The sequence below is a fragment of the Paraburkholderia sp. Ac-20347 genome, from assembly GCF_017104805.1.
Taxonomy (GTDB): domain Bacteria; phylum Pseudomonadota; class Gammaproteobacteria; order Burkholderiales; family Burkholderiaceae; genus Paraburkholderia; species Paraburkholderia tropica.
Genome location: NZ_JAAGPN010000034.1, coordinates 1 through 47,484, shown reverse-complemented (window position 1 = coordinate 47,484; position 47,484 = coordinate 1). Strand labels below are relative to the sequence as shown.

At 63.6% G+C, this 47,484-nt stretch carries 29 protein-coding genes; 19 read left to right on the top strand and 10 right to left on the bottom strand.

Going from position 1 to position 47,484, the window contains the following annotated elements; translation table 11 throughout:
* Positions 1–344: FCD domain-containing protein (locus G3N97_RS09820; RefSeq protein WP_205993028.1), on the top strand; the 344-nt coding region annotated here is incomplete at its 5' end.
* Between the two features lie 172 nt (positions 345–516).
* Positions 517–1,560, top strand: coding sequence for a glycosyltransferase family 2 protein (locus G3N97_RS09815; protein ID WP_205993027.1), 1,044 nt, complete (start codon positions 517–519; stop codon positions 1,558–1,560).
* Positions 1,561–1,628: 68 nt separating this feature from the next.
* Here the strand turns inward: G3N97_RS09815 and G3N97_RS09810 are convergent, their stop codons facing one another.
* The gene (locus G3N97_RS09810; RefSeq protein WP_346778042.1) at positions 1,629–2,984 is read right to left on the bottom strand and encodes a calcium-binding protein; all 1,356 of its coding nucleotides are present in this window, start codon (positions 2,982–2,984) and stop codon (positions 1,629–1,631) included.
* A gap of 551 nt (positions 2,985–3,535) precedes the next feature.
* Here G3N97_RS09810 and G3N97_RS39950 point away from each other — a divergent pair.
* The 3 genes from G3N97_RS39950 (at position 3,536) to G3N97_RS09795 (ending at position 8,297) form a co-directional block, all read left to right on the top strand.
* Entirely contained in the window at positions 3,536–4,651 is a 1,116-nt protein-coding gene (locus G3N97_RS39950) for a sugar transferase (protein ID WP_205993026.1), read from the top strand.
* Between the two features lie 131 nt (positions 4,652–4,782).
* Positions 4,783–6,000 (top strand): polysaccharide biosynthesis/export family protein, encoded by a 1,218-nt coding sequence (locus G3N97_RS09800; protein ID WP_205993025.1) that lies wholly within the window; start codon positions 4,783–4,785, stop codon positions 5,998–6,000.
* Positions 6,001–6,056: 56 nt separating this feature from the next.
* The gene (locus tag G3N97_RS09795) at positions 6,057–8,297 is read left to right on the top strand and encodes a GNVR domain-containing protein (RefSeq protein ID WP_205993024.1); all 2,241 of its coding nucleotides are present in this window, start codon (positions 6,057–6,059) and stop codon (positions 8,295–8,297) included.
* 312 nt (positions 8,298–8,609) lie between these two features.
* Here the strand turns inward: G3N97_RS09795 and G3N97_RS09790 are convergent, their stop codons facing one another.
* The gene (locus G3N97_RS09790) at positions 8,610–9,680 is read right to left on the bottom strand and encodes an acyltransferase (RefSeq protein WP_205993023.1); all 1,071 of its coding nucleotides are present in this window, start codon (positions 9,678–9,680) and stop codon (positions 8,610–8,612) included.
* A gap of 415 nt (positions 9,681–10,095) precedes the next feature.
* Between G3N97_RS09790 and G3N97_RS09785 the strand changes: the two genes are divergently transcribed.
* From G3N97_RS09785 to G3N97_RS09755, 7 genes are all read left to right on the top strand, one after another.
* Positions 10,096–11,199: a glycosyltransferase family 1 protein gene (locus tag G3N97_RS09785; RefSeq protein ID WP_205993022.1), complete on the top strand. Its 1,104-nt coding sequence runs from the start codon at positions 10,096–10,098 to the stop codon at positions 11,197–11,199.
* Positions 11,200–11,231: 32 nt separating this feature from the next.
* The gene (locus G3N97_RS09780; RefSeq protein ID WP_205993029.1) at positions 11,232–12,449 is read left to right on the top strand and encodes a glycosyltransferase family 4 protein; all 1,218 of its coding nucleotides are present in this window, start codon (positions 11,232–11,234) and stop codon (positions 12,447–12,449) included.
* 133 nt (positions 12,450–12,582) lie between these two features.
* Positions 12,583–13,953: a hypothetical protein gene (locus G3N97_RS09775; protein ID WP_346778041.1), complete on the top strand. Its 1,371-nt coding sequence runs from the start codon at positions 12,583–12,585 to the stop codon at positions 13,951–13,953.
* On the top strand, positions 13,950–15,248 hold the full coding sequence (locus tag G3N97_RS09770) for an oligosaccharide flippase family protein (protein ID WP_205993020.1): 1,299 nt from the start codon (positions 13,950–13,952) through the stop codon (positions 15,246–15,248). The genes G3N97_RS09775 and G3N97_RS09770 overlap by 4 nt, the downstream gene beginning before the upstream one ends.
* A gap of 19 nt (positions 15,249–15,267) precedes the next feature.
* Entirely contained in the window at positions 15,268–16,164 is an 897-nt protein-coding gene (locus G3N97_RS09765) for a glycosyltransferase (protein WP_205993019.1), read from the top strand.
* Positions 16,161–17,261 carry a glycosyltransferase family 1 protein gene (locus G3N97_RS09760; protein ID WP_205993018.1) on the top strand — a complete coding sequence of 367 codons (1,101 nt, stop codon included), beginning with the start codon at positions 16,161–16,163 and terminating at the stop codon, positions 17,259–17,261. Before G3N97_RS09765 ends, G3N97_RS09760 begins: the two co-directional genes overlap by 4 nt.
* A 23-nt stretch (positions 17,262–17,284) precedes the next feature.
* Entirely contained in the window at positions 17,285–18,361 is a 1,077-nt protein-coding gene (locus tag G3N97_RS09755; protein WP_205993017.1) for a glycosyltransferase, read from the top strand.
* A 13-nt stretch (positions 18,362–18,374) separates the two neighbouring features.
* Here the strand turns inward: G3N97_RS09755 and G3N97_RS09750 are convergent, their stop codons facing one another.
* The 5 genes from G3N97_RS09750 to G3N97_RS09730 all read right to left on the bottom strand — a co-directional run bounded on the left by G3N97_RS09750 (position 18,375) and on the right by G3N97_RS09730 (position 34,365).
* Complete coding sequence (locus tag G3N97_RS09750; protein ID WP_205993016.1) at positions 18,375–19,574, bottom strand: SGNH/GDSL hydrolase family protein; 1,200 nt, start codon at positions 19,572–19,574, stop codon at positions 18,375–18,377.
* Between the two features lie 20 nt (positions 19,575–19,594).
* The gene (locus G3N97_RS09745; protein WP_346778040.1) at positions 19,595–21,979 is read right to left on the bottom strand and encodes a condensation domain-containing protein; all 2,385 of its coding nucleotides are present in this window, start codon (positions 21,977–21,979) and stop codon (positions 19,595–19,597) included.
* 51 nt (positions 21,980–22,030) lie between these two features.
* On the bottom strand, positions 22,031–32,041 hold the full coding sequence (locus G3N97_RS09740) for a non-ribosomal peptide synthetase/type I polyketide synthase (RefSeq protein ID WP_205993014.1): 10,011 nt from the start codon (positions 32,039–32,041) through the stop codon (positions 22,031–22,033).
* A gap of 299 nt (positions 32,042–32,340) precedes the next feature.
* The gene (locus G3N97_RS09735; protein WP_205993013.1) at positions 32,341–33,498 is read right to left on the bottom strand and encodes an acyltransferase; all 1,158 of its coding nucleotides are present in this window, start codon (positions 33,496–33,498) and stop codon (positions 32,341–32,343) included.
* A 150-nt stretch (positions 33,499–33,648) separates the two neighbouring features.
* Positions 33,649–34,365 carry a 4'-phosphopantetheinyl transferase superfamily protein gene (locus G3N97_RS09730; protein WP_205993012.1) on the bottom strand — a complete coding sequence of 239 codons (717 nt, stop codon included), beginning with the start codon at positions 34,363–34,365 and terminating at the stop codon, positions 33,649–33,651.
* Positions 34,366–35,022: 657 nt separating this feature from the next.
* Between G3N97_RS09730 and G3N97_RS09725 the strand changes: the two genes are divergently transcribed.
* The 4 genes from G3N97_RS09725 to G3N97_RS09710 all read left to right on the top strand — a co-directional run bounded on the left by G3N97_RS09725 (position 35,023) and on the right by G3N97_RS09710 (position 40,419).
* Positions 35,023–35,961 carry a glycosyltransferase family 2 protein gene (locus tag G3N97_RS09725; protein WP_205993011.1) on the top strand — a complete coding sequence of 313 codons (939 nt, stop codon included), beginning with the start codon at positions 35,023–35,025 and terminating at the stop codon, positions 35,959–35,961.
* Positions 35,962–36,203: 242 nt separating this feature from the next.
* A complete protein-coding gene (locus tag G3N97_RS09720) occupies positions 36,204–38,111 on the top strand; it encodes an HAD-IIIC family phosphatase (protein ID WP_205993010.1) in 1,908 nt (635 codons plus the stop codon).
* Positions 38,112–38,455: 344 nt separating this feature from the next.
* Positions 38,456–39,373, top strand: coding sequence for a transcriptional regulator (locus G3N97_RS09715; RefSeq protein WP_205993009.1), 918 nt, complete (start codon positions 38,456–38,458; stop codon positions 39,371–39,373).
* A gap of 407 nt (positions 39,374–39,780) precedes the next feature.
* Positions 39,781–40,419 carry a hypothetical protein gene (locus G3N97_RS09710; RefSeq protein WP_205993008.1) on the top strand — a complete coding sequence of 213 codons (639 nt, stop codon included), beginning with the start codon at positions 39,781–39,783 and terminating at the stop codon, positions 40,417–40,419.
* Between the two features lie 55 nt (positions 40,420–40,474).
* Here the strand turns inward: G3N97_RS09710 and G3N97_RS09705 are convergent, their stop codons facing one another.
* Both G3N97_RS09705 and G3N97_RS09700 read right to left on the bottom strand, forming a co-directional pair.
* Positions 40,475–41,602: a glycosyltransferase family 4 protein gene (locus tag G3N97_RS09705; protein ID WP_205993007.1), complete on the bottom strand. Its 1,128-nt coding sequence runs from the start codon at positions 41,600–41,602 to the stop codon at positions 40,475–40,477.
* Positions 41,603–41,822: 220 nt separating this feature from the next.
* On the bottom strand, positions 41,823–43,013 hold the full coding sequence (locus G3N97_RS09700) for an acyltransferase (protein ID WP_205993006.1): 1,191 nt from the start codon (positions 43,011–43,013) through the stop codon (positions 41,823–41,825).
* Positions 43,014–43,578: 565 nt separating this feature from the next.
* On the opposite strand from G3N97_RS09700, the gene G3N97_RS09695 reads away from it, so the two are divergent.
* Both G3N97_RS09695 and groL read left to right on the top strand, forming a co-directional pair.
* On the top strand, positions 43,579–43,869 hold the full coding sequence (locus tag G3N97_RS09695; RefSeq protein WP_027816722.1) for a co-chaperone GroES: 291 nt from the start codon (positions 43,579–43,581) through the stop codon (positions 43,867–43,869).
* 44 nt (positions 43,870–43,913) lie between these two features.
* Positions 43,914–45,554, top strand: a complete 1,641-nt coding sequence (gene groL, locus G3N97_RS09690; RefSeq protein WP_065057246.1) for a chaperonin GroEL — start codon at positions 43,914–43,916, stop codon at positions 45,552–45,554.
* Positions 45,555–45,737: 183 nt separating this feature from the next.
* Here the strand turns inward: groL and G3N97_RS09685 are convergent, their stop codons facing one another.
* On the bottom strand, positions 45,738–46,574 hold the full coding sequence (locus G3N97_RS09685) for a hydroxymethylpyrimidine/phosphomethylpyrimidine kinase (protein WP_205993005.1): 837 nt from the start codon (positions 46,572–46,574) through the stop codon (positions 45,738–45,740).
* A gap of 343 nt (positions 46,575–46,917) precedes the next feature.
* On the opposite strand from G3N97_RS09685, the gene G3N97_RS09680 reads away from it, so the two are divergent.
* Positions 46,918–47,088 (top strand): rubredoxin, encoded by a 171-nt coding sequence (locus tag G3N97_RS09680; RefSeq protein ID WP_008342674.1) that lies wholly within the window; start codon positions 46,918–46,920, stop codon positions 47,086–47,088.
* Positions 47,089–47,484 lie beyond the last annotated feature (396 nt).

Below are 47,484 nucleotides of genomic sequence, written 5' to 3'. Positions count from 1 at the left end.
TGGCCGCGCTCGACGAGGCGTTCCATCTCGCGCTCGTCGACGCCGTGGGTAACGCCGAGCTTTCAGCGGCATTGCGGCGCGTGACCGACCGCATCCACGTGGTGCACCGGCTCGGCTTTGTGTACGGCGAGCGCGTCGGCGAAACGTATGCGGAGCATGCCGAGCTGATTGGTGCGATTCGGGCGGGTGGTGCGGGTGGTGTGGGCGGCGTTGGGGTGGCCGTCGAGCTGGCGGAACGCCACGTGCGCCGCTCCCGCGCCGAAATCTGCCGGCTCGGCGCCCAGCGTCTCGAACTCGCGCGCGACGCGCTCGCGTGCGCGGACGGCGCGCCCGCGGGGGTGTGAGCGAGCACGGCGGTGTCGGCCCGACGCCACGGTGCGGCGGCCGCGCCGGCCTGGCGTTCCGGGGCAACGGGGCCGCATGATAGTATGGCCGCCCGCGCCGCCCGGACTGGCATCCCGGCGGCGCTAACCCCACTCGTCCCACTCGCCCGCATGCACGGGCCGCCCATCGCCGATGAACCTGGAAGACGAACGCACTGAGGCAGGTCCTGCCGTGCTCGCGAACGACGCCTCGCGCCCGCTGGTCTCGATGCTGCTCATCGCCTACAACCAGGCCGGTGTGATCGCCGATGCCGTCGCGGGCGCGCTCGCGCAACGCTATTCGCCGCTCGAAATCCTGATCTCCGACGACTGTTCGAGCGACGGCACCTTCGCCGCCATCGAAGCCGCGGTGCGCGACTATCGCGGACCGCATCGCGTCGTGCTCAACCGCAACGAGAAGAACGCGGGCATCAGCGCGCATCTGTCCCAGCTCGCGGCGAAAAGCCAGGGCGACCTGCTGGTCGTGACCGCTGGCGACGACGTTTCGTCGCCCGAACGCTGCGAGCGTCTCGTCGAATGCTGGAACGCGCATGGACGCAAGATCGACCTGATCGCGTCCGATCTCGAAGAATTCGAAGGCGCGAAGGGACATCAAGGCAAAGACGGCCCGGCGGGCCGCATCGCGCCGACCGACCTCGGCCAGTACCGCAATTTCGACGACTGGGCGCGCGAGCGTCCGTGGCTCGTGGGCGCGTCGCACGCGTGGTCGCGGCGGCTGTTCGAGCGCTTCGGGCCGATGCTGCCCGGCGCGATGGCCGAAGATCAGATCATGACGTTTCGCGCCGTGATGTCGGGCGGCGCGGTCAGCCTGCGCGAACCGCTCGTGCGTTACCGGCGCGGCGGTTTGTCGGGCAAGAAGCGGCTGCGCACGGTCGAGCAGTTCATCGCGCGCGTGAAGCAGACCAATGCGTTCGGCCTCGTGGAGTCGGCGCAATTCGAACGCGATGCCGATATCGCCGGTGTCGGCGACGCGATGCGCGCGCTGCTCGTGCCCAAGCTCGCGCGCGAGCGCTACGTGCGCGATCTGTTCGCGGCGCGCGGTTTCGGCGAGCGGCTCATGCTCGCGCTGCGCAGGCCGCATATCAAGCTCGGCTTTCGCATCCGCATGTTCCTGTACGCGGCGTGCCCGTGGGTGTATCGGCCGTTCTTTGCGCTGCGGGCGCTCGTCAAACATTAAAGCCCACGCGCGGGTTGTATTCGGCTTCCCCGAATTGCCATTTAATTCGTCATCCGAATGAATTGAAATCAGGTGCCCGGCGTACCGGCGGGCGAGATTTCGAGCAGGATCGGGTGATCGGGCACCTCCACGCTGATCTGGCCTTCGTTGCGATGCGTCGCGAGCGGCTCGGCGGACACCATCGGGTCATACACATCCACGCGGCGCGCGTTCGCGCCAAGATCCACCTGAACGGGCACCGGCGGGCTGACGAGCGGCGTGCCTTTCGCGCGATCCCAGATCGGCGTTTCGTTCCAGAGCGCGAGCACGAAGCGGCCGTCCTTTTTCTTCAGCAATAAGCTGTACGCCGAAACCGGCATGCCGGAGAGCGTGTACGAGAGCGTGTCGCGCGCGGCCGCCTTGGTGCGATGCGGCGTGTTCGTGTTCAGAATCGTCGTCAGATTGCGGATGGTGTGCGCGACGACCTTCGGACTGTTGTCGTTGCGAAACATGCCGTAATGCATTTCGGCGTTCTTGTTTTGCGGATCGGGTTTCTGGTCGAGCAATTCGTAGACGAAGAGGCGCTTCACGCCCGCCGCAGCCGCATCCATATAGCCGTTGAGCACGCCTTTGGCCTGCGTCGGCTCATCCACGCCCAGCATGTACCAGCCCGATTGGGGCATCGAAAAATAGCCGAATTCGGTCACGACGACCGGCAACTCGAACTTCTTCACCGAGCCGAGCGCCGCCGGCAGCCAGTGATCGCCGTTCGCGTTATAGCTCGGTTGTTCGCCGTTTTGCGGATAGACGTGGGTATTCGAATAATCGGCGGAACTCGTGCGCGTGTCGACCACCTTCGGGTCATAACCCGTCACGTCGTACACGCGCACGCCCGCGAGCGCAGGCGTGGTCTGCACGCGACGATAGATGTCGCGCTGCGAGGCGAGCCCGGCGGCGGCGCCCTTGAGCCCGTTGTACGTCACCGGAAAATTGTCGATCTCGTTGAAGCCTTCGATGGCCGCGACGCTGCCCGGCACGGCGGTATTCAAGGCTACTGCCTGGGCGATCGATTGGTCGATGTCCGTGCGCACGAGGAAATTGAATTTCACGCCGCGACGCGCGAGATACACATAGTTGTCGAACGGCGGCGAGCCGTTCGGCACGATGTCGCGCACGTGGCGGATCCCGAGCCAGTTGAGATCGTCGGCGATGTTGCGGACGTTCACGTACGCGCCATCGGTGTAATTCACGTGCGTGTTGACCGCGAGCGAGTCGATGAAATCGCTTGCGGGCATCGCGCGCACCGCATCGGCGGCGTGCGCCGGCGTCGCGGCGAGCGTCGTGAGGAGACCCATAATCAGGCCGATGACGGCGCAAGCGCCGATGGTCGTATCGACGCGGCGCCGAAGTGCGTGCGGACGGGCTGCAGCTAAAGAGCGCTTCACGGCAGGTTCCTCGCGTGGTGCGGTTTGCCGACATTCTGCGGCGGAGTGCGCGCGCGGGTGTGTGCGTCGGCGAACGCGGCGAGTGAATGGGCGGATGAATGGGACAAAAGAATGCGGCATTCCGCAGAGGAATCGCCTTGTGTGTCCCGCCGCACATAGCGAGGAAAAAATTGCGGCGCGAATAATACGGATTCCTATTAAATGGCGTAAATCGTTTCGCGCGTTCTGCTACGAGAAAACGCAGATCAAACAAAAGAAGCCAAGAAAAAACGCGGCGAATGTGCGAGACCGTACATATCGCCGCGCCCGCGCATGGCGTGCTTCGTGAAGTGCGCGCCTCGCCACGAAGCCGCCGCCACGAACACAAACCGTTGGTGGGATTGCGCACGGTTTGCCCGTTGTCCACACCGTAATGTGTCGCTGTGGCCTGTTGGGGCGGGCGAAGTACGCATCTGCATCCCCAGGCAAAGAGAGAGCGTGCGTTCGCTCTCCGAGGACGACCACGTCAGACCCAAAACGTCTGATGAACACGACACGCACTGGGGTAGGACATGTCAGATCTAACGCAAGGGCCTCAGCTGACACACGCAACGCAGCTGACGCGAAGTTCGCTACTGACGCAACGCACGGTCGACGTGGTGCTGATCGTGCTGGGCGCAGTGTGCGCCGTGCACCTGAACCTGAATTTCACGCAGGTCGGCGCGGCACATCATCCCGATCCCACGCTGGTGGCGTTTTGCGCGGCACTGGCGCTCTCGGTGTTTCCGGCTTGCGGCACTTACGGCTCGCGCGGCAGCCGCTCGATTTTCAGCGTCGCGGGACGCACGGCGCTCGCATGGCTCGCCGTGCAGCTCTGCGGCCTCGTGCTGCTTTACGCGATTCATCACGATCATCTGCTGCAACTGCCGTGGTTCATTTACTGGACGCTGACGACCGGCATCTCGCTGATGGCCTCGCACACGCTGTTCTTTTCGGAATTCAGCGTGCTGCGTCTCACGCGCGCCTGGTGGCATCGCGAGCCGATCGAAGTGGAGATGGGTTCGGTGCGCGCCGCCGTGGTCGGTCACGCGCTCAAGCGCATGTTCGACATCGTCGCGGCGCTCAGCGCGCTCGTGCTGTTTTCGCCGCTGTTGCTCGTCGTGGCGCTGCTGGTCAAACGCGATGGCGGCGCGGCGTTCTATGGACACAAGCGGGTGGGCCGTCACGGCAAGCCGTTCCGTTGCCTGAAATTCCGCTCGATGGTGGTGAATTCCGAGCAGGTGCTCAAGGATCTGCTCGCCCGCGATCCGGAAGCGCGGGCCGAATGGGAGCGCGAATTCAAGCTTAAAAACGATATCCGCGTGACACGCATCGGCCGCTTCCTGCGCCATTCGAGCCTCGACGAATTGCCGCAACTCTGGAACGTGTTGCGCGGCGAAATGAGTTTCGTCGGTCCGCGCCCGATCATCGATCAGGAACTGGAACGCTACGGCGACGCGCGCAAGTATTACCTGATGGCGACGCCGGGCATCACCGGACTGTGGCAGGTGAGCGGCCGCAACGATATCGACTACGCCACGCGCGTCTCGCTCGACGTGTTCTACGTGATGAACTGGACCTTCCGTCGCGACATCGGAATTCTGTTCAAGACGTTTTTCGTCGTGATTCGCGGCAGCGGCGCGTACTGAGATTGCTTGAGTCGTCTTGTTTGAACACCGGATTCAGCAGGGGAAATGAGCGGCGCGATTGCGCCGGGCGGACCAGGTATCCGCGTCACACGGAATGACGCGGAACATGGGCAACGGATGGGGGTAGGTCAATGGAAACGAACGCGTATCAATCGATTGGCGCGGGCGCGAAGCGCCGCGTCGGCTTGTGGGTCGTGTGCCTGGCGATGGCCGGGCTGGGCGGCTGCGCGCTCGCGCCGGGCATGACGTACGCCCCCGCGAAAGGCGACAGCACGCCCGCCGAGGCCAACGCGGCCACGAAAGCGGGCGGCGCGCCCGGCTCGAACGTGCCGGAAAGCGTGGTGGCGAAGGGCTTCGCGGGCGCGCCGTCGGGCACGCTCGTCGAGATCACGCGCGACCTCGTGACGAAGGAAGCGGCGGCGCGCCCCACGGGCATTCCCACCGACGTGCAGAAGCTGTTCGCCAAGGCTTCGCCGTATGAGATCGGTCCCGGCGACATTCTCAGCATCGTGGTCTGGGATCACCCCGAACTGAACCTGCCGATGTCGGGCGGCGGCGGCGACGGCAGCGGCGCGAGTTCGGTGTCGTCGGGCTATACGGTCGATACCAACGGCTTCATCCAGTACGCCTATATCGGGCCGCTGAAAGTCGAAGGGCTCTCGGAAATGGGCGTGCGCGACGCGCTGGCCGACAAGCTCGCGAAGTACGTGCGTCAGCCGCAGGTGACGGTGCGCATCCAGACCTATCGCAGCAAGCGCGTGTATCTGGACGGCGAGGTCAAGACGCCGGGCGTCGAAGTGCTCAACGACCGCCCGATGACCTTGCCCGAAGCGATCAATCGCGCGGGCGGCTTCACGAGCAACGCCGATCGCTCGCAGGTCGCGGTCACGCGCGGCGATACGACGGTGGTCGTCGACATGCCGGAGATGATCCGCAAGGGCTTCAATCCCGACCGCATCATCCTGCGCGACGGCGATCTCGTGCGCGTCTTCGGCCAGGCCGACAGCAAGGTGTTCGTGGTGGGCGAAGTGGAGCGTCCGGGCGGCGTGATGTTCAACAACGGCCACATGTCGCTCAACGAAGCGCTCGGCAACGCGGGCGGCATCAGCCAGGCGTCGGGCGACGCTTCGCAGGTGTACGTCGTGCGCGGGCGCGATACGGCGCAGCCCACGGTGTTCCATCTCGACGCGAGCAATGCGTCGGCGATGGCCACGGCCGATTCGTTCCAGCTCAAGCCCAACGATGTGGTGTTTGTCGATACGTCTTCTCTCGTCAAGTGGAGCCGTGTCATCAGCCTGATTTTGCCGACGACGCAGGCCGCGGCAGCAACCCGCGCGGTCGGCTACTGATGTCCGCATGAATGCGAAGCGCGCCCTTCGGCGCCTTCGTCACGGAGAGGATAAAAATGAATCAGCGCGAATACATGCTTGAGGGGCCGGCCGACTCGATGATGCCGATCGCGCCCGAAAGCGGACACATGGGCAATCTGCTCGATACGCTCTATGCCGGCCGCAAAACGATCCTGATCGCGACGGTGCTGTGCACGCTCGTCGGCTGCGTGTATGCGCTGCTGGCGGCGCCGGTTTATGAATCGGACATGCTGATTCAGGTCGAGGAAAATCCGAACGCCGCGAAGTCGGCGCTTGCCGATCTGTCTTCGCAGTTCGCGATCAAGACCGAAGCGTCGGCGGAAATGGAAGTGCTGCGTTCGCGCATGGTCGTGTCGGCGGCCGTCAACGCGACCAAGCTCTATATTCACGCGTCGCCGCGCTATTTTCCGGTCGTGGGTCGCTGGGCCGCGCAGCATCTGAATCTCTCGAACTGGTCCGGCTGGGGCGGCTATGCGTGGGGCGACGAAGCCATCGAGGTGTCGAGCTTCGACGTGCCGGCGCGCCTGATGGGCCGCCCGTTCGTGCTGACGTATCAGGGCGACGGCGCGTACACGCTCGCATTCGGCGGCACCACGCTCGAAGGCAAGGTGGGCGAGATGCTGCACGCGCCCGTGGTGGGCGGCACAATCGACCTGCTCGTGAACCGCATCGACGGCGAAGCGGGGGTGGTGTTCAACCTCTCGCGCAGCTCCGAACTGAGCGCGATCCAGCAGCTTCAGGGCGCGCTGGCGATTTCGGAAAAGGGCAAGGAATCCGATGTGATCGGCGTCGCGCTCGACGGCGGCGATCCGGTGCTGACCAGCACGATTCTCAACGCGATCGGCAACGAATATATCCGCCAGAACGCGCAGCGCACGCAGGAAGAAGCGGAGAAGTCGATCGCCTTCCTCGACAAGCAATTGCCGCAACTGAAGGATCAGCTTGAAAAAGCCGAGAACGAATACAACACGTTCCGTTCCGAACATGGCGCCGTGAATCTGGGCGCCGAAGCGACCTCGCTGCTGGCGAGTTCGGCGCAGGCGCAGCAACATCTCGCCGACCTGCGCGGGCAACGCGCGCTGTTGCTCGCGCGTTTCACCGACGACAACCCGGCCGTGATCGCCATCAACGGTCAATTGTCGGAAGCCGAAAAGGCGATGGGCGAACTTGCGGGACAGACGCGCGCCTTGCCGCCGCTCGAACAGCATCTCGTGCGTCTGCAACGCGAAGTCACCGTCGATACGAACATCTACACGAACCTGCTGAACAACCGCGAGCAGATGCGTCTGCTCAAGGCCGGGCGCGTGTCGAACGTGCGCATGATCGATGCGGCCGTGCCGCCGGAAGGGCCGATTCGTCCGAAGCGCGCGGTGCTGGTGATCGCCGCGTTCTTCACGGGGCTGTTCGTTGGCGCGGCGATCGTGCTGGTGCGTCATCGTCTCAAGCGCGGCGTGTCGCTGGTCGACGAGATCGAAGTGGGGACGGGCCTCGCCGTGTTCGCCGCCGTGCCGCGCAGCCGTCTGCAACATACGCTCACGCGCCGCGTGCCGAACGGTACGCCCGGCACGAACACGGTGCTCGCGCATACGGCGGCGTTCGACGCCGCGGTCGAAAGTCTGCGCAGCTTCCGCAGCGCGCTCGAATACTCGCTCGCGAATGCGTCGAATCATGTCGTGCTGCTCGCGGGGCCAACGCCGATGGTGGGCAAATCGTTCGTCTCGGTGAATCTCGCCGCGGTGTCCGGCGCATCGGGCAAGCGCGTGCTGCTGATCGACGCCGACCTGCGGCGCGGCTCGCTGAATCTGCACACGGGCGTGCCGAGCAGTCCGGGTCTGACCGACGTGGTGGATTATCTGCAGGACTATGACCAGGTCGTGCATCGTCAGGTGATGCCGGGCGTGGATTTCGTGGCGACGGGCGGTTATGTGACCAACGCGAGCGAACTGCTGCGTCAGGATAGCTTCAAGGATTTCGTCGATTGGGCCAACGAGACCTACGACCTCGTGTTGATCGACGCGCCGCCGGTGCTGCCGGTTGCGGACGCGGGCATCATCGGCCAGCTTGCGGGCACGGTGTTCGTGATCGCGCGTCAAGGCACGACGAGCGTGGCGGAATTGCGCGAGTCGGTGCGCCGTTTCGAACAGGTCGGTGTGCCGATTCGCGGCGTGATCTTCAACGATATGACCTCGCGTCCGGGCCGTTATGGCGATGCGTACGCCGCGTACGGTTATTCGAGCCACGGTTTCGCGAAGGACGCGGGCATGGCGCAGCGCTGAATTCGACCTAAGCGTTAAACCGGAAGCCCACCACGGTGAACCCGTGGTGGGCTTTTTCTATTCTGTGGATGAATGGGGGCGAGTCGCGATAAAGATTCACGTGCCAAGGCGTATTTCCGGTTTGCACATCGGCACACGCGCGAACGTCAATACAAGCCGTGGTGAACATCCTGAACCGCGCAATACACGCATAAAAAGCCGCTCGACGCAGTGACTTTAATCGCCGCCGATACACGGAATCTGGACGCAAAAAAGCCCGACGTAAAACCGCCGGGCTTTTATTTTCAGTCGTTTTAAATTCAGCTTGAAACCTCAGCTCATTGCCGTTTCGCGCAGACGCGAACGCTTGCCGTCGAGCTTCGAAAGCAGCGGTTTCTCCAGATACCAGTGAACCACCAGCGCGAACACCACCGCGATACAGGCCACGCACGCGGCGGCGAAATAAAGACTGAACGTCGAATGAAACGCGCCCGCCTTGATCGCCTTGGCGAAGGCGTTCATCCAGAATCCGTGCGTGAGATACAGCACATAGGAAGCGTTACCGAGCGTCGTCAGCGAGCGGCCGATGCGGTTTCGATCGTCGGGAATCTGCATGAACAGCGCGACCAGCAACATGGACGGCAAGCCCCACGCCCACCATCTGAACGAATTCGGCAGACCGAACGTCGCGGTGTCGGGCGAGGCGACGGAAGCCCACCAGAACAGCGCGACGCACGCCAGCAACAACAACTGCCACGTGCGCCGGCCCAGCTCGGGCAGATGCGTGCCGATCGCGCCGAGCGCAATGCCGAGCAGGAATTCGATCACGAGCGGACTGCCGTAATACTGCGCCTGCGCCGTTGCGCCGAGTTTATCGAGCACGAAGGGCACGGCGGCCAGCAGCGCGACGATACCCGGCGTGCGCAGCCGCTGCCACGGCAAACACAGCACGACGGTGCAGACGAGATAGAAATACAGCTCGTAAATGAGCGTCCACGCCACGCCGAGAATCAAACCTGACGACGTCGTGGGCGGCAGCAGGAAAACCGATTCGGCGATGCCGACCGCGTCGAGTTCCACGTGCTTGAACGCGATACCGCTGCCGGCCAGCACGACCATGATCGCGACGCAGGCCCAATACGACGGGAAGATGCGCGTGAGGCGGCGGGAGAAGAATCGGCGTGCCGACGTCTGCGCGGAAAAGCCGCCCGTCGTGTGCCACATCACCAGTCCGCTGATGACGAAAAAGATATCGACGCCGCACGCGCCGACGCGCGTCGCCGAAGCGGGCACGATGGCCAGGGAACTGCCGGCGGCTTCTTCGAGAATGTGATGCGCGAGCACCGCGAAAGCGGCGAAAAAGCGCAAATGCTGGAGGCCGTATAGGCGGGTTGGACGTGCCATGAGTGTCGTCGGTGAGTGCAGCGATGGCCAAAGGCGCCGCCCGGAATAGACGGGGACGCTCTGACGCATTCGTCCAACTCGATGCTCCGGCGGCGTAGCGGGAATTTCCGGAGGAATTATAGAAATGTCTTTATTTCAGCTGGCGAATTAACTGCTTCGCTACGTGGTGCGTAGCACATTGCGCCTCGCTTGCTTCTCATTTTTCCTTCACTCGTCCCTCACTTGCGTCGAGCCTGCGCCACGCGCCGCGCGAAATGGCGCGGCATGAGCGTAGGCGAACATTCGACGCGGGGAAGATCGGCCACACTTCGGTCCATACCAATTGCATGGTGTGGCTCGTCGAATCCGGTCGTGTGTCGCGGTGCTTGCGCGCACGGATGACGCCGGGTCAAGAGCGATGCCCTGGACCGATCCAATGAAAGACCCGCTTGTTCCCAATCTGCTGATCAACGGCCGTTTTCTCGGGCGGCGCGCGACCGGCGTCGATCGCTTCGCGTTCGAGACCATTCGGGCGCTCGATCAATTGATCGAGTCGGGCGATCCGCATGTGGCCGGACTGCGCAGCGAGATCATCGTGCCCGAGGCACTGGCGGGCATGGCGAATCCGTTCCGTCATGTCGGGCTGCGTGCGAGCGGCAAGGGCGGCGGTTTGCGTTGGGAACAACTGGCGTTGCCGCAGGCCGCGCGTGGCCGGCTGCTGCTCAATCTCTGCAATTCCGGGCCGCTGATGTATCGGCGTCAGGTCACGGTGCTGCACGATGCGGCGCCCGCGCGCGTGCCCGATAGCTACAGCCGTTCGTTCGTCGCGTGGTATCGGCTGATGGCGCCGCGTATCGGCCAGGTGTCGCAGCGCGTGATTACCGTGTCGGAGTTCTCGCGGCGCGAGTTGTCCGACGCGTACCGGATTCCGGCGCGCAAGATCGGCGTGGTGTACGAAAGCGGCGAACACATGCTGCGCGTGCAACAGGACGAGAGCACGCTGGCCGCGTCGCTGGGCGAGCGTCCGTTCGTGCTCGCCGTTGGCAGCCTCAATCGCCACAAGAATTTTCAACTCGTAGCCGACGCCGCGCGCCGGATTCGCGACGCGCAATTCGACATCGTGGTGGTGGGCGGCGGCGACGCCAAGGTCTATGGCACGGGTCAGGACGCGTTGCCCGGCTTCGTCAAGCATCTCGGCTACGTGAGCGACGGCGAACTGGCCGCGCTGTATCGCCGCGCGGCGTGTTTCGTGTATCCGTCGCGCTACGAAGGGTTTGGGCTGCCGCCGGTCGAGGCGCTGGCGCTCGGCTGTCCGGTGATCGCCTCGCGTCTGCCGGCCGTGCAGGAAGCGTGCGGCGACGCCGTGCTCTACACCTCGCCGGACGACCCCGCGGAACTCGCGCAACTGCTCGAACGCATCACGGCCGACGCCGCGTTGCGCGCGACCCTGCGCGAACGTGGCCGCGCACGCACGGCGGAGCTGACGTGGCACGCCACCGCCGTCAAGCTGATCGAGGAGATTTCGCCGTGGCTAATGTAACGCTTGCCTCGAACCTCGCCAATCTCGCGAACGTGGCCAACGTCGCCAACGTCGCCAATGCGGCGAACGACACGCGCCGCTTTGGCCGCGTCGCGCTCGTGCACGAATGGCTGGTCACGTATGCGGGCTCGGAGAAGGTGGTCGAACAGATTCTCCAGCTGTTTCCACAAGCCGATCTGTTCAGCGTCGTCGACTTCTTCCCGGAAGCACAACGCGGCGTGCTCGGTGGACGTCACGCGAAGACGTCCTTCATTCAGCATCTGCCGCGCGCGCGTTCGTCGTTTCGCAGCTATTTGCCGCTGATGCCGCTCGCGATCGAGCAGTTCGATCTTTCTTCGTACGATCTCGTGATTTCGTCGAGCCACGCCGTCGCCAAGGGCATCTTGACGGGACCGAATCAGGTGCACGTGAGCTATGTGCATTCGCCGATTCGCTACGCGTGGGATCTGCAGCATCAGTATCTTTCCGAAGCGGGTCTGCAGCGCGGTGTGAAAAGCTGGATCGTGCGCATGCTGCTGCATTACATGCGCATCTGGGATCAGCGCACGGCGCATGGCGTCGATACCTTCGTCGCCAATTCGGCTTTCGTGGGGCGGCGCATTCGCAAGGCCTACGGCAGCGAAGCGACGGTGGTGTATCCGCCCGTCGATGTGCAGCGTTTCGAATTGAGCGATCGGCACGAGGACTTTTATCTGATCGCTTCGCGCATGGTGCCGTACAAGCGCATTCCGCTGATCGTCGAAGCATTCGCGGCGATGCCGTCCAAGCGTCTCGTCGTGATCGGCGACGGCGCGGATTTCGATCGCGTGAAAGCCTGCGCCGCGCCGAACGTCACGTTGCTCGGTTATCAGCCCGACTCGGTGCTCGTCGATCACATGCAGCGTGCACGCGCATTTGTCGTGGCGGCGGAAGAAGACTTCGGCATTTCAGTGGTCGAGGCCCAGGCGTGCGGCACGCCGGTGATTGCATTCGGACGCGGCGGCTCGCGCGAGATCGTGATCGATTCGCCGGATCCCGAACGCGGCACTGGCCTCTTCTTCGCGGAGCAGAGCGTGGAGGCCATCGTCGAGGCCGTGGAGCGCTTCGAGCGGCAGCCGGCGCTCAAGCCCGAAGTGTGCAGGCGCAATGCGCTGCGCTTCACGGAAGAGCGCTTCAAGCAGGAGTTTCTCAGCGTGGTGGAGCGTGCGATGGACGCCGGCAAGGGCTTCACCGATGCGCCACAAGTGGTGCGGCGGTGGCAGTCGGCGTGACGGATGTAGCGTGCTTCGAATGCGCTTCGAGCCGCTGCCATAAGCAGCCTGACGACATGAGCGACATCGCGCGCGCGTGATCGGCGGGCGAACGAATCTTGGGGGCAGGGAAGTGTCGATATACGGGTTGATCGTGTTCGTCACCGGACTGGTGGCGTTGTACACCTCGCATCGCTGCGCCATCTACGCGATGATGGTGTTTGCGCTGTTCGGCAGCACCCAGGCGGTGGGCCTCGGCAGCATCGGGATCCTGCCCGCGCAGCTCTTCCTGGCGTTCTTCGCGATCCGGGCGTTCAATCTCGCCGGCGGCAAGGCGCTCGCCGATGCGGTCTCGCTCGACAAACCCGGCTTCTGGCTGCTGTGCACCTGCGTGTGGGGCGTCGTGGGCGCGATCGTGTTGCCGCGCCTGCTGCTCGGCTCGACGCTCGTGTATCCGGTCGACCGCAGCAGCCAGGAAGTGCTGCTCAAGCCGCTCGGACCGGTCTCGGGCAATCTGTCCCAATCGGTCTATTGCGTCAGCGATGTGATCGTCTATTGCGCGACCTACGCGTTCCTCAAATATCGCGGCGTCTATCGAACGCTCGCGAGCGCGATCTTCGTGCTGGCAGGGCTCGATGCGATTGCCGGTTGCCTCGATATCCTCTTTCACGCGGCCGGGATCGATGCGATGTCCGCAATCAAGACCGCTCAATTCGCCGACCTGACCGGCGAGGAAATGGGCGGTCTCGTGCGCATCAGCGGCACCTTCAGCGAGACTTCGGCGTTCTCGGGCTTTACGCTGCCGCTGTTCATCTTCTGCCTGAATCTGTGGCTCGTGGGATATCGCACGAAGGTCGCGGGCTCGCTCGCGCTGGCCACCGGCATTCTGCTGCTGCTGTCGACGTCGGGCACGGCCTATGTCGGGCTCGGGGCCTATGCGGGCGTGCTCGTGTTCAGCCGACCCGGTGTGATCTCGCGTTCGGCGATCGCGCGCAAGCAGCGGCTCTGGGTGGTCGGCGCCTGTGCGGGCCTGCTGGTCGTGCTCTATGTGATTCTGTTCCTGCCGAGCGTGGCCAACGCGATCACCGACTTCTTCAACACGGCCGTGTTCAGCAAAGCCGGCAGTTCGTCCGGCGTCGAGCGGATGGGCTGGAACGCGCAGGGCGTCACCAACTTTCTCGATACCTATGGCATCGGCGTCGGGCTCGGCAGCATTCGCACTTCGAGCTTCCTGATCGTCGTGCTGGCGAATCTCGGCGTGGTGGGCGTGGTCTGCTACGGCATGTTTCTCGGCATGTCGCTGCTTACGCCGATCCCCAGAGCGTATGGCTTCAACGAGCGCGCCATTTGCTACGCAGCGCGCCACGGCATGATCGCGACGCTCATCGTGGCGTCGGCGTCCGCCGGGGTGTTCGAGCTGGGTGCGCCGTTCTACATCTTCGCGGCGGCGGCGGGTGCGCTGTCACCGCGCGTATCGCGTCGCGCGATCACGCGCGCGCGCTGGGTTTCGCAGGGGGGATCATGAAAAAGCTCGACAGCTCACTGTCGAAACTCGACCTGTTTGCGGTCTATCTGTCGTACGCGTTTCGCTACCTGTATCCGCTCGTCCTGATTCCTTATTACGGACGCGTGCTCGGCGCGGGCGGATACGGCGTGGTGCTCGCGGGAACGTCGCTGTCGAATTCGCTCTGGCTGTTCGTGAACTTCGGCTTGTCGACGGTCGGCGGACGCGAGCTGGTGCAAACCGATCAGGCCGACCATCACGACGTGATCTTTCGCGAGCACTTCACGGCGCGCCTCGTGATTGGCGCACCGGCTGTGGTGATCGGCCTGATCGCCGCGTTCCGTTCGGACGTGATTTCGAGCGTGCCGTACGCGCCGTTTTTTGTCGTCGCGGGCGGGATACTCGCGGCGTTCAATCTCGGCTGGTATTTCTCCAGCACGGGCCGCGTGCGCACGAACATGATTATCGAAATCTCGGGCTTCGCGCTGTCGCTCGTTTTGCTGTTCGCGTTCATTCACAAGCCCACGGATGTCGGCCTCGTCTTTCCGTTGACCTTCGCTTCCGGGCTGCTGCAGACCGGCGTGGCCTACTGGCTGGTCCGCAAGGAGTCGACCGGATTCCTCGTGCCGCTGCGGGCCGCCATCGATCTGATCAAGCGCTCCACCACGATCTTTCTCTACAACGGCACGGCGATCTTGATGCTCGCGGCGTCCGCGTACATTTTGTCGTTGATGGCCTCGCCCGCCGAAGTCGGCGCATTCGGGATTTCGGAGCGCCTGATTGCCGCCGCTTTGGGCGTAATGGCGCCGGCCGCCCAGGTGCTCGCGCCGAAAGTCATGTATCTGGTCGCGCACGACGAAGCGAAAGCCAACTGGTTCGCGCGGCGCATTTTCGCCGTCTTCCTGATCGGCGCGATCGCGGGCGTCGTGCTCACGAGGACGCTCTCGGACTGGCTCGTGCCGCTCGCGTTCGGCCCGGAATTCCGGCCTGCCGTGCCGATTCTCAACCTGATGGTGTTCGTGTTGCCGATCAGCGTCTGCACGCGCGTGCTGGGTCTGTATTTCGTCTTGCCGCGCAAGCTCGAACGACTGCTCTTGTGGACCGGCATCGCGAGCGCGGTGGTGAATCTGCTGGTGGCGATTCCGCTCGCCAGCTATCGCGGCGCGGAAGGCATGGCCGAAGCGCGCCTGATCGGCGAAACTGCCTTGCTCGCGATGCTGATCTTCGGCGTCTCGCGCGCGGGTTTGCTGCGCGGTTTTATCGGCATGGGCAATGCCGTGTCCTTGAATGCGCGACTGGCGCGCTGGCGCGAATAACTTCGCAACAGGTAAAACAATGAATCCGTCTCCTTTCGACCAGAAGCCGAAAGTCTGCGTGATCTTCCCGACGCTGGGGCGTGCGGAAATTCTTCAGCAGGTCGTCGCCTTTGTGGACCTGCAAACGGTGAAGCCCGATCTGATCATCGTGTCCTGCGTCTCGGATGCGGATGTCGGCGACCTGCGCTCGCAAGCTGGTTTGCTCGTGATCCAGGGGCGGCCCGGCAGCTCCGTCCAGCGCAATCGCGCGCTCGATCACGTGCCGTCCGATTTCGACGTCGTCATTATTCTCGACGACGACTTCCTCATGCATGGCCGCTGGATCGCCGAGGCGCTCAAGGCGCTCGAAACCGACGCCTCGATTGCCTGCGTGACCGGCACCGTGCTCGCGGACGGCATTCACGGTCCCGGCTATTCGTACGAGGAAGCGCGCGCGATCGTCGCGAACACGAACGACCTGCCGAGCGATATGCATATCGCGCCGACCGGCGGCCCGTACGGCTGCAACATGGCGTTCCGGTGCAGCAGCATCGCGGGGCTGCGTTTCGACGAACGTCTCGTGCTGTACGGCTGGCAGGAGGATCGCGATTTCGGCGGCCAGATCTGGAATCGCGGCGGCCGCGTCGTGCGCATCAATACGGCGGTGGGCGTGCATATGGGCGTCAAGCGCGGACGCGTATCCGGGCGCAAGTTCGGCTATTCGCAGGTGATCAATCCGCTGTATCTGGTGCAGAAGAAAACCATGCCGCTGCGCGACGCGCTGCGTCATGTGCTGCGCAATGTATCGAGCAATCTCGTGCGCAGCTTCGTGCCGGAACCGTGGGTCGACCGGCGCGGGCGCTTGCGCGGCAACTGGATCGGTGTCTGCGATTTCGTGCGCGGCCGACTGACGCCCGAGCGCGCGGAAAAACTATGAGGACGATTGCGTTCAACGGCAAATTCTTCGGCGCGGCGCCGACGGGTGTGCATCGGGTGGCCGAGCAACTCGTGGCGGCCACCGACGCGCTGATTGCCGCGCACGCGGGCGGCGACGTCGATTACGCGCTGGTCGTCAGAGATCGCGTGGACGTGCCGCGCTACCGCAATATCGCCTGCATTCGCGAGAGCCGCTGGGCGCGCCGCATGCATCGCATTGCATGGGAGCAGTGCTATTTTCCGTTCGCGCGCCGCCGCGATTTCATTCTCAATCTCTGCAATCTCGGGCCGCTTTTGCATCGCGATTCGGCGACGATGATTCACGACGCGCAGGTGTATTCGTCGCCCGATTCGTATTCGCTGCCGTTCCGCCTCTGGTACAAGTTTCAGTATTTCTTTATTGGCAAGCGGCACAAGATCATCTTCACCGTTTCGGAGTTTTCGAAACAGGAACTCGTGCGTTACGGCATTGCGAGCGCGGAAAAAATCGTCGTGGTGCATAACGGCTGCGATCATGTTTTTCAGGTGCGTCCCGACGAAACGCTGGTGACGGCATTGAAACTCACGCCCGAGCGTTATGTGCTGGCGCTCGCGAATACGCAGCGTCACAAGAATATCGGCGTGTTGCTGAAGGCGTTTGCCGATCCGGCATTGCGCGATATCGAACTCGTCTTGTTCGGCGGCGCGACGCGCGCGGATTTCGAATCGCTCGGCCATGTGGTGCCGCCGAACGTGCGATTCGCGGGCCGCGTGAGCGATGCGCAGCTCGTCGGTCTGATGCAGCGCGCGGGCGCGCTCGCGTTTCCTTCGCTGACCGAAGGCTTCGGCTTGCCGCCGCTGGAAGCGATGGCGCTCGGCTGTCCGGTGGTCGCCGCGCCGCTTGGCGCGCTGCCCGAAGTGTGCGAGGACGCGGCTTTATACGCCGATCCGTTCGACGCGAGCGCGTGGCGCGCGCAGATTCTCACGGCGCTCGACGACGTGTCCGCGCGGCAATCGCTGATCGCGAGCGGATACGGCCAGGCGGCGCGCTTCACCTGGCAGGCGGCCGCGCGCAGTCTGGTCGAATCGCTGCGAGCCGTGACCGGCGCGACGCGCTGAAGCAACGCATAGTGGAGCAAGCAATGTCGATCGATGTCGATTTTTCGCTGGCGCTGAACGACCGCACCGGCAAGCTATTTCTCGGCAAGGATATTATTTCGACGCTGGGCGGGCAGGTCTCGCGCGTGCGTTACGGACGGTGGCACGAGTTTCCGCACAGCGATCTGATGCGCCGTGTCGTGGGCCGTCTGACGCATAAGGAAACGCTCGCTCGCGTCTATCGCTCGCCATTCGCCGCCGTGTTGCCGGTGATCCGCGATCCGCGTCCGACCTTGCATCTCGATCCGCTCAGCGTGGTGCGCCATCGTCTGGAGCCGCGCGATATCGTGCTGTGTCACGACGTCGGCCCGATCACGCATCCGCAATATTTCGCGCCGGGCGTCGACGATCTGTATCTGCGTGCGTACGACCAGATTCGGCGCGTGAAGCCGCATATGGTGTTTGTCAGTAAGACCTCGCAGCAGGAATTTCACCGCCTGTATGGCTATGATTTCGCGTCATCGAAGGTGATTTATATTCCCACGCGGCTCGGCGTGAAGGACGGCGACGCGAAGCCCGTCGACGGTGTGGGCGCGCGTTTTCTGTTGACGGTCGGCAGCGTGGGCGATCGCAAGAATCAGGCGCGCTGCATCGAGGCGTTCGCAGCGAGCGGACTCGCGCAGCAGGGCTGGCAGTATGTCGTGGTGGGCGGCCGCGAGCCGGGCGCCGACACGGCCATCAATCTCGCGCGGCAAACGCCGGGCGTCGTGCTGCCCGGTTATACGACCGACGAGCAATTGCGCTGGCTCTATCGCAACGCATCCGGCTTCGTGCTGATGAGCTTGCTCGAAGGTTTCGGCATGCCGGTGATCGAGGCGATCGAGCACGACTTGCCGTGCCTCGTCTCGCGCTCCAGCATCCTGACCGAAGTGGGCGGCGACGCGATGCTCGACGCCGATCCGCTCGAACTCGAATCGATCGCGATGGGTATGCAGGCGCTCGCCGATATGCACGCCGACGAGCGTCAGCGCAGAATCGACCAGGCTCGCGGCCATTTGCAGATCTTCGCGCGCGAACCGATTCTTGCGTGCTGGCGGGAATTGATCGAGCGGATGGGCTAGCGCGTCGAGTGATTCAAGGCGCAGCGGTGGAGGTGAGGGGAGCCGCCGCCGCGTGCGTCGAACCTGCCGAACTCGCCGCCGAATTCGCCGCAGAACTCGCCACAAAACTCGGCTGCAAGAAGCTCAACACCTGCGCATCCGTGATCGGTTCGATATGCAGTCCGAACGCGGTGTTCAGCGCGACGATCAGATGCTGCGTCCAGAGCGTATTCCAGACCACCCCCGCGTGCCCGTCCGAGAGCACCGCATTGTGCGGATCGTCGCCCGACGTGTTGGTCACGGCCCAGCCCGGCGGAAGCCGCAGCGTCTTGTAGCGCGGACGTCCCTGGTCGTCGCGTGCGCCCCATAGACCGCGGAACCACGCGCGATCGTCGAGAAAAACCACCTGCTGACGATCGGCGGCCGCGAGCTTGCGCAAGCCGTTGTCGAAGCGATCGAGGCCCGCATCGATATTGGCGATCGCCGCGCCAGACTGCCAGCTGTTGAACTTGATCGACCAGTCCGCGTTGCTGAGCACGCCGACGAGCACGATATGCGTATCCGGATGATGCGAGCGGAGCAGCGCCACCGTCTTGCCGATTTCGGCAAGGCAGGCGTCGATGCGCGCGTTCGGCTCCGGCGCGTTCCGGTCCTGTGACAGCGCGTCGAGCACCGCGTCATCGCCGAGGTCGTTGATGCCGATGCGGATCAGCACGATGCCGCCGCGCCACGCTTCGGATTCGCGGTCCATCAACTCGACGAGACGAATGGCCTGGCGCTGCGAATGCCCTAGCAACTGGCTGCAGTTTGCGCCGCTCACGGCGAAGTCGTAGCGATAGTCGTCCTTGCGCGGCGTGCGGGCCGGCGTGCCGAACGCTTCGTCCACGTAGGCGCGTACCTTGCCGCTGCCCCACGCGCCCCATGCGCCGAGATCGACCTGATCGCCGCGCAAGCGCGCCAGCACTTCGGTCCACTGCCAGGTGGTGGCGCGCCACGCGCCGCCGCGCATGTCGGGGCTCCCGAGCATCAGCGTGTCGTGGTAGGACTGGCTGTCCGAGTCGCCGAGCACGGCGAAGCGGATCTTGCCGTCCGGCCGCTCCGCCGCCGACGCCGTCGCGGCCATCGCAACGGGCGGGCGGCGGAACAGGCCGGGCGCGGCCAGCTTCGCGCACAGGGCGACGAGCGTCAGCGCGCTGCAAAACGCTACCACCAGCAACCGGCGCGAAGGCGACATGAAGCGATCCTTTCGTGTCGTCAGGCGTGCGCCGGGCGCGTGAAGGAAGCGGGCGCGTCGCGCTCGTCCGCGCTGTTCGATGCGCTGTTCGCCGCGCCGCCGCTGGCATCGCTGCGAACATCTTGCGTCTCGATGCCCGCCAGGCGGTTGCGCAACTGCTCGCCCATCACGGCCGAGCCCGCCGCGCGGAACATCTGGTTGTGCATGCCGGGCACTTCGGTCACGACCAGCTTGCCCGTCACCACATCGCCCCAGCCCATGTCGTTCGCGAACAGACGTCCCTTGAGCACCTGCGCGCTGCGGAAGATCTGCACGTTGCCGTCATAGGGCGCGGGACGGTAGCGCGCCTGCTGCTCGCGCAGATAGCCGATATTGCGGCCATACCAGAGGTTTTCGTCGACGACGTTGCTGCCGGGATCCTGCTTCAGCAGGCCGAGCTTGAGGCCGATCTGGATCAGGCGGAACCAGCGCACCGTGCGGAATTGCTGGAGGAAATGGATCGCCGACATTTCGCCGCGCCGCGTCGCGCGGAAGTCGCGCGGAATGTCGTCGCTGCGGACCTGAATCTTGCGCAGGATCTTGTCGTACCACGGCATCGATTCGCGATAGCCGGGCCGCCACGAGTCGTTGAGGATCACGAGTTCCACCGTGTCGCCTTCGCGCCGCATCTGATGCGCGGCTTCGAGCGCCATCGCGCCCAGCACGCAATAACCCATCAGGATGTACGGGCCTTCGGGCTGAATGCGCTTGATGAGGCGCACGGCGTCGGCGGCGATGTCCTCGAAGGCGCGCGGCGGGAGGTGCTGCGGCGTATTCGGCACCATCGGCATGTCGACGATGGTGCGTTGCGCGCCCACTTGTTGCGCGAGTTCGTAGAACACGGCGACGTTGTTGAGCACGATGATGGGCGTCAGCGTGCCGTCCTCGTTGAAGCGCACGACGCTTTGCACCTTCGCGTCCATCTCGGCCTGGCTGATGAAGGCGCTGTTGCCGACGCCCGCTGCGATTTGCGTCTGCGTTTGTGTCTGCGTTTGTGCGTGAATCTGCGAATGAGCAGGCGCGGTTTTCTGCGCAGCCACCGGCGCCGCGATCTCCACGTTCTGCAGCACGTCGCGCCACGTCGCGAGATGCGCGTCGAGGGTGGCCACGTCGTAAAGATCGAGATCGCCTTCGCACGAAATGCGCCAGCCTTCCGGACGGCGCACCATGAAGAAGTTGAGGTCGTAGAGCGCGCCCGCGTTGAACGACGGCGAGGTGGTCGCGGCGAACGCGTCGCGGCGTACTTCGTCGCCCATGCCGACGAAGCTCTGCTGCAACGCGAAGTTCACCGAGCACAGCGGCGGCCGATCCGTGCTCGCCGCTTCGCCGGCCATCTCGCGCATCTCCTCGAACGGCACGTGCAGATGCTCGATGGCGTCGCTGAGCTTCGCGCCGCATTGCGCGATCACCGAAGCGAGCGTGCTGTCCGGCGCGACGTCGAGGCGCAGGATCACCGTGTTGATCAGCGGTCCGATCACGCCTTCGAGTTCCTGCTGGTCACGCACCGACATTTGCGTGCCGATGGCGACGCGCGCCGTGTTCGAACTGCCCGTGGCCTTCTGCAAGGCCATGGCAAGACTCGCCGCCGCCACGCTGAACAGCGTCACGCCTTGCGCCTTCGCGGCCGCGATCAGATGCTCGCTCAGTTCGAGCGGCAGCAGGATCGAGCGGATCGCGCCCTGGAAGCGCCGCTCCTGCCCACGCGCGCGGTCGCCCGGCACGTCGAAGCGGCTGAAATCGCGCAGCTCGTTGCGCCAATGCGCGCGCGCACGATCGAGCGCGCCGCTGGCGAGAAACTCCTCTTTCCACAGCGCGTAGTCGCCGTGATGCAGATCGACGTCGGCGTATGCGGCGTCCTTGCCCGCGTGCAGCGCGGCGAGGCCTTCGACGAGTTCACGCACGAGAATCGCAAACGACCAGCCGTCCATCACGAGCGAATGGAAGGTCAGTTGCAGCTCGCCTTGCGTCGGCGAACGCGGCAGCCACACGGCGCGGAAGTACGAGCGCGAGGCGAGATCGAACGGCGTGCGCGCCTGTTCGCCGCCCACGCGTTGCGCTTCGGCCAGCGCGGCCTGATCGTCGAGACCGCTCAGATCGATCACGTCGAGACGGAAGGGCGCGTCGCTCCACACCTGCTGACGCAGCCCCGCGCCCGTCATCAGAAAACCGGTGCGCAGGACTTCGTGGCGCGCGACCAGATCGGCGAGCACCTGCTCGAGGCTCGCGGCGTTCAGCGGCCCCGACAGTTGCAGCCGGAACGCGATGTTCAGCGCCGACGCTTGCGGCGAAGCCTTCTGCTCATGCCAGAAACGCGTCTGGCAGGCGGTCGCCGGGAACAGCGCGTAGCCGCTATCCAACGCTGCCACGCTATCCGCTGCTTCCGTCGGCGCGATCTTCAACGCTATCCCGTTCATCGCTCACATGCCTCCTGCGTTGCGACGCTTGAAGTTGAGGATCGAGGGTCGCGCGACCGCGGCCACTTCGGCCACGGCTTCGACTTGCGCGCCATCGAGACTCGCCGCGAGTTGCGCGATCGAGACGTTCTTCATCAGTTGACGCGCATCGACGCCGAGACCGCGCTCGTTCATGCGGGCGACGATGCGGAACAGTTGCAGGCTGTCCGCGCCGAGGCTGAAGAACGGCTGGTCGATGCCGATCTGCTGCACGCCGAGCACGTCCGACCAGATCGAGACGAGCGTGGCTTGCGTGGGCGTCAGCGCCGCGGGCTCGCTGGCGGGGCTTTCCGCTTCGACCGGCGCGGCCGTCTGCGGCACGGCCTTGAGCGTTGCATGCGCGGCCTGAGCCTGACGCGCGGGCGCGGCCACCATGTCGGCGCTCGGCACCGGCAGCGCCTTGCGGTCGAGCTTGCCGTTCTGCGTTTGCGGCAGCGCGTCGAGCATCATCCACAGCGTCGGGACCATGTAGGTCGGCAGTTCCACCGCCACGTACGCGGCGATCTCGCCGAGATCGGCCTTGCCTTGCTGCGTTTCGACGACATAACCGACGAGGCGCGGATGATCGTTGACCGTATGCAGCGCGACCGCCGCCGCCGCGACGCCCGGCGCTTTACGCAGCGCCGCTTCGATATCCTCGATCTCGATGCGGAAGCCGCGCAGCTTGATCTGCTGATCGCGGCGGCCCAGATGCTGGAGCGCGCCGTCGGCCAGACGCTTCGCGAGGTCGCCGGTGCGATAGAGACGCGCGGGCGCCGCGCCTTCGACGGCGATGGTGCGGAACGCGGCGTCGGTGAGGTCGGGGCGGTTGAAGTATCCCGTCGCGAGTCCTTCGCCGCCGATCCACAGTTCGCCGGTCACGCCTTCCGGCGCGAGACGCAGATCGTCGGTCAGCACATGCAGCTGCGTGTTCGCGAGCGGCGCGCCGAGCACCACGGCGCCGTTCGGCTGCACGCGTGCGGCGGCGGACCAGATCGTCGTTTCGGTCGGGCCGTAGAGGTTCCAGACTTCGGCGCCGGTGGCGAGCAGCGCATCGGCGAGATCACGCGGAAGCGGTTCGCCGCCGCAGAGAATCTTGAAGCCTTGCGGCGCCTTGAAACCGGCTTCGAGCAGCATGCGCCACAGCGACGGCGTGGCTTGCAGCGCCGTGGACGCCTGCGCCTTCAGTCGCGACACCAGCTCGTAACCCGTGCGCACTTCCGCGTGGCCCGCGACGAACACCTGAGCGCCGGTGACGAGCGGCAGGAACAGTTCGAGGCCCGAAATATCGAACGAGAACGTGGTCACGGCGACGATGCGGTCCCGCGCCGTGAAGCCAGGCTCCTGCGCCATCGAGAGCAGGAAGTTGCTCAGCGCGCGATGGGGAATTTCCACGCCCTTCGGCTGGCCCGTCGAACCCGAGGTGAAGATCACGTAGGCCGCATCGGCGTCCTGCACGCGAGGCAGCGCGACGCTTTCGTCCTGATGCTGCGCGAGCAGCGTTTCCAGTTCGAGCACGCGATGATCGCCCGGCTCCAGCACCGCGCGGCTGCCCGCGTCGCTGAGCACGGCAGCGATGCCCGCGCCGTCGAGAATCTGACGCAGGCGTGCGGCCGGCATCGTCATGTCGAGCGGCACGTAGGCGCAGCCCGCGCGCCACACGCCGATCATCGCGGCAACCGACATCGCCGTGCGTTCCATCGCGATCGCGACGCGGCCGTGCGGCGCGATGCCTGCCGCCACGAGACAGCGTGCGATCTGACTGGCGCGCGCATCGAGTTCGCTGTAGCTCAAGCTCGCGAATTCATCGGCGACGGCGACGGCATCGGGCGTCTTCTTCGCCTGCGCGGCGATCAGCGCGGGCGTCGTCTGCGTGAGATCGTAGGCGCGCTGCGAGGCGTTCAGTTCGTCGCGCAGATGGCGGATCTCGGCGTCGCCGAGCAGCGGCAGCGTGGCGATGGACGCGTCGGCGTCGCGGGCGATCGCGCCCAGCAGCGTTTCGTAGTAACCGAGCCAGCGCTGGATCGTCGATTCGTCGTAGACGTCGGTGTTGAAGTCGCAATCGAGACGCAGACCTTGCGCCGATTCGATCACGTTCAGGAACAGATCGAAGTTGCTATACGCCTTCGCGTTCGGCGCGAAGCGCGTGCTCACGCCCGCCATGTCGAGCTGCGAGTCGACCTTCTCCAGATTGAATTGCAGATCGGTCAGCGGCAGGCGGCTGAAGTCGCGCTTGATGCCGAGGTCGCGCACCAGCGCGCCGTAGGTGTAGTTCTGGCGATCGCCCGCATCGTAGAGATGATCGCGCACGGCCTTCATGTGCGTGGCGAACGACTGCGCGCCGTCGAACTTCACGCGCAGCGGCAGGAAGTTCACGCAGTGGCCCGCGAGCAGCGCTTCGCCGGCTTGCGACTGGCCCGCCATCGGCGCGGCGATCACCACGTCGTCGCGGCCCGCGAGGCGGCCGAACAACACTTGCGCTGCGCCGAACAGCGCGGCGAACAGCGAGCAGCCTTGCTTCGACGCGGCGGTCTTCACCTGCTTGAGCAGATCGGCGCTCAGGAGACGCGTGGTCGATGCGCCATTGAAGCTCTTTACTTCGGGACGCACGCGGTCGCCGGGCAAGTCGAGTTGCGGCGCGCCTTCGCGATGCAGATTCATCCAGAAGTCGCGCGTTTCCTGATCGACGCCGGCTTCGTCCTGCACCTTCGCGAAGGCGAGGAAGCTCTGCACGTCGTCGAGTTCGGCGGGCGTGCCCGAGACTTCGGCGGCATAGAGCGCCTGCAGATCGCGCAGGATGATGTTGATCGACCAGCCGTCGCAGATGATGTGATGCGCCGTGAACACGAAGGCCCACTTGTTCGCTTCGAGACGCACGAGCGCGGCGCGGGCCAGCGGCGCACGCGTGAGGTCGAAGACTTCGCGCGCTTCGGCGTCGACGAGCGCGGCGAGTTGCGCGTGCGCGTCGGCTTGCGTCGAGAGGTCGATCTGTTCGAGCGGCACGCGGGCGTCGGCATCGGCGAACATCGTGTCGCCGACGCGCGAGAAGTGCGCGCGCAGCGCATCGTGTCGCGCGACCGTCGCCGCAAACGCGCGCTCGAAGGCGGCTTCGTTCAGATCGCCCGACAATTCCAGCGTGAACGATTCATTGAATGCGAGCGACGCTTCATGGCTTTGCTGCGCCGACATCCAGATTTCCTTCTGCGGTTCGGTCAGCGGCGCTTGCGTCGGCGCTGCCGTTGCCGCTGCGGGAATCGCAGCAGGCGTCGAAACCGGCTGCGCCGTGCCGCCGAGAATGCCCGCGGCTTGCAGCGCGGCGATCGCTTCGACGAAGGCGTCGCCGATCTTGCGGATGTCTTCGTCGGAATGGCTCGTGGTCAGGAAGCACGGGAAGCCTTCCATGATGTGCACGCCGAGGAAGCGCATATACGCGTAGAACAGGCTGCCCAGGCGATCTTCGCCCGCGAAGCTGATGTAGAACCAGCTCGAGAAGGTCTCCGCGCGCGTGGCGATGCCCACCTTTTCCAGATGCGTGTTGATGCGCTGCACGAGGCCGTCCATGCGCGCGCCGAGCGTTTCCTGCAGCGCCGGACCGGCTGCCTGCAGATGCAGCAGCACGGCCTTCATCGCGGCGAGCACGACCGGATGACGCACGAAGGTGCCTGCGAAGAACGTCGGCGGCACTTCGGGCACCGAGGCATCGCCGAATTGCCATTGGCCGCCGTCGAGCGCGTCCATGTACTGCGCGCTGCCCGCGAGCACGCCCACCGGCAGACCGCCGCCGACGACCTTGCCGTACGTAGCCATGTCGCCCTTGATGCCCCAGTAGCCTTGCATGCCCGCCGGGTGCACGCGGAAACCCGTCACCACTTCGTCGACGATCAGCGCCGATTCGTTCGCGGCTGTCACGTCGCGCAGTTGCTGCACGAACTCCTTCGGACGCAGATTCGGGTGGCGCGACTGCACCGGCTCGATCAGCACGGCGGCGATGTCGTCGATATTGGCCTTGATCCACTCCAAGCTTTCCGAGCGCGCGTAGGGCAGCACGACCATGTTGCCGACCGAGCTGTTCGGGATGCCGGGGGCGAGCGGGAACGCGCGCGGCACGCCGGCTTCGCTGCCCGGCTTGACGAGCACTTCGTCGAACTGGCCGTGATAGTCGCCGTCGAAGCAGACCACCTTGTCCTTGCCCGTCACCGTGCGCGCGAGGCGCATCGCGGCCATCACGGCTTCCGAGCCCGTGTTGCAGAACGTGACGCGTTCGTGGCCCGTCATGTCGGCGAACATCTGCGCGACTTCGCCCGCGAGCGGCGATTGCGGTCCGATCGCGAAGCCTTCGGCCATTTGCGCGTTGACGGCGTCCACGACGAAGTCGGGCGTGTGGCCGAATGCGGTCTGGCCGTAGCCGTTCACGAGGTCGATGTATTCGTTGCCGTCGACGTCCCAGATCTTCGAGCCCTTCGAGCGCTGGGCGACGATCGGATAGACGAGTTCCTTCCATTCTTCGCGGAAGCCGCTCGCGGTGCGCGGGTCGGCGAGCACGGCGCGGTACGTCTGCGTGCGCGACTTCGACGTGGCGGTTTTGGCCGAGTAGCGCGTGGCGAGATCGGTGATGAAGGCGCTTTGCACGTCGGTCATCTGCGCCGAGGTCGTCGCGCCGGGTTTGTAGGCGGTGAAGCGCGTCGGGCGGTTTTCCTCGAACTTGATTTCGGGACCGGCGGCGTGGGCTGCTGCTGCGGGTGCTGCCGCTACGGGCGCTGCAACTGCTGCTGCAACCGGCGCCGCAACGGCCGCCGGTGCCGCGATCGCCGCAACGGGCTGAGCGACGGCGACCGGCACGCCTTGCAGCACTTCGAGCTGACGCGTCATCAGCGATTGCATGGCGGCGATCTGATCGCGGATCACCGATTGCACGTCGCCCGTGACCGGCAGTGCGGTCACGGCGGTGACAGCAGTCGCAACCGGCGCGGCGACAGTCGATGCAGCAACCGGCGCAGCAGCGATCGGCGCAACCACCGCAGCCGTTTCAACCGGCGCGGGCGCGGCCACGGGTTCCGGATCGGGCGGCAGCGCGCCGTCGAGGAACTGCGCGAGCGCGGGCAGCGTCGGGTAGTCGCTCATGATCTGGCGGAAGCTGATCGTCACGTCGTAACGGCGGCGCAGCTGGCGCGAGACCTGACCCATGAACAGCGAGTCGTAGCCGAGATCCCAGAAGGTCACATCCGGATTGGACGTGTCCGGCGCCTCGCCCGACATTTCGGTGAGGAGCGACGCCAGTTCGGCGACGAGACGCGGCTTGCGGTCGATTTGAGCGGTTTGGGCCATGGCGGTCTGGGAATGGTCGGTAATCGCGTGAGTGGAAGCGGGCGTGGCAATCGCCGCCGCTTGCGTCTGTAGTTGCGTTTGTTCTTGCGTCGTTATTTGCGTTTGTTCTTGTGCAGCAGCGGGTCGAGCGGCGGCCGTTGTGGGCGCGTCGATCCAGTGACGTTCGGGTTCGAACGGATACGTCGGCAGCGCGATACGGTGGGCATCCGCGCCATGCAGCGCGCGCCAGTCCGGCGTCGAGCCGTTGAGCCAGAGCCGCCCGGTCGCTTCGGCAAGCACGCTCAGTTCGCGTTCGCGCTGCGCGAAGTCGGGCAGCGAGGCGATGGCAGCTTGATAGCGGTCTCTCGTCAGCCCTTGCGTGGCGAAGGTTGCGAGCGTGCGGCCCGGACCGATTTCGAGCAGCAGCGGCTTGCCCTGCGCGGTGACGGTCGCGAGCGCATCGGCGAAACGCACCACGTCGCGGCAATGGCTGGCCCAGTAGCGGCCCGACACCGGACGATCGGACGCCGCCCATTGCCCCGTCACCGACGACACATACGGAATCTTCGGCGGCGCGAACGTCAGGCGGTCCGCAACCTTGGCCAGTTCTTCCACCACGCCGGACATCATGCGCGAGTGGAACGCGTGCGACGTATGCAGGCGTCGATGTTCGATATCGCGCGCCTTCAGCGTGGCTTCGAAGGCCTCGATGGCCGCGAACGGACCGGCCACGACGCTCAGCGTCGGCGCGTTGATGGCGGCGAGATCGACGTCCTCGGGCAGCGTGGCGCGCAACTCGGCTTCGGGCAGGCGCACGACCAGCATTGCGCCCGGTTCGGCCGATTGCATCAGCGCGCCGCGTTGCGCGATCAGCCGCAGCGCGTCCTCGAATTCGATCGCTTCGGCCACGCAGGCCGCAACCAGTTCGCCGACGCTATGGCCGATCATCGCCGTCGGCCGCACGCCGCGCGAGATCCACAACTGCGCCAGCGCGTATTCGGTGAGGAACAGCGCGGGCTGTGCGTAGATCGTCGAGCGGATCGGATGCGGGGTGTCGTCGCCTTCGGGCACGTCGCTCAGCAGCATCGTGCGGATGTCGAGGCCGAGATGCGGCGCGAGCGCTTCCGCACCCTTGTCGATCCACTCGCGATACACCGGCTCGCTGCGATAGAGCGCCGCGCCCATGCCCGGATACTGCGCGCCCTGACCGGGGAACATGAAGACGACGGCGGGCGCGGCTTGCGGCGTTTGCGCTTCGAGCGCGCCTTTTTGCAGCTTCGCCTGCGCCTGATCGAGCGTTTCGGCGACGATCACGGCGCGATGCGAGAACGCGCGACGGCCCGTTTGCAGCGTCGCGGCCACGTCGGCGAGCGCGAGTGGCGGATGGGACGCGAGCGGGTTGGCCAAGTAAGTTGCGAGATTCGCCTTCGCGCGTTCGAGCGCGGCCGCGCTGCGTGCCGAAATCGGCAGGATCTGGGGCGCGGGTTCCGCGTGCGCATCGGCGCGTTCGCGCAGCGGCGCTTCCTCAAGCACGACGTGCACATTCGTGCCGCCCACGCCGAACGAACTCACGCCCGCACGGCGCGGCGTCGGACCGTCGGTCCATGCGCGCGCGGCGGTGTTGAAGTAGAACGGGCTGCGCGCCGCATCGATGCCCGGATTCGGCGACTGGAAATGCGAGAGCGGCGGCAGCGTGCGCTCGCGCAGCGCAAGCGACGCCGCGATAAGACCGGTCACGCCCGCGGCCGCATCGAGATGGCCAACGTTGGCCTTCGCGGACCCGAGCGCGCAGAACTGGCCGCCTTCCACGCCGCCCAGACGGAATGCCTGCACGAGCCCCGCAAATTCGATCGGATCGCCGAGCGGCGTGGCCGTGCCGTGCGCTTCCACATAGCCGATGGTCGCCGGATCGATGCCTGCTTCGGCGTGCGCGATGGCGATGGCGCGCGCCTGCGCGTCGACGCTCGGCGCGGTGAAGCCGACCTTGTCGGAGCCGTCGTTGTTCATGCCGACGCCGCGAATCACGGCGCTGATCGGATCGTTGTCGGCGAGCGCGTTTTCGAGGCGCTTGAGCAGCACCACGCCCGCGCCGCTGCCGAACACCGTGCCTTGCGCGTGCGCGTCGAACGGACGGCACACGCCGTCCGCCGTGCCCATGCCGCCTTCCTGGTAGAAGTAGCCGCGCTTTTGCGGGAAGGTGATCGACACGCCGCCGGCCAGCGCCATGTCGCAGCGTCCCGCGCGCAGATTTTCGACAGCGAGGCCGATCGCGGTGAGCGAGGTCGAGCAGGCGGTCTGCACCGAGATCGCCGGGCCTTTGAGACCGAGCTTGTACGCCGTGCGCGTGGCGACGAAATCGCCCGCGCCGACCAGCTTCTGATACTCGCCGATCTGGAACTGGCTCGTGAATTCGTCGATCACGGCGCGGTCGGAGAGCACATGCTTGAGGAAGTACGTGTTCATCGACGTGCCCGCGAACACGCCGACCGCGCCCGCGACGGCGGCGGGATCGTAGCCCGCGTCCTCGAACGCTTCCCACGCGATTTCGAGGAACAGGCGCTGCTGCGGATCGGTCAGCGCGGCTTCGCGCGCGAGCATGCCGAAGAAGCCCGCGTCGAAACGATCGACGTCGGGCAGGATCGGGCGCGCCTTCACGTAGCTCGGATCGCGGCGCATGGCGTCGTCGAAACTGTCTTCGAGTTCCGATACATCGAAATGCGTGACGCAGTCGCGGCCCGCGAGCAGATTCGCCCACAGTTGCGCGACGTTGCGCGCGCCCGGAAAGCGTCCGGCCATGCCGATCACGGCGATGGCGCCGCTCGTCTGCGTGCGGCGCGCTTCGAGCTTGCCGCCTTGCGGCGCGCCGAGCGTGGCGCGCAGATGAGCGGCGAGCGCGTCGACGTTCGGATGGCGAAACAGATCGACGAGCGCGAGACCTTGCGTGACGTCGCGCGCGATGATCGCGTGCGCGCGCATCAGATCGAGCGAGCGCAGACCGAGGTCGAAGAAGTTCGCGCGGCGATCGACGGGCTTGCCGAGCAGACCTTCGAACACGGCGGCGAGCGGGTCGGCGAGGTCGTGTTCTTGCGTTTGAGTTTGCGTTTGCGTCTGAGCCTGCGTGCTTGCCGAAGGCGCGGCGGCGACATCGAGTTCCGCGAGGAGCGCCTTGCGATTGATCTTGCCGTTCGGCGTGAGCGGAAAGTCGGGCAGCACGCGCAGTTCGGTCGGCACCATGTAATCGGGCAGCGCCGCTTTCAGATGCGTGCGCAGCGCGTCGACGAAGGCGGCAGCGGAAGCGGCGCTGGCCTTCACGAAGCCCGCGATTGCCTTGCCGTTGCGGCCTTCGAATGCAGCGACTGCCGCGTCGGCGACGCCCGGCGCGACGCGCAGCGCATGTTCGATTTCATCGAGTTCGATGCGCTTGCCCGCGATCTTGATCTGCCGGTCGTTGCGGCCGAGGAAATCGATCGCGCCGTCCGCGCGGCGGCGCACGAGGTCGCCGGTGCGATAGAGCTTCGCGCCTTGCGTGAAGACATCGTCGACGAATTTTTCGGCCGTCAATTCCGGACGATTCAGGTAGCCGAGCGCGACGCCGTCGCCGCCCACCACGAGTTCGCCCACTTCGCCATCGGCGACCGGCGCGAGTTTGTCATCGACGATATACGCTTGCGTGCCGGCGATCGCGTAGCCGATCGGAATCGCGTCGCCGTGTGCGAGCGCTTCGTCGCGCGGAATGCGAAAGCAGCACGAAAACGTGGTGTTTTCGGTCGGACCATAACCGTTGACGACTTGCACTCCGGCGTGCGCGTCCATCACCTTGCGCACGTGCAGCGGCGACAGCACGTCGCCACCCGTGAGCACTTCCTGGAGCGGCGCGAACGCTTCGAGCCGATAGTCGGCGAGCGCGTTGAAGAGACCCGCCGTGAACCACGCACTCGTCGCGCCGAGCCGCGCGATTTCGGCGGCGATGGCGTCGAGCGAAGGCTGGACTTCGTTGATGATCGCGGCGCATCCGCCGTTGAGCAGCGGGCCCCAGATCTCCAGCGTACTTGCGTCGAACGCGAGCGGCGCGAGATTGAGGAAGCGCGTGTCCGGCGTGAGCGCAGTGAAGGTCTGACCGTGCACGAGACGCAGGATCGCGCGATGCGGCACGATCACGCCCTTCGGCTTGCCGGTCGAACCCGACGTGTACATGATGTAGGCCGCGTCGTCGCGATCGCTCGGGTGCGGCGCGGCGGGCGCGGCGTGTTGCGCGGCGGCGATGAGGTCGGCGAGATCGACGAGCGCGCCGTGTGACTCGCCCGCGTTCGCGAGCGTGCTCGCATCGGCGATCACGAGCTTGGGCGCGCAATCGGCGACGATGAAATCGAGCTGCGCGCGCGGATAGGCCGGATCGAGCGGCACATAGACCGCGCCCACGCGCAGGATCGCGAGGATCAGCGCGAGCGTGTCGCGGCTGCGCGGCACCATGATCGCGCAGCGTTCGCCCGCTGCGAGTCCGCGTTCGCGCAAGACGCTTGCAAGCCGCGCCGAACGTTCGCCGAGATCGGCATAGCGCTCTTCGCCCGTCGCGTCGATGGCGGCAACGCGATCGCCGAATTGCGCGCGGATCGTTTCGAAACGCGCAACGACGCCAGGTCCCGTCTCTGAGCCGCGTGGCGATGCGGCGGACAAATCATCGCGATGTGACATTTGCCGGTCTCCCAGTAACTTTGATCGGCCATCGGAAATCGTTGGATCGTCGATTCGTCACCGTTTGCGCGATGCCCCGTTGCACCGCGGTGAGTTCACGACCTGAAGAAAAACCCCGTTACCACCTGACTTGTTCTGGCCTGGCGGCTTATTCAGCAGCCGTTTGCGGGCGAGAAATATTCTGTAAGTCAAATTTAATTTTGTGAGGCGCGACTGTCCGTACGGCGTCGCACACACGGATGCGCGGCGAGTCCTGCGCGCAACACTGCGTGTTTTTGCGCACGCGCGTGCGCTTGCGCTCAGGCGGCGCCCGCCTGGCTCGCGGCAAGCTGGCGTCGCGCCGACGCGCGGCGCAGCACGGCAATTGCGGGGCGTTCGACCAGCAGATGGAATACGTAAGCGCTGGCGAGCGCGATGAAGAAACAGGCGAAGGCCCAGAGGATGCTGACTTGACGCGTCGAATGCAGCAGCCAGGAAAACAGCGCGATGCAGACCGGCATGTGCACGATATAGAGCGAGTAGCTGAAATCGCCGACTTTTTCGAGCGCGTGCATGACGAACGCGCCGCGCGGGCGGGCGTGCAGCAGCGCGTCGAAGCAGGGCGTGAACGCGAGCGCCCAGGGCAGGCACCAGAGAATGCGCGCGCCGCCCGTCGTCATGGCGCCGCGCGTCGACATGACGCCGCCGAGCACCAGCAACGGCGGCGTCGCGAGCAGCAGCCAGCCGCGTGAAAGCCGCTGGCCGCGCACGTCGCGTTCGGCGATCCACGCGCCGAGATACCAGCAGGACCAGTAAGTGGTGAAGATCAGCACGCCGTGGCGGTCGAGCAGCGCATACGAGACGGTCGCAAGCGCCATCAGCGCGACGAGCGTGCGGTTCGGTCCGAGGCGGCGCTGCACGGCGAACAGCAGCGGGTAGAGCAGATAGAACTGCACTTCGAGCGAGAGCGTCCAGAGCGCGGTGTTCGAGCCGTAGGTCGGCGCGACGATGCCCTGCAAGGCGAACAGATTCGCGACGAAGGTCCACAGACTGCCGTCGCCGAGCTGGGCGTCGTGCACGCGGAACTGAAGGCTGAAATTGTCGAGCGCCCAGGTCAGCAGAAGCGCGCAGAACAGCACGGGATAGATGCGCACGAAGCGCCGCCACAGAAAGTCGTGCGTATCGAGCCGGTAATGCGGATGGCGCGCGAGCCGCGCCGCCTGGCTGCGATGAATGCAGTAACCGCTGATGACGAAGAAGACCGGCACGCCAATCGGTCCCCAGACGAACGGTATCGTCAGCCAGGCGAGGGCCGTGTCGAGCGAGAGCCTGAGATGCGGTCCGGACGTATAGGCGCGTATGCCGATCCACGCAATCAGACGGCAGTGGAATAACGCGACCGCCATCGCGGCGATACCTCGCATCGCCTCGATCGTGCGCGTTTTATCGGCGTCCTCGCCTGTGATGGCTTGGCTCATCGCTCGCCTCCCCTTGCGTGTGCTGCGCGAAGGAATTCGCGTCTTTTGCCACGCTGCTGGTCCGGGTGGAGCGATTGGAGCAAAGCGGCGCCGAAGCCTCTGTGCGCCGCCAAACATAGTGCGTGCGCAAAAGGCGCGCGCAGGCTTATTTCATCGGCGATTCATGAAGACGGGTGCCCAGTCTGCGTGGCGTGCCGCCACCGCGCCCGCGCAATCGGGCAGATCCGCGAGCGCGTGCACGCGCCAGTGCGCGGCTTCGTGCGCATCGCCGCCGACGCGGCAGGGCGTGGTGTCGCCGCTGATCGCGATATCGAATTCGAAATGATCGGGCGGCAGGATGAAGCCGGTGCCGAGCGCTTTCAGACAGGCTTCCTTGCGCGCCCAGGTTTCGAAGAACACCGCTTGCCGACGTGCGTCGGGCAACGTGGTGAATTGCGCGCGCTCGCACCTGGAAAACACTTCGACGGGCAGGCTCTCTTCGAACGGCCGCACCATTTCCACGTCGATGCCGATCTCGATGCCGTTCGACACGGCGAGCGCCGCCCGGTGTTCGCTGTGGCTAAGATTGAAGCAGAGCGTCCAGTCCGCGGGCTGACTCGTGCAAAAGGGCTTGCCTTGCTCGCCGTAGTCGAGCGTGACCGCGTGCGCGGGGAGACCGAGATAGCCGCCGAGCAGGCGGCGGAGTTCGCCGCGCCCCGCCACGAAGCGGCGACGATGACGTTCGAAGCGGAATTTACCGGCGCGCTCGCGCTCCTGATCGGAGAGCGTCTGCCAGTCGCTGTCGAGCTGCGCGTCGTCTGCATCGAGATCCCAGCGCCAGATGTGAACGTCTTGCGCGGCGGGCGGCGTGAGCGAGGAAACGGGCATTGAAAGCTAAAAGGTAGGCAGCAGTAAGCGGATTGATTGTAAGACCCGATTAGAAATTTGCCGAGCGAATTTGCCCCTGAATTGTTGGCCACCCCACGGAACGGGATCGGGCGTCGCCTTACGATCCTCGACAGCATAGCGCACGTGGCGACGGGTCAAAGCAGAACGTCGCCGCGTGCCTCGACGCCAACGTCGACCGGCTCCCCTGTGGCGGCGAGCCGTTAGACGCAGCCTCTTATGACGGCTGAACGGGCGCATGTGCTGTTCCAGACATAATGCGATGCCGATCCCGGTCCGAAAAGCTTGGGGATTGCGCGTCGGCACGAATACGCAAGGTTTGCTGCGGCTCGAGGACGCGATCGACGTATGCCACGCGTGGCGCGCGTTTGTCTGTGCGTTTGCTCGTCTGTTCGTCCATTGGCCGGCTTTGAATCAATGATTCGGTTCCGCGTTGTTTCTCCGGGACCGGGAACGCACTCGGCCTGAAAAAACGATTTTATGGTTTCCACTATTTGAGCAGTCAAGCGGAACGTCCAGTTAATCGTCATTTTTGAATTGGCCTGGTGTCATTCATTGCCCGCCGGTATAGCCGCAGGGATGGGCTCTTCTTTGCTCTTCGCGTGAGGGATTTTTCGAAATTTTGATCCGAGGTGTGGGATGCGGCATGAGTGTGTGTCCGGCTATAACGTGAGTGTGATAATTCCGCACTACAACAGTGTCGATTTATTGTGGATGGCGATCGAGTCGATCTCGACGCAGACGGTTATTCCGCACGAAATCATCGTGGTGGACGATGCGTCGGGCATGGCGTTCGACTTGCCGAGTCATTGCGGCGACGACATTGCGCTGCACCTGATTCGCGAAACGGTCAATCGCGGGGCCGCGTGGTGCCGCAACCGCGGCATCGAAGCGGCGACGGGCGACCTGATCGCCTTTCTGGACGCGGACGACCGCTGGCTGCCCAACAAGCTCGAACGGTGTCTCGCGGCCTTTGGCGCGCGGCCGTCGGAGAGCGAAGCGAAGGTGCTGTTCAGCAATGTGGTGCTGACCGACGGAAGCCGGCGCATGCTCGGCAATACCGCGCCTTATGACGGCCAGTCGATGCTCGATTTCATTCTGCTGGAACGCGGCTATATCCAGACATCGTCGATCATGATGTGGCGGCATCATTACCCGCAAATCAGTTTCGACGGGTCTTTACGCCGCCATCAGGATTGGGATTTCGCGATTAATGCGCAAATGGAGGGCTGTGCGTTTGTTTATTTACATGACGCCCTGGTGGAATATTCATTGAGCGGCCGGGTCGACAAAATATCGCGCGTGCCGAGCAGCGAGCCGAGTCTGGTTTTTCTCGGGAAATATCACAAGCATATGTCGAAGTGGCATGCTTCCTCGTTTGTCTTCGACGTGCTGATTTACAAGAATATGAATTGGGCGATGCGGCTCGATTTCGTCGGACGAATCATGGCGGGCGAGATTGCGGTTCCAGGCAAAGGGCGCGTGCCGCTGTTCGCGCGGCTTGTGATAGGCCGCAGCGGCGTGAATCTGATCAAGCAGTTGCGCAGGCGGATTCAGCCCGGCAATTTGCCGGTATGACGCTGTGATCGTGGATTCAGGCGCCCGCGTGTTTTGAGTCGGACGGCCTTGTGTATGTCGGCGCACAGAGATCGCGGCGGGTCTCTGCTGTAATCGCCGAGCACACACGGGCAACGTTTGGACGAAGCGTGCGTATTGCACCAATGCGCTATGGCGCAGGCTTCCGCAAGAACAGGCGCGTTGTTTCGCGCAACCGGTGTGCCTCCGTGCGGTTCTGAACGCTTTGACTCGAGGGGGCCGAAATGCGTCAATTTATCCGCGATTTCTTCTATACCTCCATCGCCGATAAACAGGTGAATTTGCCGCTGCCACCGACGTCGCTGGCCATCGATGCGCGCAAGCTCAATATTCTGCTGCTGGGTACGTGCGGTGTCGAAATTCTCGGCAAGCGCAGCGCGAACACCGGTCACAACATCCGGCACATCGTCATGGGCTCGAAGCGTCATGAGCCCGTGCCGACGGCGGCCGCGAACGACGACGTGGTGGTGGTGAACCTGACGCTGCGCCATATTCTGAGCGAGGCCGCGAACACGCCCGAGCCCGCAGTCGACATGCTCTTCGCGCGCCTGCAGTCCGACGACGAGGCGCGCGCGCTGCTGGCTAGCGTCGGCGAATTCATCGCGCTGAAGGTCGGCCAGCTTACCGCGCAGATCACCACGGCGCCTATTCTGTTCATGTCGTTTTTCGAGCCGAGTTTCAATTACCTCGGCGACCTGATCGATCAATCGGGTTTGACGTCGCCCAGCTATCTGGTGCGCGAGATTAATCGGCTGCTGTTCGATGCGGTCCGCAAAACGAGCAACGGTTATTTTCTCGACGCCAACGAGATTCTGAATTTCGTCGGCCGCCGGCATCTGCAGGACGATGTGCTGCTGAGCAGCTCGCACGCTTCGTTTATCAACGATTGGGACTTCAAGCTCGACGCCAGTCGTTTGAATGCACCGAAAGCGCTGATCAATATGGTCACGTATGAAGTGGCGTCGCGTGAATTCACGCTTGCGCTGCTCGCGCGCGTGGAAGCGATCGTCAAGATCGTCGCGCAGCGCAATCCGGTAAAGCTGATCATCGTCGATCTCGACGATACGCTATGGCGCGGCGTGGCCGCGGAAGGCGAGGGACTGAATCCTTTCGAGCGCATCGAAGGCTGGCCGATCGGTCTCGTGGAAGCATTGCTGTTCTACAAGAAGCGCGGCGGTCTGCTCGCGATCTGCAGCAAGAACGACGAAGCGCCGACCATCGAGCGCTTTAATGCGATCTGGCGCGGTGCGATCACGCTCGACGATTTCGCGAGCGTGCGAATCAACTGGCAGCCGAAGTCGCAGAATATTCGCGAGATCATGAAGGAAGTGAATCTGCTGCCGGGCAACTGCGTGTTCATCGACGACAACGACCGTGAATTGTCCGAGGTGAAAGCGGCGATTCCCGAGATTCGCTGTCTGGGCGGCAATCACTACGATTGGCGGCGCATCATTTTGCGTTCGGCGGAAACGCAGGTGCCGGTCGTCACCGAGGAGTCGGCACGACGCACGGAACTCGTGCGCGCCATTTCGCAGCGCGAGGCCAGTGTCGATGCGGGGAGCGGGGCATCGCGCGAGGAATGGCTGGCATCGTTGCAGCTTCGTCAGTCGTTTTATCTGATCAAGACGCCGAAATCGAAATACTTCGAGCGCGCTTTCGAGTTGATCAACAAGACGAATCAATTCAATACCACGGGCAAGCGCTGGGAGAAATCGGAGTTCGAGAAGTTCATCAGCAAGGGCGGCTATTGCATTGTTTCTTCGCTGCGCGACAAACTGATCGACAACGGCATCATTTCGGTGTGCCTGATCAAGTGCGAAAGCATCGTGCAGGTGGTGCTGTCATGTCGCGTGTTTGGGCTGGGCGCGGAACTGGTGGTGGGCGCGGTGGCGACCCGGCTGGCGCTGAAGGCGCAGCCGCAGATTCACGCGGAACTGGTGGACACGGGCAAGAACGCGACGTGTCACGACTACTTTGAGCGCATCGGTTTTTCGCAGACGCAAACGGGCTTGTTTGCCAGCGCGGCGAATGAATGGCCTTCGTATATTCAGATCGAGAATCTGGGGACGTCGGACTTTCCACCGGTGCAGATTGAGTGGTGCGGAGGTGGGGCGCGAGTGGCCCGCGGCTAGCGCGCGATCCCTTTCGAGGCGTGTGTTGGTGAGCGCACATTGAGCCCGGATGCCCGATAGTAGATTAGTAGCCAAGCGTTCCGGGTCGCGCCGCGCCGGCGTCGCTGTGTAGCGTGCAAGGCGACGCCGCATCGGCAAGCGAATGCCGGATGAAAACGCCGTGTGATGTTTTCAGCGTTTCGTCTTAACGTTTCAGGCAGTATCTGCATAACAACGATAAATGGAGACTAGCCGATTGATGTCGGCGACTCGTCCAGTCCAGGTTCCCCGCGTGTCGACACCGTTGGGGAATTTGACGCCGCAGGTCCCGTTTCCGGTCTACGACAGACAGAAAGGAGCGATGCATGGACATCTGCACGACGATTCCACCCGTTGGCGAGGCGGAGCTGCCGAACACGTGGATTAACTCAAGTTATTCAGCATTTAAAGAGAACTTCGAACGCAATAGTTTCGAGGTCACCCACAAGCTGGCGCGTCATCCGCTGCTTCAGTTGCCGCAATTGCTGGAACTGGCGGACCGCTCGCTGAGGACGCGCCCGTCCGATCTCTATTTCGACATGGGCGATGTCGTTCCCGGGCAGAAGTGGAAAGATACGAATCGCGAATTTTCGCCACTGAGCGCGCTAAGGCAACTGGAAGAATCGAACGCGTGGTTCATCTTCCGCAGCGCGCAGAAGGACCCGGCTTATACCGAGCTGTTCAGTCAGACGATCGCGGAGATCAAGCGGCTGGTCGGCAACGGCATCGAAAAGAAGATTCTCGTCGAGGACATCATCATTTTCGCGACCTCGCCGAAACGGGTGACTGCGTATCACATCGATCGTGAATGCAATTTTATTCTGCAGATTCAGGGGCAAAAAGATATCTACATCTTCGACCGCAACGACCGGGAGATTCTGCCGGAAGTCGAGATAGAGCAGTTCTGGGCGCTGGATAACAACGCGCCCAACTATCGGCCTGAAATGCAGGACCGAGCCCGTCTGTACAAACTGGCGCCTGGCAACGGGGTGCACGTGCCGGTCAATTGTCCGCATTGGCTGCAAAACAAGGACAACGTGTCGGTGACCTTGAGTGTGAATTTCCAGTTTATCGATTCGGTGCGGGCGAATATCTATCGCGCCAATCATTATCTGAGAAAACTCGGCATCGATCCGCAGCCGCCTGGACGCAGTGCGTTGCGCGATCAGGTCAAGGTGATGGCGTATTCGACCGCGAGCGCGGCAAAGCGCGTCGTCTCGTCGACATGGAAGAAAGGTAGCTAGTATCGCAACAAGCGATGACCGATTTTGATTTTTTCATGCTCGCCACCCGGAAAGTGGCGAAGCGTTCGACCATGAAAAAATGAGCTTCGCAAAGGCGTGCGCCACGTTTGCGACCGTAACTCAGACCGTGATTAAGACAGCCCGGATTAACCATGATGCTACCTTCCGCAAATGAGCTTTTGGTCGTTGACCGGGCCGTTTATACGAACGCGTTCAATACGAAGCCGTTCGGTTTCGAGCACTATCTGCATCGGCTTCCGATGTTTCAGCCCGACGCGCTCGCGGCGCTGGCGGGCAAGTACGGCGCGGAGCCGGGCGACTACTACATTTCGCAGTCGGCGCCCACGCCGGGAACGCGATTCTTCGATGTCAAATCGAAACCGTCGAAGCCTGATGAAGCACTGGCGATGCTCGCCACCTCGCCGACACGCATGCTCTTGAAGCGTCCCGAGAAATACGACAGCGCGTACCGCGATCTCTTGAATACGCTGTTCGAACGCGTGGTCGAATTGCGAGGCGGTTTGAACGGCGAAAAAGTCGTACGGCTGGAGTCGGCGCTCTTTATCAGTTCGGCTTCCGCCACCACGCCATTTCATTTCGATCCGGAGATCAATCACTTTTTCCAGATCGAAGGCGGCAAGCAATATCACGTTTATCCGCCTTCGGCGATTCGTGTGGAAGAACTCGAAGACTTCTATGTGGAAGGGAAGATCGAGATCGGGCAGGTGGATTTGCGCACGCGCGACAAGAGTCTCGAGCACGTCTTCAGCCTGATGCCTGGGCGCGGCTTTCATCAACCGCAAGACGCGCCGCATTGGGTGAAAACCGGCGGGGAGCGCAGCGTTTCGTATGCGTTCGTCTACGAGACCAATGCGAGCCGCGCACGCGGGCGTATTCTGGCCGCCAATCATTACCTGCGGAAAATCGGCGTGCATCCGCAGGACCCTGGAGCAAACGCAGGGAGCGACAGTGCAAAGGCTTCGGTGATGAAAGTCGTCGTGCCTGTTCGCAGGCGGATCGTCCGAAATCTTAACCGGATTCGTTGAGCGCATTCGGCGCGGTTTTAAACCGCGCCGATGATGCGTCTTTAAGGAAGGCCGCTTATCGAACAGTAGATGGCCAGTCGACGACGCGTTGGGTATCGAGAAACTCCCGGAACTCCGCAATATCGCCAGTGCTCGCCTGTGATTGCGAATAAGCGAGCGCTGCTTCCGAAGCTGCATTCAGGCTGGCCGCATCGGACAAGATCGCGCTGATCTGCCCGGCGTCGATCAGAAAGGCGCAACGTTCGCTGCCGGGCGGCAAGCCTTCCAGCGAATGACGCGAGCCGAACACCGGCTTGCCCGCCGCCAACGCTTCGACCACCTTGATTTTCAGGCCCGTTCCATCGACAGGCGCAATCACGATCTTCGCGCGCCGGTAAAGCGCGTCCAGATCGTCGACGAAACCGAGTAGCCGGATAGTGCCGATCGCCGATGCCTTTTCGACGACTTCGGGATTCATGCTGACCTCGCCCGCGATCGCCAGAGAAAAACGCTGCAGCAATTCGCGTTGCTCGTCGATGAAATGGATAATGCCATCCACGTTGAACGGATTGCGCGAGCCGATAAAAAGCAGATCGATATCGCCGCCGCCCTGTAGCGCGTCTAAATTGCGATGACTCGCGACACTGTATTTCGGCAAAAAGAATACCGGCTTGTGCGGAAAGAACAGCCGGAACATCCCGGCCTCCGTGCGCGCAATCGCGAGCAATGAAAGCGCGCTTTGCAGCAAGCCGGTTTCGCTGCGAAATTTCTCGGCAATTCTGCGGCTCGTGAGCGCGTGTCCAAAGCGCTTGCTGAATTGCAGGAAGTCGATATCGTGCGTTTCGATCACGCAGCAATCGGGATCGATGCCGTTCAGTTCCAGCAGGCCATTGGCGTAATTGACGATGAATAGCGCGTCGGGATACTGCTTTCGGAGCCGGTCGTAATTGGGCGTCAGCGCGGGCAGATGAGCGCCGAGCAGTCGCGGAATCCAATCCGGAAAAACGCCGCTTAGTTTCTTTTTGGCTTTTCCCCAATAACGCAGCACTGGCGAACGCCGGTCGAGTACGAGCGCGACGCCGGGAAACTGTTTGCTGAAAATCGTGCGCTCGGCGTCGCCCCACGGACACTCCCCGTGGTTCGAGTAACTGTAGACGGTGATTTTGCAGCCGTAACCGATCAGCAGATTGAGCAGCGACGTCACGCGGACATGCGCGCCATTCCGGTTGTTGACGAAAGTGCCATTGAAATAGACGATTAATTGGCGACGGGGACTGTCCCGGGTATCAGGGTTGATCATCTACGTTTCCGCGGTCATCTCACGTTGCACTGCCGCAGAGTATCCGCGCGCAACGCGCACGTCACTGCTGCCTGGCGCACGCAAGCCGGCTGCTGGTGGCATACGGCGAGCGTGAAATGCGCCGCTAATCGAGCAGAGTCGAACAATTCGGCCGTGCTTCTGCTTGTGAGGCCGGCGCGTTTCGGCGCACCAGCGATTGTTCGAGCCATTGTCTGATCGGGTGATCGACGAAACGCTCGACAAGCCAGGCCGCGATCAGCGTGGCGATGATCGAGATAAAGACCGCCTGCGCTTCTTGCCCGCTCTTCGACAACGCAAAAACCAGGCGGCCGATAGGGAAGTGAAGCAGGTAGATCGGATACGACAAGCGACCCAGCAGACGCGTCAAATGGCTGGATCGCGTGGAAGAGACATCGAGTTCGGCGCCGCGCCAAACCAGAATCGGCGCGATCGTGAAAATAATGGAGAACGGATAGATTCCGCGTACGAGATAAGGAAACGCGCAAATAGCCGCAAACAGTCCATAGAGCGCGGCTTCGGACGGAATCCATTTGCGTAAGGCGATCAGCAGGGCGGGCTGATTCTCGCGAAGGTGGAGTCGATAAACGAGGATGCCCATCGCGAATCCGTAAACGACCCTGCTAAATCCGCCCAAAAAATTCGACGTACCCCATCCGAGCCCGAATTGAAGCGCGAGTCGGCCCGCGTTGAGTTCCACCAGCAAGGCGATGAGTAGCGTGGTGACCGCCCCCCATGCCGCAATGAAGAACAGCTTCTTTTCATTGGCCCGAACGAATAACAGGAACAATCCGCTCGCCACGATTTCGAAGAACAGCGACCACGCCGGATCGTTGATCGGGAAAATCGATCCTATGGACGCCGATGCGGGATCAGCATGGCCCGGTATGCCCATATTGTTGATCGATCTGTCGCCCAGGTAGGGAATCATCAACACATTGGATGCCGCCGCCGCTATGAGACCTGGGCGAGTGAAGTTTGCAAGACCGAGGCTGTTGATGAATACGAGCGTCGGTATGCCGATGAGCGACGAGATAACGAGCATCGGGTACAGGCGTATCAGGCGCTTCGCCAGATAGCGTGTGTGGCTCATCGAGCGATTCGCGAGCTTTTCCCCGTAAGAGTGAAAGATGACGAAGCCGCTCAGAATGAAAAATAGATCGACGCAGATATTCCCGTTCGGAAAGAGCGGCCATCGTCCGAACAGCGTGAAGTGATACACCATGACCATGGTCGCGGCGATGCCTCTGAGTCCGTCAAGGACGTCGTAGCGACGTCGGCTGGCGCTATGGGTCATTTGGCGTGCTATCCGGGAGGTGGGAGACGACGCGACGAATCGGCCACCATGCTGCGCGATTTCGGTGGCCGGCTCAGTGGGATAGGGCACCAAGCGCGTGGCTCAGAATAATGGGGTGTGATCCTTATCGCGCCAGCCGGAAGGACGCATTTCTGGCACTGCGCACAGCAGGGTCGGGATTCCCCTGGGCGAAAAAAATATCGGAGCTCTCGCGCCTCGGCGTGCAAAAAACGCGGTTTCGAGCAGTTGCCGATTGCCGTGTGGAAGCGAAGCGTGCGACGCGGCCGGATTTCTATGTCGTTGTTTTTGCGTAACTAATTGGTCTTTCAGGTTGCGCAGGAGCGTCGCAAAGAAGACCACGCCGCCTCAAGATCCCTCATCCGACAGCCTCGACACTTTTGTCTCCGCCCCCCTTCTTGAATTTGTCACTACCCGTCCATATAATTAGCACTCACCGCATGAGAGTGCTAACAACGCTCGGTGTACACATATCTCTGGCTGGCACCTTCGCCAACCAGGTTTTCTTGAGTCTCTTCAAGTCCCAATCAAGAGAGAGGATCTATCCATGAACCTTCGTCCTTTGCATGATCGCGTGATCGTCAAGCGCCTGGATCAAGAAACCAAGACCGCTTCGGGCATCGTGATCCCGGACGCTGCGGCAGAAAAGCCGGATCAAGGTGAAGTCCTGGCCACGGGCCCGGGCAAGCGTGACGACAAGGGCTCCCTGATCGCGCTCGACGTCAAGGTCGGCGATCGCGTCCTGTTCGGCAAGTACGCTGGCCAGACCGTCAAGGTCGATGGCAACGAACTGCTCGTGATGCGCGAAGAAGACATCATGGCCGTGGTGCAGAAGTAAGCTCAGCCCACCGCTCATTCATCAAGAATTCAAGGAGTTAGAAGATGGCAGCTAAAGACGTCGTGTTCGGCGATTCCGCCCGTTCCAAGATGGTTGAAGGCGTGAACATTCTCGCCAACGCTGTGAAGGTCACGCTGGGTCCGAAGGGCCGCAACGTGGTCCTCGAGCGCTCGTTCGGCGGCCCGACGGTCACCAAGGACGGTGTCTCGGTCGCGAAGGAAATCGAGCTGAAGGACAAGCTCCAGAACATGGGCGCGCAAATGGTCAAGGAAGTTGCTTCCAAGACCAGCGACAACGCAGGCGACGGCACGACGACGGCAACCGTCCTCGCGCAATCGATCGTTCGCGAAGGCATGAAGTACGTCGCATCGGGCATGAACCCGATGGACCTGAAGCGCGGCATCGACAAGGCTGTTGCAGCCGCGATCGAAGAACTGCGCAAGATCAGCAAGCCCTGCACGACCAACAAGGAAATCGCGCAAGTCGGCTCGATCTCGGCGAACAGCGATTCGTCGATCGGCGACCGTATCGCTGAAGCGATGGACAAGGTTGGCAAGGAAGGCGTCATCACCGTCGAAGACGGCAAGTCGCTGCAAGACGAACTCGAAGTCGTCGAAGGTATGCAGTTCGACCGCGGCTACCTGTCGCCGTACTTCATCAACAACCCGGACAAGCAAGTCGCCGTTCTGGACAACCCGTTTGTCCTGCTGTTCGACAAGAAGATCTCGAACATCCGCGATCTGCTGCCGATCCTGGAACAAGTCGCGAAGGCTGGCCGTCCGCTGCTGATCATCGCTGAAGACGTCGAAGGCGAAGCGCTGGCTACGCTGGTCGTCAACAACATCCGTGGCATCCTGAAGACCGTCGCCGTCAAGGCTCCGGGTTTCGGCGACCGCCGCAAGGCCATGCTGGAAGACATCGCGATCCTGACCGGCGGTCAAGTCGTCGCGGAAGAAACCGGCCTGACGCTCGAAAAGGCAACGCTGAACGAACTCGGTCAAGCGAAGCGCATCGAAGTGGGCAAGGAAAACACGACGATCATCGACGGTGCAGGCGAAGCCGCAAGCATCGAAGCGCGCGTCAAGCAAATCCGCACGCAGATCGAAGAAGCGACGTCGGACTACGACCGTGAAAAGCTGCAAGAGCGCGTTGCCAAGCTGGCAGGCGGCGTGGCAGTGATCAAGGTTGGCGCTGCGACCGAAGTCGAAATGAAGGAAAAGAAGGCACGCGTGGAAGACGCGCTGCACGCAACCCGCGCTGCCGTTGAAGAAGGCATCGTCCCGGGCGGCGGCGTTGCGCTGATCCGTGCTCGCGTTGCTGTGACGGGCCTGAAGGGCGTCAACGCAGACCAGGACGCAGGTATCAAGATCGTCCTGCGCGCGATGGAAGAGCCGCTGCGCCAGATCGTCACGAACGGTGGCGAAGAAGCGTCGGTCGTCGTGGCAGCGGTTGCTCAAGGTTCGGGCAACTACGGCTACAACGCAGCAACGGGCGAGTACGTCGACATGGTCGAAGCTGGTGTCGTCGACCCGACGAAGGTTACGCGTACGGCGCTGCAAAACGCAGCTTCGGTCGCTGGCCTGCTCCTGACGACGGACGCAGCAGTGGTCGAAGTCGCGAAGGAAGATGCACCGATGCCCGGCGGCATGCCCGGCGGCATGGGCGGCATGGGCATGGACATGTAAATTCGGTGGGTCGAAAGACCTCCGCGATTTACATCGACGTGCCGATGGAAATGCGCCTCGCGGCGTGTTTCCATCGTCCGCAAAAGAAAAAACCCGCAGCGATGCGGGTTTTTTTTACGTCTGGCGTTTTTGTCTCGCGCGCGGGAGCCGGGGCTGCCGCGCGGGTTGATCGGCGTATGCCGGTTACGCCTCGCCTTCCTCGTCCGACGTTTCGGCGTCGTTGCTGCGTGCCCAGAAGAAGCGGTCCGGCACCCAAGCGCCCATGCCCGGGCGGAACGCGCCCTGCACGGTCTGATAGAGATACTCCTGCGCCTCGCGCACGGCCTCGGGCGGTTCCTGGCCGTTGGCGAGCAGGGCGGCGATGGCCGCGCCGAGCGTGTCGGTCACGCCCATCACCGGATTGTTCGCGCGGTCCCAGAAGTCTTGACGCAACTGGCCTTCCTCGCTGTAGAGCGTGTTCACCACGCGGTGCGAGCCGGTTTCCATCGCGAGGATGTACTCGCAGCCCGTGGCGAGCAGATGCGAGATGGCGGCGTCGATGCTGGGCGCTTCGGCGTCGCCGTCCGGCTGCGCGAGCGCGAGCAGCACCGAGACGTCGGCGACCAGCAGCGTGGTTTGCGGCACGAGCAGGTCGGCGACCACTTCGCGCAGTTCGTCGGCGGCGAGCACGTGTTCGTCGTCGAGCGTGAAGTCGGGCGCGAGCACGAGCGGCACTTCGTCATAGTCGGCGACGACTTCGGCGATCGCGCTCACCACTTCCGCGCGCGTGCCGGCACCGATCTTGAACGCCGCGACGGGCATGTCCTCGAGCAGCATGCGCGCCTGGCTCGCGACGGTTTCGGGATCGAGGCCGGTGACTTCGTCGCAGCCCGCGGAATCGCGCACGGTGTAACCCGTCAACGCGGTGACACCGTGGCAGCCCATGCTGGCGAGCGTGAGCAGATCGGCTTGCAGGCCGCCGCCGCTGGTCGGATCGGAGAGGCTGAAGGTAAGGACGATGGGAGGGGTGTCGCTGGGCATGAACGTGACGAGAAAGGTTGGCTCGCTGCAAATGCAAGGCGGTTGCGGCGGACGGCGAAACGCCGGTTTGCCGCTGTCCGTTCAATTATGCCGCCTGGCGGCGCTCACAGGGGCCGGATGAGCCGTCTCGCGCAAGGGAATTTCGCATGGCCGCCGCACAGCGCGTAGTTGGAGCGCACGCGAGGCGCGCGGCGTCACGGTTGCTAGGCATAAAAACGGCAACACGGTACCATCATGGCTCTTGTTTCCTGGCAGGTTTCCCCAACCGCCTTCACCTCGCACCCGCAGGGTCATCGACGGGTGCGGGCGTGCGGTTTTTTGGACTTTTCGACGCGGCATAAGAATGGAATATAGAAGCTGGATGTGCCTGATCTGCGGCTGGATCTACGATGAAGAAGCCGGTTTGCCAGACGAAGGCATCGCGCCCGGCACGCGCTGGGAGGATGTGCCGATCAACTGGACGTGCCCCGAGTGCGGTGCGCGCAAGGAAGACTTCGAGATGGTCCAGATCTGAGGCACGGGCCGGGAGCGTCGCTTCCGGCTGGCCGAAGATCGGCGCCGAAGCCGGCGCTCAAGTCGCGCCGCAGGTTGGCGCTGCGGCGGTTTCGATTTCATCCGCTCGGTTTCGCGGATGTCGCACGATGACGCGAATGACGCACCGACTGCTGCCTTCGCGCACTTCGCCTTGCGTCACTCGCACGACCGGCGTGCGGCGCGCAAATTGCTCAGTGATGGCTCGTCCGCGGGCCGCCTGAGCGTAGTCGAGGCCGCCACGCCCCCGCGCCGCCCGATGTGCGGCCCGCTCGCGCCGCGTTCGCCCGTCTCGCCGGGCCGCGGTCATTGCAACCCGCACTGCAACCGCATTGCAACTGTTCTCGGCGCTGCATCATGAGTCTACGTTCAACGTCGG

Bases quoted from the DNA above. Each gene is read 5' to 3' on its own strand.
- G3N97_RS09815 (WP_205993027.1), top strand. From the start codon at position 517: ATGAACCTGGAAGACGAACGCACTGAGGCAGGTCCTGCCGTGCTCGCG.
- G3N97_RS39950 (WP_205993026.1), top strand. From the start codon at position 3,536: ATGTCAGATCTAACGCAAGGGCCTCAGCTGACACACGCAACGCAGCTG.
- G3N97_RS09800 (WP_205993025.1), top strand. From the start codon at position 4,783: ATGGAAACGAACGCGTATCAATCGATTGGCGCGGGCGCGAAGCGCCGC.
- G3N97_RS09795 (WP_205993024.1), top strand. From the start codon at position 6,057: ATGAATCAGCGCGAATACATGCTTGAGGGGCCGGCCGACTCGATGATG.
- G3N97_RS09790 (WP_205993023.1), bottom strand. From the start codon at position 9,680: ATGGCACGTCCAACCCGCCTATACGGCCTCCAGCATTTGCGCTTTTTC.
- G3N97_RS09785 (WP_205993022.1), top strand. From the start codon at position 10,096: ATGAAAGACCCGCTTGTTCCCAATCTGCTGATCAACGGCCGTTTTCTC.
- G3N97_RS09770 (WP_205993020.1), top strand. From the start codon at position 13,950: ATGAAAAAGCTCGACAGCTCACTGTCGAAACTCGACCTGTTTGCGGTC.
- G3N97_RS09765 (WP_205993019.1), top strand. From the start codon at position 15,268: ATGAATCCGTCTCCTTTCGACCAGAAGCCGAAAGTCTGCGTGATCTTC.
- G3N97_RS09760 (WP_205993018.1), top strand. From the start codon at position 16,161: ATGAGGACGATTGCGTTCAACGGCAAATTCTTCGGCGCGGCGCCGACG.
- G3N97_RS09755 (WP_205993017.1), top strand. From the start codon at position 17,285: ATGTCGATCGATGTCGATTTTTCGCTGGCGCTGAACGACCGCACCGGC.
- G3N97_RS09750 (WP_205993016.1), bottom strand. From the start codon at position 19,574: ATGTCGCCTTCGCGCCGGTTGCTGGTGGTAGCGTTTTGCAGCGCGCTG.
- G3N97_RS09740 (WP_205993014.1), bottom strand. From the start codon at position 32,041: ATGTCACATCGCGATGATTTGTCCGCCGCATCGCCACGCGGCTCAGAG.
- G3N97_RS09735 (WP_205993013.1), bottom strand. From the start codon at position 33,498: ATGAGCCAAGCCATCACAGGCGAGGACGCCGATAAAACGCGCACGATC.
- G3N97_RS09730 (WP_205993012.1), bottom strand. From the start codon at position 34,365: ATGCCCGTTTCCTCGCTCACGCCGCCCGCCGCGCAAGACGTTCACATC.
- G3N97_RS09725 (WP_205993011.1), top strand. From the start codon at position 35,023: ATGCGGCATGAGTGTGTGTCCGGCTATAACGTGAGTGTGATAATTCCG.
- G3N97_RS09720 (WP_205993010.1), top strand. From the start codon at position 36,204: ATGCGTCAATTTATCCGCGATTTCTTCTATACCTCCATCGCCGATAAA.
- G3N97_RS09715 (WP_205993009.1), top strand. From the start codon at position 38,456: ATGGACATCTGCACGACGATTCCACCCGTTGGCGAGGCGGAGCTGCCG.
- G3N97_RS09710 (WP_205993008.1), top strand. From the start codon at position 39,781: ATGCTCGCCACCTCGCCGACACGCATGCTCTTGAAGCGTCCCGAGAAA.
- G3N97_RS09700 (WP_205993006.1), bottom strand. From the start codon at position 43,013: ATGACCCATAGCGCCAGCCGACGTCGCTACGACGTCCTTGACGGACTC.
- G3N97_RS09695 (WP_027816722.1), top strand. From the start codon at position 43,579: ATGAACCTTCGTCCTTTGCATGATCGCGTGATCGTCAAGCGCCTGGAT.
- groL (WP_065057246.1), top strand. From the start codon at position 43,914: ATGGCAGCTAAAGACGTCGTGTTCGGCGATTCCGCCCGTTCCAAGATG.
- G3N97_RS09685 (WP_205993005.1), bottom strand. From the start codon at position 46,574: ATGCCCAGCGACACCCCTCCCATCGTCCTTACCTTCAGCCTCTCCGAT.
- G3N97_RS09680 (WP_008342674.1), top strand. From the start codon at position 46,918: ATGGAATATAGAAGCTGGATGTGCCTGATCTGCGGCTGGATCTACGAT.